Source organism: Streptomyces sp. WMMB303, from assembly GCF_029351045.1.
In the GTDB taxonomy this organism is placed as follows: Bacteria; Actinomycetota; Actinomycetes; order Streptomycetales; family Streptomycetaceae; genus Streptomyces.
Map to the genome: position 1 here is coordinate 1 of NZ_JARKIN010000004.1, position 52,167 is coordinate 52,167.

Annotated in this window: 55 protein-coding genes; 36 read left to right on the forward strand and 19 right to left on the reverse strand. The window is 70.6% G+C overall.

Annotated elements, in window-relative coordinates:
- From P2424_RS30560 to P2424_RS30595, 8 genes are all read left to right on the forward strand, one after another.
- A partial coding sequence (locus P2424_RS30560) for a DNA cytosine methyltransferase (RefSeq protein ID WP_276479300.1) occupies positions 1–973 on the forward strand: 973 nt, incomplete at its 5' end.
- Positions 973–1,398 carry a DUF4326 domain-containing protein gene (locus tag P2424_RS30565; protein ID WP_276479301.1) on the forward strand — a complete coding sequence of 142 codons (426 nt, stop codon included), beginning with the start codon at positions 973–975 and terminating at the stop codon, positions 1,396–1,398. The genes P2424_RS30560 and P2424_RS30565, both read left to right, overlap by 1 nt.
- Positions 1,395–2,477, forward strand: a complete 1,083-nt coding sequence (locus P2424_RS30570) for a DnaB-like helicase N-terminal domain-containing protein (RefSeq protein ID WP_276479302.1) — start codon at positions 1,395–1,397, stop codon at positions 2,475–2,477. Before P2424_RS30565 ends, P2424_RS30570 begins: the two co-directional genes overlap by 4 nt.
- A gap of 2 nt (positions 2,478–2,479) precedes the next feature.
- Positions 2,480–3,244, forward strand: a complete 765-nt coding sequence (locus P2424_RS30575; RefSeq protein WP_276479303.1) for a hypothetical protein — start codon at positions 2,480–2,482, stop codon at positions 3,242–3,244.
- Positions 3,241–3,576, forward strand: coding sequence for a hypothetical protein (locus tag P2424_RS30580; RefSeq protein WP_276479304.1), 336 nt, complete (start codon positions 3,241–3,243; stop codon positions 3,574–3,576). Before P2424_RS30575 ends, P2424_RS30580 begins: the two co-directional genes overlap by 4 nt.
- Before the next feature lie 26 nt (positions 3,577–3,602).
- Entirely contained in the window at positions 3,603–3,908 is a 306-nt protein-coding gene (locus P2424_RS30585; RefSeq protein WP_276479305.1) for a hypothetical protein, read from the forward strand.
- A gap of 80 nt (positions 3,909–3,988) precedes the next feature.
- The gene (locus P2424_RS30590; RefSeq protein ID WP_276479306.1) at positions 3,989–4,627 is read left to right on the forward strand and encodes a hypothetical protein; all 639 of its coding nucleotides are present in this window, start codon (positions 3,989–3,991) and stop codon (positions 4,625–4,627) included.
- 68 nt (positions 4,628–4,695) lie between these two features.
- Positions 4,696–6,063 carry a hypothetical protein gene (locus tag P2424_RS30595; protein WP_276479307.1) on the forward strand — a complete coding sequence of 456 codons (1,368 nt, stop codon included), beginning with the start codon at positions 4,696–4,698 and terminating at the stop codon, positions 6,061–6,063.
- On the opposite strand, the gene P2424_RS30600 is transcribed toward P2424_RS30595, so the two are convergent.
- The 7 genes from P2424_RS30600 to P2424_RS30630 all read right to left on the reverse strand — a co-directional run bounded on the left by P2424_RS30600 (position 5,972) and on the right by P2424_RS30630 (position 10,446).
- On the reverse strand, positions 5,972–6,925 hold the full coding sequence (locus P2424_RS30600) for a hypothetical protein (protein WP_276479308.1): 954 nt from the start codon (positions 6,923–6,925) through the stop codon (positions 5,972–5,974). The genes P2424_RS30595 and P2424_RS30600 overlap by 92 nt on opposite strands.
- A gap of 133 nt (positions 6,926–7,058) precedes the next feature.
- Complete coding sequence (locus P2424_RS30605) at positions 7,059–7,232, reverse strand: hypothetical protein (protein ID WP_276479309.1); 174 nt, start codon at positions 7,230–7,232, stop codon at positions 7,059–7,061.
- 102 nt (positions 7,233–7,334) lie between these two features.
- Positions 7,335–8,423, reverse strand: coding sequence for a tyrosine-type recombinase/integrase (locus P2424_RS30610; protein WP_276479310.1), 1,089 nt, complete (start codon positions 8,421–8,423; stop codon positions 7,335–7,337).
- Complete coding sequence (locus tag P2424_RS30615; RefSeq protein ID WP_276479311.1) at positions 8,420–8,770, reverse strand: hypothetical protein; 351 nt, start codon at positions 8,768–8,770, stop codon at positions 8,420–8,422. Before P2424_RS30615 ends, P2424_RS30610 begins: the two co-directional genes overlap by 4 nt.
- Before the next feature lie 13 nt (positions 8,771–8,783).
- Positions 8,784–8,924: a hypothetical protein gene (locus P2424_RS30620; protein ID WP_276479312.1), complete on the reverse strand. Its 141-nt coding sequence runs from the start codon at positions 8,922–8,924 to the stop codon at positions 8,784–8,786.
- A complete protein-coding gene (locus P2424_RS30625; RefSeq protein WP_276479313.1) occupies positions 8,911–9,918 on the reverse strand; it encodes a hypothetical protein in 1,008 nt (335 codons plus the stop codon). The genes P2424_RS30620 and P2424_RS30625 overlap by 14 nt, the downstream gene beginning before the upstream one ends.
- A gap of 114 nt (positions 9,919–10,032) precedes the next feature.
- Positions 10,033–10,446 (reverse strand): hypothetical protein, encoded by a 414-nt coding sequence (locus tag P2424_RS30630; protein WP_276479314.1) that lies wholly within the window; start codon positions 10,444–10,446, stop codon positions 10,033–10,035.
- Between the two features lie 1,489 nt (positions 10,447–11,935).
- On the opposite strand from P2424_RS30630, the gene P2424_RS30635 reads away from it, so the two are divergent.
- The 6 genes from P2424_RS30635 to P2424_RS30660 all read left to right on the forward strand — a co-directional run bounded on the left by P2424_RS30635 (position 11,936) and on the right by P2424_RS30660 (position 19,366).
- The gene (locus P2424_RS30635) at positions 11,936–13,129 is read left to right on the forward strand and encodes a hypothetical protein (protein ID WP_276479315.1); all 1,194 of its coding nucleotides are present in this window, start codon (positions 11,936–11,938) and stop codon (positions 13,127–13,129) included.
- 151 nt (positions 13,130–13,280) lie between these two features.
- Complete coding sequence (locus P2424_RS30640; RefSeq protein WP_276479316.1) at positions 13,281–13,697, forward strand: NUDIX hydrolase; 417 nt, start codon at positions 13,281–13,283, stop codon at positions 13,695–13,697.
- 730 nt (positions 13,698–14,427) lie between these two features.
- Entirely contained in the window at positions 14,428–14,619 is a 192-nt protein-coding gene (locus P2424_RS30645; RefSeq protein ID WP_276479317.1) for a hypothetical protein, read from the forward strand.
- Positions 14,620–15,117: 498 nt separating this feature from the next.
- Entirely contained in the window at positions 15,118–15,396 is a 279-nt protein-coding gene (locus tag P2424_RS30650; protein ID WP_276479318.1) for a hypothetical protein, read from the forward strand.
- Positions 15,397–15,902: 506 nt separating this feature from the next.
- Entirely contained in the window at positions 15,903–17,981 is a 2,079-nt protein-coding gene (locus P2424_RS30655; RefSeq protein WP_276479319.1) for a hypothetical protein, read from the forward strand.
- A gap of 644 nt (positions 17,982–18,625) precedes the next feature.
- Positions 18,626–19,366 (forward strand): nuclease-related domain-containing protein, encoded by a 741-nt coding sequence (locus P2424_RS30660; protein WP_276479320.1) that lies wholly within the window; start codon positions 18,626–18,628, stop codon positions 19,364–19,366.
- A 51-nt stretch (positions 19,367–19,417) separates the two neighbouring features.
- Here the strand turns inward: P2424_RS30660 and P2424_RS30665 are convergent, their stop codons facing one another.
- Complete coding sequence (locus P2424_RS30665) at positions 19,418–20,044, reverse strand: hypothetical protein (RefSeq protein ID WP_276479321.1); 627 nt, start codon at positions 20,042–20,044, stop codon at positions 19,418–19,420.
- A gap of 305 nt (positions 20,045–20,349) precedes the next feature.
- Between P2424_RS30665 and P2424_RS30670 the strand changes: the two genes are divergently transcribed.
- The 5 genes from P2424_RS30670 (at position 20,350) to P2424_RS30690 (ending at position 29,074) form a co-directional block, all read left to right on the forward strand.
- Entirely contained in the window at positions 20,350–20,493 is a 144-nt protein-coding gene (locus tag P2424_RS30670; protein ID WP_276479322.1) for a hypothetical protein, read from the forward strand.
- A 1,501-nt stretch (positions 20,494–21,994) separates the two neighbouring features.
- Positions 21,995–26,794, forward strand: a complete 4,800-nt coding sequence (gene mobF / locus P2424_RS30675) for a MobF family relaxase (protein ID WP_276479323.1) — start codon at positions 21,995–21,997, stop codon at positions 26,792–26,794.
- Between the two features lie 78 nt (positions 26,795–26,872).
- A complete protein-coding gene (locus P2424_RS30680; protein WP_276479324.1) occupies positions 26,873–27,334 on the forward strand; it encodes a hypothetical protein in 462 nt (153 codons plus the stop codon).
- Between the two features lie 88 nt (positions 27,335–27,422).
- Complete coding sequence (locus P2424_RS30685; RefSeq protein WP_276479325.1) at positions 27,423–28,091, forward strand: plasmid partition protein; 669 nt, start codon at positions 27,423–27,425, stop codon at positions 28,089–28,091.
- A gap of 131 nt (positions 28,092–28,222) precedes the next feature.
- Positions 28,223–29,074 carry a hypothetical protein gene (locus P2424_RS30690; protein ID WP_276479326.1) on the forward strand — a complete coding sequence of 284 codons (852 nt, stop codon included), beginning with the start codon at positions 28,223–28,225 and terminating at the stop codon, positions 29,072–29,074.
- A gap of 60 nt (positions 29,075–29,134) precedes the next feature.
- Here P2424_RS30690 and P2424_RS30695 read toward each other — a convergent pair whose 3' ends face one another.
- The 4 genes from P2424_RS30695 to P2424_RS30710 all read right to left on the reverse strand — a co-directional run bounded on the left by P2424_RS30695 (position 29,135) and on the right by P2424_RS30710 (position 34,577).
- Positions 29,135–29,830 carry a hypothetical protein gene (locus P2424_RS30695; RefSeq protein WP_276479327.1) on the reverse strand — a complete coding sequence of 232 codons (696 nt, stop codon included), beginning with the start codon at positions 29,828–29,830 and terminating at the stop codon, positions 29,135–29,137.
- Complete coding sequence (locus P2424_RS30700) at positions 29,831–32,095, reverse strand: TraM recognition domain-containing protein (RefSeq protein WP_276479328.1); 2,265 nt, start codon at positions 32,093–32,095, stop codon at positions 29,831–29,833.
- A gap of 146 nt (positions 32,096–32,241) precedes the next feature.
- Positions 32,242–34,341, reverse strand: coding sequence for a DUF2637 domain-containing protein (locus P2424_RS30705; RefSeq protein WP_276479329.1), 2,100 nt, complete (start codon positions 34,339–34,341; stop codon positions 32,242–32,244).
- 17 nt (positions 34,342–34,358) lie between these two features.
- Positions 34,359–34,577: a hypothetical protein gene (locus P2424_RS30710; protein WP_276479330.1), complete on the reverse strand. Its 219-nt coding sequence runs from the start codon at positions 34,575–34,577 to the stop codon at positions 34,359–34,361.
- 259 nt (positions 34,578–34,836) lie between these two features.
- On the opposite strand from P2424_RS30710, the gene P2424_RS30715 reads away from it, so the two are divergent.
- The 14 genes from P2424_RS30715 to P2424_RS30780 all read left to right on the forward strand — a co-directional run bounded on the left by P2424_RS30715 (position 34,837) and on the right by P2424_RS30780 (position 43,228).
- Entirely contained in the window at positions 34,837–35,184 is a 348-nt protein-coding gene (locus tag P2424_RS30715; protein WP_276479331.1) for a hypothetical protein, read from the forward strand.
- 4 nt (positions 35,185–35,188) lie between these two features.
- Positions 35,189–35,350: a hypothetical protein gene (locus P2424_RS30720; RefSeq protein WP_276479332.1), complete on the forward strand. Its 162-nt coding sequence runs from the start codon at positions 35,189–35,191 to the stop codon at positions 35,348–35,350.
- 83 nt (positions 35,351–35,433) lie between these two features.
- Entirely contained in the window at positions 35,434–35,715 is a 282-nt protein-coding gene (locus P2424_RS30725) for a hypothetical protein (protein WP_276479333.1), read from the forward strand.
- On the forward strand, positions 35,712–35,981 hold the full coding sequence (locus P2424_RS30730) for a hypothetical protein (RefSeq protein WP_276479334.1): 270 nt from the start codon (positions 35,712–35,714) through the stop codon (positions 35,979–35,981). The genes P2424_RS30725 and P2424_RS30730 overlap by 4 nt, the downstream gene beginning before the upstream one ends.
- Positions 35,981–36,400 carry an ASCH domain-containing protein gene (locus P2424_RS30735; RefSeq protein ID WP_276479335.1) on the forward strand — a complete coding sequence of 140 codons (420 nt, stop codon included), beginning with the start codon at positions 35,981–35,983 and terminating at the stop codon, positions 36,398–36,400. The genes P2424_RS30730 and P2424_RS30735 overlap by 1 nt, the downstream gene beginning before the upstream one ends.
- Positions 36,397–36,666: a hypothetical protein gene (locus P2424_RS30740; protein ID WP_276479336.1), complete on the forward strand. Its 270-nt coding sequence runs from the start codon at positions 36,397–36,399 to the stop codon at positions 36,664–36,666. The genes P2424_RS30735 and P2424_RS30740 overlap by 4 nt, the downstream gene beginning before the upstream one ends.
- Positions 36,663–38,138: a DNA cytosine methyltransferase gene (locus tag P2424_RS30745; RefSeq protein WP_276479337.1), complete on the forward strand. Its 1,476-nt coding sequence runs from the start codon at positions 36,663–36,665 to the stop codon at positions 38,136–38,138. Before P2424_RS30740 ends, P2424_RS30745 begins: the two co-directional genes overlap by 4 nt.
- On the forward strand, positions 38,138–38,563 hold the full coding sequence (locus P2424_RS30750) for a DUF4326 domain-containing protein (protein WP_276479301.1): 426 nt from the start codon (positions 38,138–38,140) through the stop codon (positions 38,561–38,563). Before P2424_RS30745 ends, P2424_RS30750 begins: the two co-directional genes overlap by 1 nt.
- Positions 38,560–39,642 (forward strand): DnaB-like helicase N-terminal domain-containing protein, encoded by a 1,083-nt coding sequence (locus P2424_RS30755; protein WP_276479302.1) that lies wholly within the window; start codon positions 38,560–38,562, stop codon positions 39,640–39,642. Before P2424_RS30750 ends, P2424_RS30755 begins: the two co-directional genes overlap by 4 nt.
- Before the next feature lie 2 nt (positions 39,643–39,644).
- Positions 39,645–40,409, forward strand: a complete 765-nt coding sequence (locus tag P2424_RS30760; protein ID WP_276479303.1) for a hypothetical protein — start codon at positions 39,645–39,647, stop codon at positions 40,407–40,409.
- Positions 40,406–40,741 (forward strand): hypothetical protein, encoded by a 336-nt coding sequence (locus tag P2424_RS30765; protein ID WP_276479304.1) that lies wholly within the window; start codon positions 40,406–40,408, stop codon positions 40,739–40,741. Before P2424_RS30760 ends, P2424_RS30765 begins: the two co-directional genes overlap by 4 nt.
- 26 nt (positions 40,742–40,767) lie before the next feature.
- On the forward strand, positions 40,768–41,073 hold the full coding sequence (locus P2424_RS30770; RefSeq protein WP_276479305.1) for a hypothetical protein: 306 nt from the start codon (positions 40,768–40,770) through the stop codon (positions 41,071–41,073).
- Positions 41,074–41,153: 80 nt separating this feature from the next.
- Positions 41,154–41,792 carry a hypothetical protein gene (locus P2424_RS30775; protein WP_276479306.1) on the forward strand — a complete coding sequence of 213 codons (639 nt, stop codon included), beginning with the start codon at positions 41,154–41,156 and terminating at the stop codon, positions 41,790–41,792.
- A gap of 68 nt (positions 41,793–41,860) precedes the next feature.
- Positions 41,861–43,228 carry a hypothetical protein gene (locus P2424_RS30780; protein WP_276479307.1) on the forward strand — a complete coding sequence of 456 codons (1,368 nt, stop codon included), beginning with the start codon at positions 41,861–41,863 and terminating at the stop codon, positions 43,226–43,228.
- Here the strand turns inward: P2424_RS30780 and P2424_RS30785 are convergent.
- The 7 genes from P2424_RS30785 to P2424_RS30815 form a co-directional block, all read right to left on the reverse strand.
- On the reverse strand, positions 43,137–44,090 hold the full coding sequence (locus P2424_RS30785) for a hypothetical protein (protein WP_276479308.1): 954 nt from the start codon (positions 44,088–44,090) through the stop codon (positions 43,137–43,139). The genes P2424_RS30780 and P2424_RS30785 overlap by 92 nt on opposite strands.
- Before the next feature lie 133 nt (positions 44,091–44,223).
- Complete coding sequence (locus P2424_RS30790) at positions 44,224–44,397, reverse strand: hypothetical protein (protein WP_276479309.1); 174 nt, start codon at positions 44,395–44,397, stop codon at positions 44,224–44,226.
- Between the two features lie 102 nt (positions 44,398–44,499).
- Complete coding sequence (locus tag P2424_RS30795; RefSeq protein WP_276479310.1) at positions 44,500–45,588, reverse strand: tyrosine-type recombinase/integrase; 1,089 nt, start codon at positions 45,586–45,588, stop codon at positions 44,500–44,502.
- Positions 45,585–45,935 carry a hypothetical protein gene (locus tag P2424_RS30800; RefSeq protein ID WP_276479311.1) on the reverse strand — a complete coding sequence of 117 codons (351 nt, stop codon included), beginning with the start codon at positions 45,933–45,935 and terminating at the stop codon, positions 45,585–45,587. Before P2424_RS30800 ends, P2424_RS30795 begins: the two co-directional genes overlap by 4 nt.
- Positions 45,936–45,948: 13 nt before the next feature.
- A complete protein-coding gene (locus P2424_RS30805) occupies positions 45,949–46,089 on the reverse strand; it encodes a hypothetical protein (RefSeq protein WP_276479312.1) in 141 nt (46 codons plus the stop codon).
- The gene (locus P2424_RS30810; protein WP_276479313.1) at positions 46,076–47,083 is read right to left on the reverse strand and encodes a hypothetical protein; all 1,008 of its coding nucleotides are present in this window, start codon (positions 47,081–47,083) and stop codon (positions 46,076–46,078) included. The genes P2424_RS30805 and P2424_RS30810 overlap by 14 nt, the downstream gene beginning before the upstream one ends.
- Positions 47,084–47,197: 114 nt before the next feature.
- Entirely contained in the window at positions 47,198–47,611 is a 414-nt protein-coding gene (locus P2424_RS30815) for a hypothetical protein (RefSeq protein WP_276479314.1), read from the reverse strand.
- Between the two features lie 1,489 nt (positions 47,612–49,100).
- Between P2424_RS30815 and P2424_RS30820 the strand changes: the two genes are divergently transcribed.
- From P2424_RS30820 to P2424_RS30830, 3 genes are all read left to right on the forward strand, one after another.
- Positions 49,101–50,294 (forward strand): hypothetical protein, encoded by a 1,194-nt coding sequence (locus P2424_RS30820; protein ID WP_276479315.1) that lies wholly within the window; start codon positions 49,101–49,103, stop codon positions 50,292–50,294.
- Between the two features lie 151 nt (positions 50,295–50,445).
- Positions 50,446–50,862, forward strand: a complete 417-nt coding sequence (locus P2424_RS30825; protein ID WP_276479316.1) for an NUDIX hydrolase — start codon at positions 50,446–50,448, stop codon at positions 50,860–50,862.
- A 730-nt stretch (positions 50,863–51,592) separates the two neighbouring features.
- Complete coding sequence (locus tag P2424_RS30830) at positions 51,593–51,784, forward strand: hypothetical protein (protein ID WP_276479317.1); 192 nt, start codon at positions 51,593–51,595, stop codon at positions 51,782–51,784.
- Positions 51,785–52,167: the final 383 nt, after the last annotated feature.

Genomic DNA, 52,167 nt, shown 5'->3' on the forward strand with positions numbered 1-52,167 from the left:
CGAGGACGGCAACCTGGCCGCTCCGCAGTGGCGCGACCGCATCTACATCGTGCTCACCCGAACCGAACTGCCGCTGCCCGACGTCGAGCCCAGGCCGCTGGCCTGGTGCCCGGTGTGCGAGGAGACGGTCCACGCGGTGCAGTCCTGGAAGAAGCCCGGAGCCCGGAAGCTGGGCAAGTACGGGCAGCAGTACGTCTATCGGTGCCCCCACGGTGCCCGGTGCCGCCACAGCGTCGTGGACCCGTATGTGCGCCCGGCCGCCAGCGTCATCGACTGGTCGAACCTGGGGGTGCGGATCGGGGACCGGGCCGCCGAGGGGCTGCGCCCCCTGGCCGCCACCACGGTCAAGCGCATCCGCAAGGGCCTGCAGATGCTGGGCCAGCGCCGCATGGTGCTGACCGTCAACCACGGCGGGCACGACGGCCGGGCCGTGCCCGCCGACCAAGCCCCTCTCTCCGCCCGCACGGTGAGGATCGGAGACGCGGTGCTGGTGCCCTCCGGCGGCACCTGGAACACCACGGCCACCAGCACCGCCGAGCCGATGCGGACCCGACTGGCGAACCCCAAAGGGTTCGAGTCCCTGGTCACTCCCCCGCAGGCGGACGACTCCTTCATCGTCACCCTGCGCCGCAACGCCGCCTCCCGCAGCGTGCACGAGCCCGTCGACACCGTGACCGGGCAGGGACGGCACCACTGGCTGGTGATCCCCTACCGCAACGCCGCCGCCAAGTCCGTGACCGACCCACTGCACACCCTGGGCACCGTGGACTCGGCCGGGCTGCTGGGGGCGGCGCCGCAGCTGGAGGACTGCCACTACCGCATGATCCAGCCGCGCGAGCAGTTGATGGCCCAGCGCTTCCCCGCCGAGTACGTCGTCACGGGCAACAAGGGCGAGCAGACCATGCAGGCAGGGAACGCGGTCTCCTGCAACGTCGCCCAGTGGCTGGGCCAGCGCCTCGCGGAGGTGCTGTGATGCCGAAGGCCTTCGATCCTGAGATGAACGGCGGACGCCAGCTGGACCTGCTGGACCTAGTCGTCGCCGCCGAGCCGGAGCCCGCCCGCGTGGCGGGCCCGGCCCCCGGGCCGACCACCGTGGTCTGCCTCAAGGGCCGCCGGGGCGATCCCTCCATCGCGGACGTGCTCTACGTCGGGCGCCCCATGTACCAGGGCGGTTGGAAGCTGGCCGGTCACCTGCTCGCCAACCCGTACCGGGTCGGCCGTGACGGCACGCCGGAGCAGGTCGTCGCACGGTACGAGCAGTGGCTGGACCAGCACGCCGACCTCGTAGCCCGAGAGCTGCCCAAGCTGCGCGGCCGACGCCTGGGCTGCTGGTGCGCCGAGGGACAGCCGTGCCACGCCCGGGTGCTGGCCCGCCGAGCCGATGAGGGTGCGCGATGACCCGGCTGACGCGGCGTGCGGAAGAGGCGTTACTGGGAGCGGCTCTCTTCCGTCCCGAGATCCTCCCGGCGATGCAGTGGGTACCGCCCGGTGCCTTCTCCCGCCCCGATCACGGCGCTCTGTGGCGGACGCTCCACGCGATCGACTTCTCCCAGGTTCCGCGCGCGGAGATTCCGGCCGTTGTGACCAGGGCCGTGGAGCGGATCGAGGACCGGGGCATCCGGAACTGCCTGTCGCCCCAGCGTCTCCAGCAGCTGGCCGGCGCCTGCCCGAACCCGCGCACTGCTGCGCTGTACGGCGGCATGACGGTCGAGGGAGGCGTGCACCGCGCGGTCGAGGACACCGGAGACCGGCTGCGGGCCGCTGCCCAGCAGGCCGATGTCGAGCAGGCCGGTGACACGGTCGGCCAGGCGCAGGTTGCCCGGGAGCGGTTCGCCTCGCTGCACCAGGCGTGGCTCAGCACCCCGGAGCAGGTGCGGGTGCTGCTGGACACCCAGCACGACCAGCGGCTGCCGGAGCCGGAGGCTCAGCAGGCCCGGCGCCCGGAGCGGCTGGACCTGCAGGCCGAGTTCGACGTCGTGGCCTCCTTGCAGTGGGACTCCCGCCAGGTGGGGGACATCCCCTGGCTGCAGGACCAGGACTTCGCCGACCCTGCACTGCGCACCGCCTACGGCGCGATCACCGCGCTGCACGAGCGCCAGTCCCCGGTCGATGACCTGACTGTGGCGTGGGAGGCCGCCCGTCGCGGGGGCCCGCAGCCCAGCGAACAGCTGCTGGCCGACCTCGCCCGGCACGGAAGCGGGGGCATCGCAGCCCACGCGGGTGCACGTGTTCTGAGTACCGCGGCGCTGGACCGCCTGGAGACAGCAGGGGGGCAGGTGCGCGATGCCGGACGCTCCCCCGCCCTGGCTCCCAGCGCTCTGGTCGTCCGCGCTGAGCAGTCCCTGCAGCCCTCTCTCACCGACGAGCGGCGCATCCACCACGCCGAGCGCGAGCCCGAGCTGGCCGACGGCAAGGAGCCCTCCCCACCGGCTCACCCCGCACATGAAGTCCCCGCCCTTTCCGAGATGGAGATGTGACCATGAACGAGCCGGTTCGTTTCGACCCGACCGACTACCTTCTCAGCCATGAGCGGCAGATCACCGCCCCGCACCTGCCCGGCGTCGCCGCGCTGCCGCCCACCCGCTCCGCGCTCCGGGTCCTGTGGGAGCACCTGGGGCGTATCGCCCCGGGACTGGTCACCACCGCGGCGACCGCCCTTGCCTGGGGGTGGCACGCTCAGATGCCCGCTGGCTCCACCCAGCCGCTGTGGATCAGCGGCCTGCTGGCCGCCTTCGCCGCGGCGGCCGGCACCGTCTCCGCGGCCAAGAAGAACGGCAGCGTCGATGTCACCCGCACCGCGTTCGCGGGCGCCGGCACGCTCGCCCTGATCGGTGTCGCGGCCTGGACGCCGCTGTGGACGGTGCGCGTCCTGATGTGGCTGTTGGGCACCGCCGCCGTCTACGCGGTCTGCGCCCCGCTGTGGCGCAGTGACCGCCGCCTGGAGCAAGAGCAGCGACACGAGCAGCTGCTGGCCCGGACCGATGCCCAGACCCGTCTGGCTGTCACCGCGGTCGAACAGCAGGCCCGCGTCGCCGAGGCACAGTGGCAGTACCGCACCGAAGCGGCCCGCGCGCAGGCGATCAGCACCAGCGTCGAGGCGCTGGTGGCCGCGAACGAGATGCGCGAGCAGCGTGCGATCACCCCGGGCAACGAGCTGAACGTCGCAGCCCTGCTGCAGGCAGCCGGCCACGAGGCCCCGCGCGAGCTGGCCGCCGACGAGCGCGACGGGCAGGCGCCCCGGTGAAGCCGACCACGCCGCAAGGACGCCTGCTGCATCAGTGGCAGGGCCACGTCGTGCAGGTCGACGCGCATGGGCTTGCGGTCGACGGGCAGACCATCGACCCGACCCCGCTCACCGAGCGGGACGCCGTCCTCCCTTCCCAGTGTCCGCTCACACACCCGGCATTCCAGCTGCTGGCCGACGGCGGACTCGTCTACCGCGGGCACGTCCAGGCGCACCTCGAATACGACCAGGTCACTGTCTACGGCCCGCAGGGAGCCGCCTGGCCGCCCTGCGGGCAGCAGCCGCCCAGCCCGGCCGACGAAGAACCCGACAACCTCGACTTCGAGCTTTGAGCGACGACCGAAAGAGAGCCCGACGTATGACTGACGACCAGGACCGCCAGGGCCACATCGCCGGACTGCTCCCGGCACTGGCCCAGCTCGACCTCACCGCCGGCGAGCTGGACCAGCACCGGACCACCCGAGACATCAGCGCCCAGGTCAGCACCTACGACCACCAAGCCGCCCATGCCCGCCACCTGATCCTCTCCGCAAGTGCCACCTGCCAGGAAGTGGAGGAGGCCGAGCGCCTGCACCGAGGCGACGGGGAAAAGGGGTTCGCCGCGCGCGGCTACGACCACGCACTCCACCCCCGACAATACGAAGACGCCGAAGTGGAGCTGTGAACAACCAGGTCTGAGCGTGACCCGGTGGGGCCCCGGCTGCACGGCGGGGCCCCACCCGTCGAAGGGAGGGAACGAGAGATATGGACGAGCCAGTCCCCGAGGCCGAACTCCTCTACGAGGACGACAGCCTCACCGCAGTCCCCACCACGTGGGACGACATCGAGATCAGCGAGACCCAGCGGGTAGGCGACACCCAGTACACCCGGGGCGTGATCAAGGGCAGCGGGCAGGAGCGGATCTGGGCGGAACGCGACTTCGGTCAGGGCCTGCGCAACACCGAGGAAGTCACCACCGCGGACGATGTGCCCCCGGGCCGCATCAACAGCGTGTGGCGCGAGCTGACCGGCCCGGACGCTCCCACGGACCTGGACGCGCAGATCGCCGCCCAGGACACGGCCGTGCAGCGCGAGCAGACCGACTATCACCACACGCTCGCCCAGTACGAGCAGGAGCTGGCACCGTCCGCCGAGCTGGCCGAGCGCCGCGCGGCCGTCGAGCAGGAGCTGGAGGCCGACCCTGGCCACGGCGCCCTGCAGGAGGAACACGGCGCCCTGGAACGGGCCGCCGCCGTCGAACAGGACCTGGTGCTGACCCAGGCAGAGGCCGACCTCTCGGACGCCAGCTCTGCCCCCACATCCGTCGGCGAGTCGGGCATCGACCTGGACGGCGAGTGGGATACCGCGCAGGACGTCGACTACGGCGACGACATCGACATGTGAACACTCCACGACATAGCCCCTGACAGAGGTATCTGTCAGGGGCTATGTCCGTGAGTACGGTGTGATCCATGAGCACGCAGGGGGCAGAACGGCGGGGACATGTGCTGATGCTCGCCGGCGACACAGCCACTCACCGCCGCCGACCGCAACTGCTGCCCAGCCACAATCTCGCCGCGCTGGCAACGGCCCCGGCCCAAGCGCTGCTGGGAACCACGGACCCGACCGACGTCGCGATGCTGGACGGAGCACGAGACCCCCACCTGGTACGGGCTCGGTTGCAGATGGCCGCTGACACCAGCGGAGACCTGCTGGTCTACCTCTCGGCCCGGCTGGTGGTCGATCGCAAGTCCCATGCCCTGCACCTTGCGCTGCCCGGCGCTACCAAGCCCACCGTCCGGTACACCGCGCTGCCGTGGGACTGGCTGCGCACCGAGCTGCGGAACAGACCGCCGATGACGACCACCCTGGCGGTCGACCTGGTCGCCGAGCCCCAGGCCGTCAGTGTCCTGGCCGCCGGCGAAGCCGAGCGGCTGGCCGCCGGGTTGACCCTGGTCGGTGTCATCTCGCCTTCCACCGCGCCGACCGTCACCGGGCCCAGCCCCTACACCCGGCATCTCGCCGAACGCCTCCGGCAGGGCGAGGGCCCCGTCGCTCAGCTCCATCCCCAGGCCGTGGCAGCCGCCGACCTACCCGCGGACACCCTCGTTCTCCCCGTTGCACCACAGCAGGCTGCTCTACCAGCACCACCGCCCACCAGCCGTACCCAGATGCTGCCGCGTAGGCGCCTCGAGGCGGACGCCGACGACGTGGCCCCCGGGCTGGAATCCCGCCCAGCGCTCGACCCCGCTCTGCTGCCGTCCGCCGCTCCCGCCCCGACCCGGCCGCCTGCGCCGGAACCCGCACTGGCCCCCGAATCGCGGGCACCTCACCCGACAGTTCCTGCACGGCCCACCGCGCCCGTCCCGGTTCCGGCTCAGCGCCCCGCAGCCCTGGCCGAGCCCGGCACCGGCCAGCAGGACCCCCGCCCTCGTATTCACGCCCTGGCCCAGGCTGGCAGGCACAGGGAGGCGGCCCGGGAAGCGCAGGTGTGGGAACAGCATGTGCTGCAGACCTGCGGCATCGACTCTCCGCAGGCCACCCAGTGGCTCGAAATCCGTGCCGACCTCGCCAAGATGGCCACGGACTTCACACTGGCGACGCACCTGTGGATCGCGGCCGGGCGCACCCGCCTTGCCCACCAGGCAACCGACGCACCCGAGGTCCTCACAGCAGGGCAGAGCGCGCACTACTGCTGGACCCACATCCAGGACCCCGCCAAAGCCCGCGACTGCGGCCCCGACCTGATCAGCCTTCTGCGGACCCTGCCCGCGCTGGACCGGCGCCATCTGTCGATGGCCCAGCAGCGCCTGGAGTACCTCCAGCAGATGACGCGATAACAAGCCCTGTGGGTGGCGCTTCCGACTCGACCGCCCGCCGCAGCGCCTCCATCTTCGGTGGCAGCAGGCGTTCCAGACCGTACTGCCGCCGCCCCCGCCTGTAGCTGCTGACCAACCCGTTGCTCTCCAGCGGCACTCCCGGCGGACGGTGCAGCGTGGCACCCTCCCGGGCGGGGTGCCCGTCGTGGTTGTGCCACAGCGACACCCACAGCCGCGACGTGCCGCGGGCCCGGCGCACCAGGTCCGCGCGCAGCGGCAGCCACCGCCCAAGCGCTGCCTGTCCCAGCGGCGACAAGGCGACCTCGCCCCCCGCCCCGTCCGAGATCGCACGGCGTCCGGGGGCGAGGTCGGAGAGCCGCAGACCCGACAGCTGTCCCGAGGACAGGGCCGCATCCAGGACCAGAGCGAGCACCGCCGTCAGCCGGACCTGCCCCGGCGGCATCCAGCCGGCCAGGTCCCGGTCGAGCTGGCGCCGCAACGTGGCAAGGGCCGAAGAATCCGGCGTGGTCCGCAGAGGGACACTCTCGCCACCGAGCTTGACCCGAGGCAGCCCCAGCGCCTCCCGCAGCAGCTCCAGGCACTGACGGCGCGCAACGTTGGTCGCCACCGACGTGGGCGGGCGACCGCCCTCGACTGCGCGCGCCCGCAGCACACCGGACTCCGCCAGCCGCAGGTACGGCGTCAGTGTCTCGTCTTCCAACAGCCGCCGCAGACTGCGGCGAGCCGCCACCGGCAGCGCGTCACGAACCAGCGCCCGCTGCATCTCCCCGCGGACCATGGACAGGTGACGCGCACGAGAAGGCCCGACGGCAAGGCCGTCCAGCAGCTGCTCCAATGCGATGATCGAGGCAAACTCCGACACCCCGTGATTGTGGCACCGGCAGCCCCGGCCCGAGCCGGGAAGGGCAGCGCAATCCACCAGCTGCGCCGGACACGCAACGGCGAACGGCCCCTCGAATGAGGGGCCGTATATGAAACCATCACTGCTCAGAGTCCTACTCTTGACGCGCTTCGGTGTTCTCCCGAATCGCCGCGGCGACGTCCAGCAGTCCGTACGCGACGGCGGCCAGACCCTCTCCGATCGCGTCGGTGAGCCTCTCCTCGCCCTCCCGGCCGGCAGCCGCGTCCGCTCTACGTTCTGCGTAGTCGCCCCAGACGCTCTTCTGCAACCTCGCCCCCTCTCCCCACGCCGCCAGGCCATCCGACGGACGCCTGCACCCTCCCCCTCCATGGCGGGGGCGAACCGCTCCTCTGCCGCCGATCCGCGCGGTTCAGTTGGGAGTGCGTGTCAGGGCTCCGGCAAGGTCCCGCGCCAGGGCGTAGCCGGGGCTGTCGTCCAGCAGTTCCTTGCGGCGGTTGTAGCGCTGGGTGGTGCGGGAGTCCTTGTGATCGGCCCAGCGCTGGACCCTGTCCGGCCGGGCGTCCGGCTGGGCCAGGGCGTGCGTGACGGCGTCGCCCTTGATGCCGTGCGGGCCGCGCAGTGGCAGCCCCGCGCGGCGGGCGAGGGACTGCAGTAGTCGCCACACCGCAGGTTCGTCGAGCCGACGCCCGGACGTGGTCTGGAAGAGCCACCCCTCGGTGCGTCCGTCGAGGTACTCCTGGAGGGCGTGCCAGGCGACCGGCGGGATGGGCTTGGAGGCCCAGCTGCCGCCCTTCACTCTCATCTTGAGGACATGGTGACCCCTGTCGTAGCCGAGGTGCTCGACCCGGGCCGCGAGGAGGGAGTCGATGCGCAGGCAGCAGGTGTAGAGGACGAGCACCAGGGCGTAGGCGCGCTTGCGGTAGGCGGCAGCCCGGTGGTGGTCCCGCGCCGTGGCCAGGAGCAGGGCGAATTCCTGCTCGGTGTAGCCAGGGGTGGGCGAGTAGTCGGGGTCGAGCACCGGGCGCCGCACCGCAGCGAAGGGGTTCCTCACTCCCTCGTCGCTGACCACGTCCAGGTACGCGAAGAACGAGCTGGCTGCGGACAACGCGTTCGCTCGGGAGGCGTCCGAGTACGGCGGCCCCGTCCGAGCCATCTCGCCACGCCGGACGCCCTTGACCCGCACCCAGGTGGGCGCGTTCTCCAGGTACAGACGGAAGGTGTCGGCCAGTGCGAACCTCACCGCCATCGGATGCGTGCCGTGTTCCCGCGCGAACTCCTCGAACGTCTTGAAGCCGCGGGCGTAGGACCTCTGGGTATTGGCCGAGCGCTGGTGGGCGATCCAGGAAGCCGCGAGCGTGGGTAGCACATCGTCCTCCCCGTAGAGGTCGAGGAGGAAGTCATGCAGCTTCCGGGCGTGCTCGGGCCACTGGGCGCGCGGGTCCCGCCGCGGTGTGTCGAGTGCCTGGCGCGGTGCGCCGCGGAGTGCCCCGGGGCTCACCGGCCCGCCCCCAGACCGGAGGAATCCGCCTGCCAGTAGTCGCGGGCGAATTCCGGCAGGTAGTCGGGGTGGTCGCTCCACTCTGCCGCGATGGTGCGCAGGTCTTCCCAGGCGAAGGCGCCCACCAGCTGACCCGGCAGTGGGTCCCCGCCCTCCCCCGTCGCTCCCAGGACCGCCCGCCGAGCACGCAGTTGCTGCACGGTGTAGCGCAGGGCTCGCAGAGTCCGGGAGTCCCCGTCGACCCCCCGCGGATGCGGCCCCGTGGGGCCGGGTGCGGTGCACCGGTCGTCGAGGCGCGCGTGGATGAAGTCGGCGATGCGGATCAGGGCCGCACTCTCGACCGCCATAGGGGGCTCCGTTCTAACGCAGGTGACCGGTCCAGGAAACCGCCAGAGCGGGCAGCGGGTCCTCCTCGCCGCACAGCGCCACCAGGAAGTGGTACAGGCGATGGGTGTGCTCGGGCCGGGCCTGCGGGCCGGAGGCAAAGTCAGAATCGTGCATAGGCGTTGTCCCGGCAGGTCTCGCAGAGTTCGGCTTCGTGGAGGGCGTAGTGGACGGCCTGGCCGCAGTGGTCGCAGACTCCGTCGAAGACGGTGCCGTCGGCGAAGCAGATCAGCACCGCCTCTTCGGGCCCGGAGGCGACGGGGACGGCTAGCGCCGCAGTGGCCCCGCACCACTCGCACATGTGGACTGGCCCGTAGCCGCCGCCGGTCACCGCGGTGTATTCGTCGGTGCCGGCGTAGTCCCAGGCGGCCTCCTCCGGAGTGCCGTATCCGCGTCGGCACAGCGCGCAGACGACCGTGTCCGAGCCGTCGAGCATCACGGTGAACTGGCCGCAGGACAGGCAGGCGACGGTGGAGCCGCTGTGGGACTCCAGGGCGGTACGCAACGGGGCGAGGCGGCGCTCGACCAGCGCCTGGATGGGCGCCATGCCGGCGCGGACGTGCTCCAGGGCAGTGTCGGCGGCTGGCCAGTCCTCCCTGGGCACGTGCGGCAGCAGGTCGTCGGCGACGAAGTCGAGCAGCGTGTCGAGGACCGGTATGGACAGGGCTTCCAGCGCCATGGTGTCGCTGTCGGTGACGCCCAGGTGTTGGAACCGGTTGCGCATCCGGCCGAGTGTGGTGAAGGCGCTGGTGGCGGACTCCAGGTCCGTACCGGGGGTGCAGTGCTCGCGGAGGAGCTTCACCGCGGTCTCCAACTTGACGCTGTGGAAGTCGCCTTCCCTGTCCTTCCGGGAGTCGAATCTCTCGGGGTTCGACCACACCAGCTGTTTGTCCGCGATGGCGAGGCGGGCTTTGAGGAGCGTCTCGGCCGCAGCCTGCAGGTGCAGGGTGGCGTACTTCAGGCTGCGCGGGTCCGGCTCACTGTCCTCGGTGCCGGCGAGATGGGTCACTGCGCTCTCCAGGTAGTCGAGCCCGTTGAGGACCGGCGGGAAGTGCACCGGCCGTCTCCCGTCGCCCGCTGTCGCTCCGGTCTGTTCCGGGTGTCCTGCCATCGGTCCCCCCTGGCTCGAAGAGCCCACAGGATAACGGTAATTATCCTGTGCCTTCCTTCGCCACCCGCGCGGCGCAATCCGTGCCGCGCCGGAGGTGGTCCCCGGGAGACGGCCTCAGTCCGCGGCCATCTTGATCCAGCGCCCGCCCGGGTCGGTGTCAGCGCGGACGTCCCAGTACCGGGGGTCCGGCTTGCCCGCCCGCACGTCGCCGACCACCTGATCGATCCACGCGGCGAAGCCAGTCTGAGCCTCACCAACGAGCCGGCGGGCAGCCTCATGGCTCATCCCGGAAGGCAGCCCGACTTCGTGTGCGGTGACGTCGTAGCGGATACCGTGCGGGGCGAGCCGCTCGCGGAGGACCTCGCGCCAACCGACATCGACCGCGTCGAAGTCCCACACCTCTTCAGTGCCGAGCACGCAGTCCGGCGTGCCCCGATCCCCTTCACGTTCGATCAGCACGTCGGAGAGGTCGCTGCGGTCACACAGCCCCAGTTCCTCATCCCACACAACAGAAGCGGTCTCGGTCATACGGCGATTGTGCGGCCGGCCTTGCTGCGCACCCTTGTTGGACTGTGCGACATCCCGTGAGTTCTCTCGGACGGTGGAGATTTCACCCTCTCGAAGCCGAAGACGAAAAGGACTCGAAGAAGTCCGGCGGCACCGAGATGGACCAGAGCCTCCGCCAAAGCGCACTCATATCGATTCCGAGCACCGCGACTCCTTCCCTTCGACGGAACTCTTTGCCTTCTCTGGCGGTTTACCCGCGAGTAGAGAAGGCGTCCTGTACCCCAAGTTCACCCCCTCCGCGCAGACGTCACAGGCTCTGAACTGCGGTTTCGTCACGTGAGGGCGGGGATGTCCACAGACCCCCGCAGCGACCCAAGCATGCTGTCGTACGGGCCGATACTCTGGTGTGCCACACGGCAACTACAGCCGCGCCTGGAGCAGTTCGACCAGGAGTGGCGCCGCGCCAACGGCGTTGCCGTGTCACGTAGTCCGAGCCGTGCCTGCCGAGAGGAGACAGCGAGACGCGGGAAACACTGCGGCCCCCTGCGCCAACAGGGGGCCGCTCACGTAGTCCGATGCGCCCCGTCCGAAGTGGAGGAAGCCATCAGTTCCGTTAACGAGACTAGCCGTACCCAAGATCAAAAACCATCCGAGATACGCCGCCGCGCCCGCGCGCTGGCCCGCACCGCCGGTCACGGCCTGATTCGCGGAGCCGCCTCCGCCACCGGAGCCGCAATGGTGACCTGGCTGCTGACGTGGTGGATCCAACGTCACTGACCAACACGAGTGGCGACATCCTTCCTGAACACACCTGAAGGGCGGAGCGGCCCCAAGCGCGCTCCGCCCTTCGGCTCGCCCGTACCCCTCCAGTCGACCGCGATAGCGCCTCAGCTCACACAGTCGAGCCGCGCACTGCGCTCGGAGTGCCTGCCCGCTGGGACGCGGCGGCACAGGGCGAAGGGCGTCTTGGTCCCATCCAGCCAGCCGCCCTCGCACATCTGTCGCATCACCTCGTTCAGCAGGGCCGGTCTCGTATTGACTGGCCACAGGGATTCCTCACCCCAGAAGCGTCGCCAGCTCGGCCCGTGCCCGTGCTGATCACGGTAGGCATCAATCCACGCGAGCGCCCGCTCGCGCCAGCGCGAGTCCTCCGTGAGTGCCGCCGCCTGCTCGCGGACAGTGATGCTGGCATTCCACCACCTCCACCCCGATCTCGACGGTCACCTCCGGACACAACGGGCAGGCCACCGCCGTAGCGATGGACGCCTGAACCCGCACCGCGCGCTGCTGGCGGGCCGCCTGCCGATCCCGAGACACCGTCATGCCCACAGCTTCTCCAGGCCACCCATCCGGCTCAAGACGACACGACGGCCGTCGAGCAGGAGGGCTCCAAAGCTGCCCCCGATGAGATCCGGCCAATTCCTTGAAACCACTTTCAACGCGCGCCGCTTCATGGGAGGTTGAAAGTGGTTTCAGGACGGATGGGCCGTCCACCGACGGAAGGGCAGACATGAGTGACGCATTGACCGTGCGGCGAGTCCCGGAGGACTGGACCCCGCCCGAGGGCTGGCAGCGCCGGCCCACCGACAACGGCGGGGAGGAGGTCCTGGGCTGGCTCGCGACCGTCGTCTACACCCTGGACCTCACCACCCGGGAGCTGATCGCCTCCCCGGTGGAGAACCCGGGCCCCGACGGGCGGGACTCCGAGGTGCTTGCGCAGCTGGGTGAGCACGTCTACTACTCGCACATCCTGAGCGGCATCCTCCCGGCCCGGATCCAGCTGGACCATCTCCCCCTGGACTGGTGGCCGCAGCTGGCAACCCCCGCCGCGATCAACGCGCTCCTGGAGCAAGTGGAGCCGCTGGCACGCGAGATCGCCGACGGGGCGCTCCGCGTCACCGGGCAGCCGGGCACCACGCTGGACTGGTCACCCATCGCCGCCGACGCCTATGGCGCCGCGAGCCACCTGATCAACCGGTTCCCCTACCGCGGCGGTGAGCACGATTTCCCCCGTCCCCGGGGAGCCTGGTACCTGGACACCGCCGAAGTCTTCCGGCACCGGCCCGACCTGATCGACCCGGCCTGGGCCGACTACGGCGACCAGGACCTCTCCCGCGTGGTCTCCGCCATCGCCCGGAGCATCACCGACGCCGCCGACGACGACCCCGAGCTGCACGAGACCCTGGTCGGCCTCTCCCGCGACTCCCAGTGCCCGCCCACCCCCTACGACGGCCGGACCCCCACGCTGCACCCGGTGGGCGTGCGCAGCTGGCTGCACCACTACCGCCGCCAGCAGGCCGACGGGCTGGAGCCGGTCGACGTCCGCTGGTGGGACGCCAGCGGCGTGCACGCACACCGCATCCAGGACACCACCGACGACGACGAGCTGCGCCAGATCACCGCCCGCGCCGTCAAGGAAGCCGCCGCCCAGGGCATCAAACTGCTGGGCACCGACCGGTGGGCCGAGGACCTGCGCCGCGCCCGGCGCACGGACATCCGCGAGCAGCTGGCCGCCATCGGCGCCGAGATCAGCGAGACCGAAGCCAAGCTCAAGCCCAAGAAGAAGCAGCGGCGCGCGCTGCTGGCCCGCGTCCTGACCTGGGACACCGAGGCCACGGACTCCGGCCTCGGCCGCATCTCCGGGCTGTCCCACACCGCCGTGCGCTCCATGCGCGACGCCCTCAACGACGACACCGACGACTGACGCGACGCGACCTCAACAAGACGCCGTCGAGCGCGGACCGCACGACAGCACCACCCGGGGCCGCAGCCATTCGAGCTGGCTGCGGACCCGGGATGCCAAGGCACAGCCCCCGTCCGGGAGCCGGGCGGGCCAACCAGCGAAGGAGTAACCGATGACCGAACTTGCCGAGACGATCCGCTACACCGCCGACGTGGTGGTCACCACGACCGACGGCCGCGTCCTCCTCATCGAGCGGGACTGGCCCCCCTACGAGGGCGCGTGGGCGCTGCCCGGCGGGCACGTCGACCCGGGCGAGACCAGCCGTGAGGCCGCCGCCCGGGAACTCGCCGAGGAGACCGGCGTGCACGCGGCGCCGGACGAACTGGAGCAGATCGGCCCGTTCGACGCTCCGGGCCGTGACCCGCGCGGGCGGTACGTCACCGTCGCCTACCACCTCACCGTCGTCTCCGGCACGCCCGCCCAGGCAGGCGACGACGCCCGCGACACCCGCTGGTGGCCGCTGAACGACCTGCCGCCGCTGGCCTTCGACCACGCCGACATCCTCGCCAAGGCCACCGCCAGCCGCTGACCGTCCGGCCCACCGCATAGGGGCGCCCGCAGCCATTCGAGCTGGCTGCGGGCGCTTTTGCCGACTCTAGCCCGGCCGCTCACCTCGAAGAAGGAGAGCCCGGAGCCAAAGCAGCTGGCTCCGGGGCTCACGCGCTCGGTAACGGCAACCACGACGGCACACCGCACCACCGTCGCCGTTCGACAGCCCGTCACGGGGTCGGAGTGGCCTTCAGGCGGGCTACGAGGGAGGGGTGGGGGGCGCGTCGTCCGTGATGGAGCTGGCACACCGCCGCGGGACCGGGCCGCCGTACTGCCCCCGTCACGGACGCGCGAGCGTGAGCAGACCAGACTCCCCAGTCGTGGCCGAGGGGGCGCACCTGCTGCCGCGCAGTGGTGCCGGCCGCAGTGGTCGCTCCGCGTCGGTGCGGGCATCGCTGTAGCGCAGGAGCATGACGAATACCGCCTCGCGTGCAGCGATGCACGTCTGGTCGCGCGGCTCCCCACCGGAATCCGACTGCCAGGCCCCAGACCTCCCGTATCGGCATCGCAGGAAGGAATCCAGGCCCGCAGTCCGCCCGGCAGGCCCGTGCCGAGCAGCCGGAGATGGCGACCAGCCGCCTGGCCCGGACAGGACTCAACCGGTACAGACAGTGCGGGCGGACCGCACCGGGGCCAGTCCGCCCGTGTAACCGCCGAGCCGGGGGAGAGGTTGGTGTGTGGATCACGAGTCGCGCAGGGAGGGGTAAGGGATGGCGTCCTACGAGGACAAGGCGAAGGCGTACATCAAGCAGGCCGAGGAGACGGTGGCCAAGGTGACGGACCCGGGGCAGAAGGCGACGGTGTACGCGTTGCTGGCGCTGACCAACGCGGTGCTGGAGACGGATAATGACATCTACCGACTGCGCGGTCCCCTTACGGACCTCAGCGAGCGCGTGAGCTGAGCACCGGTCCCGTTGCGAGTCTGCTGATGCCGACGTCGCCGGCGGCGGTCGCGGCGAGATGGATGTTCCTCAACCCCCTGACCGTACGGGGCCGGGCACATACCAGCGGCTGAGCAGCGTGGTACCCGGGGGCTTCGCCGCCCCCGGGGCCCCGCTGCCCCGTCCCTCCCCGGCGCGAAACGGTTTCGTCGTGGTGCAGATCCGTGCGCGCCGGGAAGCAACGGGGGTGTGGGCAGGGGCTGAGGTCCGGCCGGGGCTGGGCCACGAACCGGGGCCGGGCTGCGGTCGCCTGCAGCAGGTCCGGGAGGCACTCAAATCGGGTGTCCTGCCGTACGGTCGCTGACTCAGCCTTCCGTCCTGAATGCCTTGATTCGCCCTAATCACCCGTCAGGCTCGTGTTGCCCAGCGGTAGATGAAACCTCCCGCCCCAGAAAAAACTCGCGACGCGCCCGCGTTTTGGGTACGTACATGAACTGCTGGCATGACATGATCGCCTGCATGTCTAGGCCCTATGGAAGTCGGGATGTGCGCGACCGGGAGTACGTACCGCCCGTCGCAGACTCGAAATCCAAGCGCAAGTTGGTGCGACTGTCGCCGCTGGTGCCTCGCGAGGCACACGCCAGGGCGTTCGCCAACGCCAAAGCGTCGGGGGTCTCGATGAGCAAGTACATCGCGGAACTCATCCTGCGCGACCAGCTCGATGACAGCGGCCGTCCGGTGTGGGCCCGCGAAGCCTTCGGTGAGCCGGACCAGGGGGAACTTCCCATGACTGGCTGATCGTCTGAAAAAGCGTCGAAGGGCGCCAAAACGCCCCGGCTTCCAACCGGGGCGGCGCCCTTCCGACGTACCGGGTCCAGCGTCTCTTCCCAGGCCGCTGAAACCCATCGCATTACCGCAGTGCAAGGCGTCTTCCAAACGCCACCGCACAGAGGTCTCCGGCTTCCAACCGGAGGTCTCGCCCCCCGCTCCGAAGAACAGGAGGTGAGTCGAGCCCCACAGACGCTTTCCAGGGCGTCCGTCGGGCGGGTGGTGCCCCAAGAGCCACACATATGGAGTTCGGAGCCCCGTCACGCGCCTGGTTGGTCGCGTTGGAGCCCTCCGCCGAACGGCGGTAGGGGGGCTTCGGCGTGCATATGGAGTTAGGAGCACCCCCCATCGTAGCGGACCGCTACGGTGCCGGACAGCTCACGCCGACCCCCGGAGTGTCCGCGGAGTCGAGCGAGCACAGCCCGTCATCTGCCCCGAATCACAACCCCCATACAGGTGTTCTGCCCCTCTTCGAGGTGGAGCTGGCCGACCTCCAGGCGCTGTTCCTGGAGCTGTCCCCGCGCGACTCCATCCGGGCGGACACCCGTTCCGGGGCGGGCGAGTGGCTGCACTCCTACAAGGCCCAGCCCATCCCCCAGGCCGCCCCGAACGGCCCGTACGCCGTGCACCTCGCCGACCGCCTCGACCGCTTCCAGTGGGTCTGCTTCGACCTCGACTCCAAGCGCGGCGACACCGGCCCCGACCTCTCGACCCTGCTGCGCTGGCTGGAGGAGGCCGGGCTGACCTACGTGGTCGCCGCCTCCGGATCCGCCGGCGGGCGGCACGTCTGGGTCACCTCCGCCGAGCCGCTGGAGGCCGTGCTGGTCGCCTCCATCGCCAAGGCCGCCGCGCTGCGCTTGCCCACCCTCGACCACGGCCTGCTGTGCAACCCGGCCACCGGAGCGGTCCGCCCGATCGGCGCCGCGCACCGCGACGGCGGGCGCAGCCAGTTGCAGGCTCCGCTCGATTCCCGCCGCGCCGCCGCGCTGCTCTCCCCCACCGGCTGCGGCAACGTCTCCGACGCGTTCGTGCGCCTCGCGCTCATCATCGACTCCGTCCCGGCCCCCGCGACCGTCCGCCCGCGCATCGTGCGCGAGCAGCAGCAGGCCCAGGTCCTCGACGACGAGTTGGGCCCGCGGCTGGCGGGAACCCCGAACACGTTGCTGGACGACGATACGGTCACCCTGCTCACCCACCGCCCGGCCGAGGACCGCGTCAGCGAGACGCTGGCCTCCCTGCTCGGCCGCCTCGCCCTGCGCCGCTGGACGTGGCCAATGGTCGAGAAACTGCTCGACGAGCGCCGCCACCGGGAGGGCGGTCTCCTGCACGCCTGCACCAGCACCCGGCGCGGCGGCAGGCTGCGCATCGTTCTTCCCGGGACCCAGGCCCGCGAGAAGCTGGCCCGCCAGTGGGCCCGCTGCGTGGCGTACGCGGCCACCCTGCCGCTCACCGAGGACACCCTGGAATGGACGCAGAACATCGCCGACGTCGTCGCCCTGGTCGAGGACGTCCAGGCCGCCGCCGACGCCGACCCCGAGCGCTGGGCACGCAAGTCCGGCCCCGCAGACCGCGCCGCCCTCGACCTGCGGTGCCTGTACGCGCTGCGCTCCGGCACCACTGTCCTCGACCTCGACGTCCGCCGTGCCGCCATCGCCGCCGCCCACGGCCGCTCCACCATGCACCGCGCCCAGAACCGCCTCACCCTCGACGGCTGGCTCGCCGACCGCGCCACCGAAGGCCCCGCAGGCACCCACGAACTGCTCCCCGTCACCGCTGCGCACCCTGGAATCACCCTCGCTGCACAGGGTGGGACACAAGGAACCCCGCCCCCCGTAGGGGAGCGGCGAGCCACGCTGATCTCTCGTCTCCAGGAGCGTCTTTCAGCAGGTCAGGCCGATGCTTTCGCCTACGGCAGGGCCACCGATACCCATGCCGGAGGACTTGGCCATCACGCCGGTCGCATCTACCAGCAGCTCATCGAGCACGCAGAACGCCCGTTGAACCTCTCCGAGCTGTGCGCCCGCACCGGGTACGCCCCGCGTACTGCCATCCGGCACCTGAGCGCCCTGCGCAACCTCATGGTCGTCACCCGCGCTGTCATGGCCGTTCATCACGAGTGCCCCACCTGCCACGCCGTGCCAGGCACCCGCTGCATCACAACCGCTGGCACTGTTGTAGGCCGCCGAGGAGCCGACCAGCATGCCGCCCGCCGCACCTTCACCCGCGAGCGCTCCGGCACTCCCCACTACCGCCCCCGGCCCGGCGCCCTGATCACCGCGGCCAAGGCCCTGGGCTGCCATGGCGTCACGGCCAGCCGTGTACGCCGCTACGCCATCGAGATCGAGCTGTACCGGTGGTGGCGCCAGGAAGAGGAGTGGATGCGGGCCCCGAAGAAGGGCGTGCGCACCGGCGTTCAGACCCACCAGGAGCAAGCCGAGTTCGTCGTCACCACGCTTCCCGCTCTCCCCCGCCGCCGCTACCCCCGCACCGCCGACGGCCGTGGCGACCACACCGCGGCGAAAGCCCGCATCCTGCGCCGCATCGCTACCGCCTGAGTGCTATGGCAGTGGTCGTCGCAGCCCGCAGTTGCTCGGTTCTGACGATCATTAGAAGGACGCTCACCACAGGGCTTGTTATTTCCCCCGGGGTCGCCCCTACTGGCGCTTGACTGTGGGTCCCGCTGGGTGCTGAGCCCAGCGGGACCGAGAACCGCGTCTACTGCCGCAGCTCAATCCTGATGGCTAGGGAGGTGCCGCCGGCCGTGATGAGGGCGATGCCTACCGATGAGTCACCCCAGAGTCCGACGGCTGTGCCCCCTCCCGCGCACAACGCGGCGAAGCCCAACTGGGCCCATGCCCGGATCTTCTCGCCGCGGGAACGCCGGGCGGGCAGCTCACCCTGTTCCTCCGTGGAAGCCTGCGACTGCGTCTTATGTGCCCGCTGAACGCTCTTTGCCCTAGACATGATCAACTTTCAGTCATGCGTGCCGCAGCACGCGGTGAATTGACGTCATGGACCATGGATCAGCGAGCAGTTAGCCACGCAAGCCCCCTCCGAAGCCCCGTGCACGTCTTTGGGCAGGGGGGACTGGAACCGAGCACGCCTCCCGGGGCCGTGAGCAGGCGCACTGATGCCGTGTCGGTGCGCAGCGCTACGGTCCCGGTACAGGCGGCAACAGCCAAACAGGAGGGGGACGCTCATGACGACACCAGGGCGCCGAGGAGGGGCAGGTGCCAGCGCTCGCCAGGTCGCTGAGGCGGCCCGCACCGCCGAGCGCACCGCGCAGCACCGCCGTGCGAAGGTCACGCTTCCCCTCACCGCAGCGTGCGCTGTGGTGGTCGGCGTCGCCGCAGCCGTCGCGACCGTGTGGCAGCTGGGGCTGCTCGCTGCGTTCACCGTCGCGGCCTACGGAATCCTGCAGACCTACCGCCGTGCCGACAACTCCTGGGCCAAGGGCGCGGCCGGCGAAGTGGCGACTGCCCGTCTGCTGGCCCCCCTGGCTCGCCGCGGCTACGCGGTACTGCACGACCGGGCCATCCCGGGCAGCCGGGCGAATTTGGATCACCTGGTCGTCGGACCTGCAGGCGTCGCCTACGTCGACACCAAGGCGTGGCGTTCGACGCGGTCGAAGATCAGGGTTGAGGGCGGCACCTTGCGCTACGGCCGGTACGACCAGACGCGGGCCCTGCAGACAGTCTGCTGGGAAGCCGGACAGGCAGCACGCCAGCTGGGTGTTGAGGTCCGTCCGATCGTCGCTGTCCATGGCGCCACGGTCCCCGGACCCAGGGGCCGCATCGAGGTCCAGGGCGTCATGGTCGCCTCTGCGAAGAAGCTGCCGAAGCTGCTGCAGAATCTGGCTCCTCAGCCGGGCTGGAGCGCCGACCGCATCACCGCGGTGGAAGCCCTGGCCGAGAGGCGACTGCCCCCGCACGGCAGCTGAGCAACAAGCAGGGGTCCGGGATCAGCCGATCCCGGACCCCTGGCAATTGATCTAGGACGCGGTCGCCCTGGTCCGCACGTCCTCCTCGCCGATGTCGATCACGTCAGCCAGAGCTTCGCCGGCCGCCCACCGCTGCAGGAGCGGACGGTCCACCAGCCGGATGCCGTGCCGGGCCGCCCAGAGCACACGCTCCCGCCCGAACAGCCCGCTGCTGACCACCAGGAAGAGCGGCCGGGCCGCATGCTCAGGGGGCACCTGCACTGTTCCCACGGGCCGCAGCACCCCCCTTCCCCCGCTCTCCTGCCCGGTCTGCGCCGCACCGTGCTCGAACGCGATCCCCAACTGCCGTCCGTCCGGGCCGACGCCGACCAGGTGGACGACTGGCCCGCGGATCCGCACTCCCCGCACCTGGGTCCACCCGTCACGAAGGAGCAGCCGCCCCACGATGGTCCGGAAACGGCGGTCGTCTGCCGCGTCGATGTCCGCCGTGGAGAAGCAGGCCGCCTGCCGCTGCCGGTGCACCCGCAGGGCCCGCCGCCGGCGCACTTCGCCCCACACTGCATACGCGAGAGCCGCCCCAGCCAGCAGCACCGCCCACCAGCCGACCCGGACCCACAGCCACCCAAGCCCCAGCAGAGGCAGTCCGACCACCGCGGCGACTGCGGCGCCTGCTGGCACTACCTCCCACCACTCCGGACCGTGCCGCCCGCTTAGCCGAACCTGCAGCGCCTCACGCTGACGCCAGGCCCGGCGCGTGCCGACAGGAGACCGACTCCACATGCTCCACCTCCACCGCGGCGCCCCGTGCCCCATGTCATATCTGCCCGCGCGACCGGCCGTACAGCGGCACCGCCCAGGACCGGCCATCGGCATTGGATAACAAGCCCTGCGGGCGGACAATGGCCGGTGCCAGAGAGAAAGGGGCGCCCGCTACGGCGGACACCTGCTTCCGAGACCAACAGGACCACGGACGGAGTCACCACATGAGCACCGGCCAGAACGCCGCCGCCGGCGAGGACCGGGAAGCAGGGGCGGTCACCTACAGCGACGGGGAAGTCGTGTGTGCGGAGCCTGGAGACCCCTTCACCACGGCGCGGTCGGGCTTTGTCCGCCTGGTGCAACGGTGACCTTCCCCAGCGGACAGCGACCCGCACTTCCCCACCTTCCCCGCCACGGTCTTCCCCAGCGGGCCGACGGAGGGGACCCTGCTTCCCCGGCTGGGGAAGTGCCCACTGCTGGGGAAGGTGAGCAGTCTTCCCCAGCCGGGAGTGCCGTTCCGTGGGGAAGACTGCTCACCGATGGGGAAGTCGTCGCGCGCTACTGGGGCCACGTCCTGCGTCGTGGTCCGGACGATTGCTGGTGGTGGACCGGTGGGCTGAGCGACACCGCGCACGGCACCTTCCGGGCCCTCTCCCTACCCGGCCGCACCCGCCGCGGGACCTTGCCCGCTCACCTCTTCGGCTACCGACTGGCCCACGGAGCCGACGCGATCCCGGCCGGCATGGTGCTACGGCACCGATGCGACGAGCCCCCGTGCCAGAACCCGGCCCATTGGCTGCTGGGCACCAGGGGTGACAACAACCGCGATGCCGCGAATCGGCGTAGACTTGCAGGTCACGCACTTGCCGACGTACGCGGGGCTGTTGGCCGGGCGCGCGCGGTCCAAGACGCTATCGCCACCGCTGACCCCGACCAGCTCGACGCAGCGATTGCCGCCGCACTGGCTGCAGGCAACCCAACAGGAGCCCACCAGGACTCGCTCTTCTGAGTAGCGGCGAGACCCGATCTGTCCTGCCCTTCCCCACCCCGGTGGGGAAGGGCAGTGGGGAAGAACAGGCGGGGGATCCGTCCGCGGCTTGGGGCAGCATTTCCCCACCGGGGCTTCCCCACCCGGGTGGGGAAGCCCCGGTCCCGTCCAGTGGCTGGGGAACCCAGTCTGGTGGGGAAGTTCCCCACCAGACTGCTGGGGAAGACCAAGACGGGCGGGGAACTTCCCCAGGACGCCAAGGCGATGTCACACAGTCGGATTCCCCAAGCGCGACGCGCTTTCCCCAGCACCGCGAGGGTGGCACGGCCGGACCTTCCCCAGCGGGCGTCGCAGGCGGCGGTCTTCCCCAGGCGCGGTTCGGTGCCGGAGGACTTCCCCACTCGCTCACGCACCGTGTCTGCCAAGCGAGTGGACCCCGGCGAAGCCCCCGGTAACAGTCGACCCCCGCCGGGAGGCCCGGCGGGGGTCGACGTCGTCGCCGAGACCGTAGCGCACACGCCCTATCGGTGACCACCACCAGACCGAGCCCCCGAGTGCGGCGGCCCCCCAGCGCGCAGCCGCCGCCGAGCCCGGAACCCCCTGAGACGGCAAGCGCATTTCGGTGCAAACGGTGCCCCAAGCCGACCCCGCAGCCCCAACCACAGCAGCCCACCAGTCGCATGAAGACCCCTTACCAGCCAGACTCAAACAGGACATAGCGACCCTCTACCGAATCCGACCCCTCAACTCCATCTCCCCCACAAGCAATCCGACCCACAGCAGACCGTACAACAACATGCACAAGCCAATAAGCCAGCACACCTATGCATCACGATCCGATGGCTGTTGTTGATCTTGAAAAACCGCTACGCTGTGTCGCGATGCTTTCGATCTCCGCTGGTAGCGACCCTCGGTACCTGACCAAGGAAGTCGGTCAGGGTGCCGAGCACTACTACCTGCGCAGCATCGGCGAGGCTGGCGAACCGCCCGGCTACTGGCTCGGCGCCGGCCTGGAGGAGCTGGGACTGTCGGGCGAGGTCGAGAACGAGGTTTTCGAGGACCTGTTCACCTCCTGGATCGACCCGCGCAAGCGGGACGAGATGTACGCCCAGCTCGACGCGATCCCCCACGAGCGGGGCACCGCGGAGTACGCCAAGGCGGAGAAGGCCATCCGCAAGGAAGCGACGCTGGGGAACCCGCCGAAGAGCTACGAGAAGGCGTTCGAGAAGCGCCTGGACGCGGCCCTGGAGAAGGCCCGGGAGCAGGCCCCGAGCGGCGAGCTGAGCCCTGAGCAGGCCAAGAGCATCGAGCTGTCGGTCCGCAAGGAGGCCCCGTCGGCGACGCTCTACTACGACCTGACGTTCTCCGCCCCGAAGTCGTGGTCGGTCTACCACGCCTCGCTGCAGGTCAAGGCGATGGAGGCGCGCGAGGCTGGCGACGAGGAGACGGCCGCGGAGTACAGCCGTCAGGCCGAACAGGTCTGGGACTGCTGGAAGGAAGGCGTTCAGGCCGGGCTGCAGCACATGCAGGAGGAGGCGGGCTACTCGCGCGCCGGGCACCACGGCCAGGCCGTCGAGGGTCGGGCGGCCGGACGGTACGTGGATGCCCACGAGTTCATCGCCGGGGCGTTCGCACAGCACACGAGCCGCAACGACGACCCGCAGCTCCACGTGCACGTCCCCGTGCTGGCCAAGGTCAAGACCACGGACGTCGACCCGGTCACCGGGCAGGAGACGACGGTGTGGCGCTCCCTGGATGGCCGAGGGCTGTTCAAGCACAAGCAGGCCGCCGGGCACCTGTCGGAAATGGTCGCGGGCGAGGCACTCGAGCGCGTGATGGGCGTCCGCGTCGAGATGCGCCCCGACGGCAAGGCACGCGAGATCGTGGGCATCAGCCAGGAACAACGCGACCTGCACAGCAGCCGCCGACGGGGCATCGTCGAAGGCGTCGCCGAGCTGGCCAGGGCGTACGAGGAGACCCACGGCGTCGAACCGAGCGCCTACGTACTGGCCCGGATGTCGGAGTACGTCACCCTCGACCAGCGCAACGCCAAGAAGCACGACGCCACCAGCCGTGACCAACTGCTCCAGCGGTGGGAGACGACCACGCAGGACCGCTTCCGCGAGAGCCTCGCCGACGTCCCGGACCAAGTCGCCGAGCGCTCCGCCGTGCACCAGCTGCACCGCCCGGCCAGGTCCTTCGACCCGGAGGTCATCCAGCGCCGGGCAGTCGCCGCGGCGCAGGAGACGAAGCCGACCTGGACCCGCCCCGACCTGATCGTGGAGCTGACCAAGCAGCTGCCCGACACACTCGGCGGACTGGAGGCCCAGCAGGTAACCGCCCTGATCAACCAACTGGCCGACGACGCGCTCTCCCCCACCGCCGACAACGGCGTGGTGTGCACCAAGGCCCCGGCCCTGGTCGAGATCCCGGCCGAGCTGCAGCGCCGCGACGGCTCGTTCGTCTACGAGCCCAACCCCTCGACCTGGGACCGGTACGCAACCGAGGAACATCTGCGCGTCGAGGAGCGGCTCCGCGCGTTCGCAGGCGAGCGCGGCGCCCCGACCGTGCCAAGGGAGCTGGTCGAGGACGTCATCCAGCGCCGCGGTCTCAAGGGAGCCCAGGCGGACTTCGTTCGGGGCGCAGCCACCTCGGGCCGCAGGGTCGACGTGCTGGTCGGCCCGGCCGGCGCGGGCAAGTCCTACAGCCTGGCCGCCCTCACCGAGCTGTGGGAATCCCACGCGGACCGGCAGGTCATCGGCCTGGCCAGCGGTCAGCGTGCCGCCGAAGTCCTGCGCGATGAGGGCATCGAGAACGTCACCAACATCGACATGCTCCTGCTGAAGAACAAGGCGCTCGCCGAGGGGAAGCACGTCCCTGACGCCGAGACCTACCGGATCCCGCAGGGAGCGCTGGTCATCCTCGACGAGAACGGGATGACCGACACCACGGACATCGACGCTGTTCGTGCGCTGATCGAGGCCAGCGGTGCGAAGTGCGTCCCGGCCGGCGACCCGTACCAGCTCCCTGCAGTCGGCGCGGGCGGCGTATTCGCCCAGTGGGTCGAGGAGGCCCCGGGCGTCCACATCCTCGACGAGGTCCGCCGCTTCCGCGACGTCGACCCTGCCACCGGCGAGAAGGTCACACGGCAATGGGAGGCCGACGCCTCCCTCAAGCTGCGCACCGGCGACGCCGCCGCGCTGGAGCAGTACGAACTGCACAGCCGCTTCCGCGGCGGCTCCGCCGAGGAGATGACCGAACGCGCCTACCAGGCATGGCTGACCGACCACCTCGACGGCAAGAACCCCCTGCTCATCGCCCAGGACAACGCCCAGGTCGCGGAGCTGTCCGCCCGTGTGCGTGCCGACCTGGTCCGCGCCGGGCAGGTCGCTGAGGACGGCGTGGTGCTGCGCACCGGCCGCGAGGAGCACGGCGTCGAGACCAAGGCAGGCGTGGGCGACCACATCCAGCTGCGCCGCAACGACCGGACGATCACCGCCGAGAACGGCGACTTCGCGGTCAACCGCACAGTCGCCGAGGTCACCGGGATCAGCGACAACGGGGCACTGATGGTGCAGCTGGAGGACGGCGCCCGGATGCACCTGCCAGCCACGTACGTGCAGGAGCACGTCGAGCTGGCCTATGCCGCGACGGTGCACGGCGCCCAGGGCCGCACGGTCGGGGTCTGCCACTCCCTGGTCGATGAGACGACCAGCCGCGAGTCGCTGTACGTCATGCTCACTCGCGGCGAGGGCGGCAACTACGGATACGTCATCACCCACCGGCAGGGGGATGGCCTCAAGCACGAGGAGATCCCGGACCACCTCGCCACGCTCAGTTCGGCGCTGCAGCGCACCGGGCTGGAACAGACCGCGACGCGGACGATCGAGGCCGAGCTGGAGCGCCGCGAGCACCTCGCGGTCCTGGAGCCGACCTGGTCGGGAGTCAAGGACCAGCAGGCTGAGGAGAAGTACAGCCGGGCCCTCTACCAGGCGCTGGGCGGCGAGGAGTATGAGCGGCTGCGCTCCGAGGAGTCGTACGGCAGCCTGATGCGGCTTGCCCGGCACGCCGAGGAGCAGGGGCACGACGCCGAGGACCTGCTGGTGCGTACCGCCCGCTCCCGGGAACTGGAGAGCGCCGAGGACCACGCTGCGACCCTGCACTGGCGCCTGGAGCGGGCCGTCGAGGACGCCGAGCGCACCAAGGTCCGCGGTGAGGAGGCGGAGCAGCGGGCGGCGGTGGTCGAGCAGCAGCAGAAGGTCACCGCAGCGATCGAGGCCGGGATCGAGGCCGGACAGACGGACCCGAGCGACCCGCAGCAGGATGTCGACCTCCACCTCCAGCAGCTGATGGCCCAGACAGAAGCCTTCGCTGTGAACGTGGAAGTCCTCCACGCTGGCCAGGACATCGAGGTCGCCCAGCGGCAGGCCGATGAGCGCGACGCCGAGTGGGAGGCCATGGACTCCTACGCCTCCCGCACCCCGGACATGCCGGGTGACCTGGGCCGGTTCATGACCGAGTGGGCGGCCGAGATGGACCAGCGCGTCGAGCGACTCGGACAGAGCGTTGCCGAGGACCAGCCCGCGTGGGCGATCGAGCGGCTGGGCCCGGTGCCCGAGGACCCGACCGCGCGCGCCGACTGGGAGCTGCGGGCCGGCCGGGTAGAGCGGTACCGCGAGGCTCACGGCCACAACGACGAGCGCAACGCCATCGGTCAGCAGCCGCCCCGCGGATCGGTCGAGGCCCGCGCCGACTGGGAGCGAGCACGCCGGGCACTGGGGGTCGACGAGCGGGAGGCGGACATCGCGCGTGCGTCCGACGAGACGCTCCGGCAGATGATCGAGCGTGCGGACCGGGAGGAGAGCTGGGCCCCGCCCTATGTCGCCGACGACATGCAGAAGGCCCTCGCCTCCGAGCGGGACTTCGCCGACCAGGCAGTGCAGATGGAGCTGCGTGCCCGGGAGATGGCGGAGCGGGACGCCGCCCAGCACGAAGACCGCCTCACCGAGACGATGCACACCTACGCCACGGCGACCGGCTACAACGACCATCAGCAGGCCCTCGCACAGGTGATGGCGCTGCAGCAGGCCCCCACTCTTCAGGCGCAGATCGAGCCGAGCGAGAGGGTGGCGGAGACCCTGGACCGGGCCCAGACCAGCCGCGACATCGCCGAGACGATGGGCGAGAGGGCGCACACGTACCAGGAGATCCACGAGACCCGCGAACGGTGGGCCGAGGAGACGCAGGTCGTGCGCGACGAGGCCGACCTCGCCCGCACGGAGCTGGACCACCGGGTGCCGGAGTCCGAGGTCAATGCCCCCGAGGCCGCCGGCGCTGAAGAGATCTCCCCCCTCGCGGACCAGCAGACGTCGGTCGAGGAGGAGATGGCTCAGGCTCTGGAGCAGGCCCGTGCCGCCCAGCAGGTGCTCGAACAGCGCGCCCAGGAGCGCGAACAGGCCGCCGAGCAGCAGCGCGAGTCCGAGCTGGAGCCCCAGAGCGAGGAAGCCGACCGCGCTCGCCGCGATGCGGGAATCGACTTCGAGGCCGAGCACGAGAGGCCGGGCCCGGAGCGGGCCGGGCACGATCAGGACATCGAAGCCGCCGTCCCCGAACCAGCGACGCCGGCGCCCGCGCCTCCGCCTCCGCCAATGCCCGAGATGGACCGCGACATCGACATGTAGCCGGAGGCCAGCGGGATGTCCCGCTGGCCTCTCTGCTGCGTTCTGTGCCGTGTCTGCGCCGCCCGCTACCGTGCTGGCATGACTGAAGCGTGGTGGAGAGACCCGGCAGGGCTTCCCCCGGAGTGGGAACGGTCTTCCTCCAAGGGCGCCTCGACCGGGGCCACGGGGCAGGAGCTGCCGGAGGGTGTGACCCGCTCGCGGGACGAAGTGCAGACGCTGCGGGACGATGCTCTCGCCTCGCTGCCCCTCGACCCGGTGGAAGTCCGCGTCTCCTGGTGCTCCCCCCGCGGCCTGGCCAGCGGGCTGGAAGGGATCATCGACACCACCAGGTGGCTGCTGGGCGAGCGGGAGGCAGCCCCCATCTCGGTGGAGAGCCACCCGTACCCGCGCCTGCCGGTCAAGTCGGTCAGGCTGCACGCCCAGGACGCCGTCTTCGAGCACAAGTGGCCCGGGGTATCCGAGTGGTATGCCGGTGGGGTGAAGCGCACCGTGGAATGGGCCATGGGATTCTCCACCGCTGAGCGTCCGATCTCCGAGTAGGGCCTGGGCCGGACTGCAGCGGAGTGGCGGAGTCGGCGCCGTGGGCGTGTGGATGTATTGATCTCGGCTGTGCCCATAGGCTCCGGCCATGCTCATCGCGAACATGTCGCCCCGCACGACGGGCAAGACCACCGACACCGGGTGGCTGTCGCACGCCCTGCTGGAGGACGAGGAAGGCTACGACGTCGTCGGGTACGACGCCGACCACAGCAAGCAGTTCTGGAGCTGGAGCCAGCCGGAGAAGGGAAACTTCGCTTTCCCCGTGCACCTGCGGGCGTCCGCCAAGTTCCACCAGGAGGTCGTGCCGCCCACGGGCAAGGGCATCGCGATGGTGGACTGCGGGCACACCGAGAACCACATCTTCATCGCGGACTCCATTCTCCGCGTCGCCGACCTGGTGATCCTGCACATGTCGCCGACCTCTGGCGACTGGGAGCGGATCTGCGAGCCGGAGACCGCCAAGCCCTTCAAGGACATCCTGGCGAGCAGCGCCCCGCTGAGGGCCACCGGCAAGAAGCCCGAGACATGGGTGTTGCTCAACCGCACCGTGGCGAACGCGTCCTCGACCGGCTACTACCGCGAGGAGATGGCCAAGGAGGGGTACGAGGTGTTCACCACGGTCATCCCGCGTACCGAACGCTTCGGCGACTCGATGGGCGCCCCCGTGGAGGGGGCCGCCAAGACGGCGTTCGGCGCTCTGGTGACGGAGATGAAGAAGCGCGGGCTGCTGCCCGGCGGCCGGGAGGTCGGTCGGTGAGCCCTTCCCAAAAGGAGATCCGAGCACGGCGCGCTGCCGCAGCCGAGGCACGCCGACAGGCCGAGTCCGCGCCCGAAGCGCCAGCAGTCCCGGGCCCGGCAGGGGAAAGAACTCCGAAGGCGTCCGCCGCCGTGCCGGAGCCCTACCGCCCCCAGCCCTTCACTCCGGACCTGATCCCCGAGCCCGTCGAGGTCGAAGCCGAAGGCGCACTGACGCCCGAGGAGGTCGACACCCTGGGGCACTGTGAAGCGGCGTTCGCCAACGGCACCCGGGCTGAGTGGATGAAGTGGAAGGCCGCGCACGTCGTTCGCTCCCGGCGCCTGCACCGCGACGGCGGCCGGACGTGGGCGGACTACTGCCAGGACCAGTTCGGTGAGTCGGAGTCGGAGGTCAACCGGCGCATTCAGCAGTGGCCGCTACTCAGGGCCATCGCCGAGCAGCAGGACCGGCCCCGCTCGATTCCCGACTCCCACGTGCAGCAGCTGCTGCCGATGGTCGAGCAGCACGGGCGGGACATCACCGCTCGCGCGTACGTCGCGCTGCGGGTGTGGGCCGCCGAGCGCCGCCACCGCGTGACGGCCGGTGTGGTCGACGGACTGGTCGAGCTGGCCCGGAGTGCCGAGTCGCCGGCGCTGACGACCGCGAACACTTTTCAGCAGGCGATCGAGGCGAAGCCGAAGCGGGCGAAGAAGGCGTCCGCAGAGCCCCGGGAAGGGGCGCTGAGGACTGACAGTCGCCCAAATTCGGGTGACTCCGCAGCCCCCGCGGGCAAGGCTGACGAGACGGTGGTCGACGCCGAGATCGTCCAGGACGAACTCCCGGAGGACCGCCGGGCCGGCCAGATGCGCGATGTGCTGCAGGAGCTGCTGGCCGCGAGCGAAGAGGGCGGGCTGGAGGACGTCCCCACCGGGACGCTGAAGGAGATCAGCGCGGCGGCTCTGTCCATCGCGCAGCTGGCCGACGAGGTTCTCCAGAGCCGGTAGCCGGCGCACACGAGAGGGGGTCACCCAAATTTGGGTGACCCCCTCGCTCCGTGCTCAGGATCAGGTGTCGTCGCCTTCCGGCTCGCGGCGCCGAGCGATGTCCTTCTCTACACGTTCGAAGAACCGGTGGTCGACGAAGTCGCTCTCAGTGAAGGGCGGCGGCGGCGGATTCTCGTTCTCCATCGTCGGCTGCACCGGAACGGGAACCGGGTGCCGGGGCTTCGGGAGCCCGTCCCGAGGCATGCCGCAGGTGCTCAGCTCCTTCTCCAGGACTTTCTCGACATGGGGCCACCAGCGCGCGTGCCACTCGGAGACGCGGGTCGGAGGCGCCTTGTCCTCGTAGGACCACTCGTAGTTCCGCCACAGGGCCGTCAGCTCGATCACGAGCCGCTTGTGCAGGTACCAGCAGGGCCGCCACACCGGCCGGGCGTAGATGGGCCACAAAGTGTTCTGGCACCACTCGGTCAGTCCGTCCCACAGCTCCCGGGCCTGATCCTGGTCCAGGTCGTCGGTCCAGTTCGGGGTGGTGCCCGGCCATTCCGGCGGCGGCTCTTCTTCGGGGTCGGCCATGAGCTGGCCGACGGCTTCGACCACGGCGGCCAGCGACTCCTTGAGCTGGCCGACCTTCGTGTCGAGACCCTCCAGAGTGGCCGGGAGGTTCTCATCCTCCAGGGTCTGGAGACGGCCGCGGACAGCGGACAGATCGCCCGTCAGCCGCAGCAGCATCTCCATCGGGTCGAGTTTCATCTCCGCCATTTAGCGGCCCCACGGGTCATCGTCGTCGTTGAAGGCCGCGTACGGATCAGCAGCGTCCGTGCCGGTCTTGCTCAGGCGCGTCGGCTCGATCAGGTCTTCCTTGGGCTCCGGCTGCGGCGGCACCTGCTCCAGGTGTTCGGTGGGCGCGTAGCCAGGCTTGGGCGGCACCACCACCGGCGGCTGCCCTGCCCCCGGGGACAGGGGCGGAGCGTCCTCGCTCCCGGCGACCCGCAGATGACGTCCGGCCGGGGCGGAGGTCCAGGCGCTGGCCGCCGGGTCGGCCGTCCACGGGCTGGTCTCCGGCTCGGCCGGCGCCCAGGGGTCCTCCTGCCGAGGCGGGCCCCACACGTCGGCCGGAGCCGACAGCGGCGGGACCGCGGCAGCCGACTCCTTGCGCCTGCGTGCCTTGAGCACCTCCTTGGCCGCCTTCTTGTCGGCCTTCTCCGTTTCCTTGATGTCCTTGCGCTTCCAGACCGGGGTGAACTTCACGACGACGGGGCCGCCGAGGTGCTTGCGCAGCACGAGGATCTGCCCCGGTTCGAGATTCATGATCTGCGACGGGGTCATGGTCTCGACCTCGACCTGGGTGTGGGAGACGCTGGCGCGCATGGTGCCGTCCGGACCCGGGTTCGTGGAGCGGGATTCGCGCTTCACGTAGTGCTTGCCGCACAGCCGCGAGAGCCCCTCCAGGTGGTCTTCGTTCGAGAGGCCACCCAGGACGAGCTTCACGCAGTTGTCCCAAATGGTCTGGTACCCGTAGCGCCCCCAGCGCTCCATGATCTGTGCCGGGGACTGGAAGACCGCGTGGATGCTGATACCCAGGCCACGACTGTCAGCCGTCCACCGCTCCAGCGGCACGCTGCAGATCAGCGCCGCTTCGTCCAGGACCATCGTCCAGGGCGGGTCCAGGCGACCGCCCGGGTTCATCGGGGCCAGCGCGCGCGCTGCTTCGTACAGTTCGCCGGTGAAGGCGGTGAACAGCGGGCCGACGCTGCCCCTGCCGTCGTCGCGCCCGAGGAGGTAGAGGGTGTCCTGGGAACGCAGGTAGCCCGAGATGTCGAACTGGTCGACCTGGTGCGCCTTTTCGATGATCCGCTGTACGCGCGGCGCGTCGAGGAACATGAACGTCTTGGCCAGCGTGCCGAAGACGTTCTCACTGGTCGTGGGCTTGCCCTTGACCATCTGCACCTGCATCAGGTCTGCCTTCCAGCCGCGGGGGGCGACCGGGCGGTGCGGATTCCTGGGGTCGGGCTGCTCGAACTTCTCGAAAATCTTGATGGCCTCGGTGTTCGCGACGCTCTTGGACCAGCGCGCCACGTCCAGCAGGGACAGGTCCGCCGCGTCTGCAGCCCACAGGAACGCCTTCAGCACCGAGTAGCTGGCGCTCTCCCAGAAGCTGCGGTTCTCCAGGCCGGCGGTCGCATCCGACCCGTCCAGCAGGTACTTGGCCCTGCGCATCGACCGCTCGACGCCCAGTTCCGGGTCGGCGCAGCCGATCACCGGGTCCCAGGCGATGTCCGATGCCCGCGTGGCGATCCCCTGCGGGTTCCACACCAGGACACGTCCGACCCTGGATCGCAGCCGCTCCGTCCACTCGACCACGTCGAATTTGGTGCTGGTCGCGAGGACCGGGCCCTCTGCGTCGATGATCCAGTTGGCGATCTTCGCGGTCTTGCCCGCGCCCATCGGGGCGAGCATCAGGCTGCTCTCCTCGATGGACATGTACAGGTGCAAGCCGGTCTTGCGGCACTTGCCGATGTAGATGCCGACGGCGTTGGTGGGCACCGACCGTCCCGGCACGTCGGCCAGCGAGGGGCGCAGCGTGCGGCGCTTCTTGACCAGCTGGCGGCGGCTCAGGTTCGCGCGCAGCTCGCGCCGCCTGGCGAAGCCGTCGTCCTCCCGCGTGAGGTCGAAGTCCTTGCGCATCTTCGTGTAGCCGGCGCCCACCAGGCCCCCGATCACGGCCACGGACAGGAGGGGCTGCTCCGTCAGCAGCGCGCCGCCCGCCTCGGCGAGGCCGCCCACGACTGTGCCCAGCAGGTTGCCCGACCCGTCTTCGCTGGTCTGGGTTTCGGCCGCGAGGAGCGAGGCGGGGACGGCCAGTGCGGTGTAGCGCACGGTGGGGCGTCCGAAGACCGGCACCGCCGGAGTGTTCGGGGTGCCCTGGTGGGGCTTCCACGCTTCCTTCTCGGTCGGCGCCGGGACACGGTTGTCCGAGAGGGTGGTCGAGTCGTTCGGTTCGCTGGCCTTACTGTTGTCGCTCACGAAGGTCTCCTTCGTCGGGGCCCCGGAGGTGCTGTAGCCGCCAAGCTCTTCATGCACCACCGGGGCCACTCCTGTTTGTATACGCCGCATCACTGACAGATGCGGCCCTGATTTCCACTCTGCCCCCGTCAGCCTGTGGACAGATTTCACGCTCCGGACCCATGCCGCTCCGGGCTCAGGTACTCGGCCAGCAGGTCCGCGGAGATGTGGGTGCGTCGCACCGTGTCCACCTTCAGCTCTTCGCCCCGGTCCGCAGCTGCCTCGCAGATGACCTGAGCCAGCGGGCGACCCCGCAGGGCACGCTGCTGCTCGTTCAGCCCCCGGTAGATGTCGGCGACCAGCGCACGCGTGGGCTGACTCGTTGCGCCTTCCACATCGGCCTGCACCCGCGGGCCGGCCGAGTCCCCCCGAGCCGGGGACACCGAGGTCGGGCGGGGCTGCGCCGGAACCGTGGCCGCGTGCTCGCCTCGCGCCTGTTCCAGCGCCCTCAGCCGGGCGCCGAGAGCCCGCTTCTCCTCCGCCGCCTGGGCGAGCTTCCCCCGCAGCTCCTCCCTTTCCTCCTTGGCTTCGTGTGCCTTCTCGGCGAGCTGGTCCCGTTCCTGGACCAGGGCTTCGAGTCGCCCCTGGACCCTGCCGCTGGACGTGCTCAGCTCGGTGCGCTCCTCCTGCAGGGTCTGCAACTGCTCGCGCGTCCGGTCCAGCTCCTCCTTGGCTTCGTGTGCCTTCTCGGCGAGCTGGTCCCGTTCCTGGACCAGGGCTTCCAGCCGCTCCTGGACCCTGCCGCTGGACGTGCTCAGCTCGGTGCGCTCCTCCTGCAGGGTCTGCAACTGCTCGCGCGTCCGGTCCAGCTCCTCCTTGACCTGCCGGTAGAGCTGATCGGCCCTCGTGTCGCTCTCCTCGAGCCGCTCACGTTCCTCGACCGCCTTCTGCAGACGGTCCTGCTCCTCCGTGGCCTCCTTCTCCGCGGACTCGAGACGTCCCAGCACCTCATCCAGCTGCTCCTGGGCTTCGGTCACCTTCTGTTCGGCGGCGTCCATGCGCCGCTCCGCCTCGGCCGCCGCCTCCTCGGCGCTCCTGGCACGCTTCGAGGACTTGACGAAGTCCGCGTTCGCGGCGATGTTCAGCTGCTCCAGCTTCTCCATCGCCGGGCTTTCCGGGCCGTAGTCCAGCATCGCGACATCGTCGGCGTTCGTCAGCCAGGCCATACGCTGCATCAGCTGCAGTCCCTGTTCCGGGTCCTGCGTGTCTGCCAGCTCCAGAGCGGACTGTGCCCGGGGACGGACCTTCGTCTTCAGCTCCTTGTTGAGCGCCACCAGCCGCTTCTGGGCCTGCTGCAGCTGGCCGCGGGACATCGGCTTCCCGTCCAGGCCGGGAGTCGTGGCGCGTTCTACCGCGAGTTCCAGCTCCTGCTTCTCCGTCAGGACGCCGCGCAGGGCGTACGAGGCGTCAGCCGCATCCCGGGCGCGGGCCCGGCGGACCATCTCGTCCGCGCGGTCGGTGACGTCCAGACCGGCTTTGCGGAAAAAGTAGGCCCACAGACGCCGCCACAGCAGGCCGATCAGCCGCAGCGGGCCCGGTTTGACGCCTTCGGGGCGCTTCTCCTGCTCCTCCGGGTCGTCGCTGTCCAGCGCGTTTTTCAGCGGGACCTGGATGACCCACGCGGCACCGATCGGCATCGCGGCCAGCCAGGGCGCCGACCAGATGTTCGGCGCGTGCTGGAAGTTCGCCACTGCGGACAGGAGGACGAAGGACCAGGCCGTGGCGCGCATGACCCGCATGGGTCGGGTCCAGCCCTTGCGGGGGTCGGCCATCCGGAACATCTGCGAGAACAGCCGCAGCTGAAGGATGTCGAACATCGACATAAAGCCGATGGCGAAGAAGAACGACAAGTCGGCCGTCTGCGTCGCGAAGCCCCACAGGCCATGGAGGCTGACCGCGAACCCGCCCAGCAGCGGCTTGTAGTCCATCTGCAGGGGCTCGGGCGGCAGCGGCTGCCCATCCTCGCGTGCCTGGACCACGAGGTCGCGGTGGTACTGCTCCCGCTCCGCCCGGCGCTTGGATGCCCGGCTCCAGAGGGCGAAGCCGAAGACCAGCGCGACGATGAGTACCCCGCCGGCAACTGCTGCCAGCACCCAGGCCGGGGCATCGGTGATGGCGCGTTCGGCCGTGCCCCGCCAGTCCACCGGACCGACGTCGGCTGCCGCTGACCAGTGAGAAGGAGTGTTCACACTCTGGTCATTGGCCATGAGGTCACCTCCGATTCCTAGGCGTTGCGCTTGGAGAGGTACTCGTCGAGCGCCGCATCGACGAGGTCCTGCAGATTGACGTCGTGTCCGGCGGCGTAGAGCTTGGCCCGCTTGCGGGTCGATGCGCGGACGCGGGCGGAGAAGTTGACGCGCTCCTCAGACTCGGGGGTCTGCTGCGGTTCGCCCTGCTGCGGCACTTTGGCTCCTGACGGTGGTCGTTCCAGTGTTCCGAGCACACTAGGCCCTCTCGTTGGCTTCTTGGTTTCCGTGCTTGCCCGGCAACTGTACTGCCAACAAGCACGCTTGCCAACAATCATGGAAAACCGGATCCGAGAATGTTGACAAGCTGGCCACGGTGAGAGGTAATGGAAGTGCGAGAGGGCCGGGTTTGCCGACCCGGCCCTCTCCGACCGGGGCTTGCCGGCCCCAGCCATGACCGGACAGGCGTAGCACCGCCTTCCGGTCCCGGGACACCCCTGATCTGGAGGGATCTCCATGAGCCAGTCTCTCAGCCTCATCCCCGGCGCCGACATCACGGTCGACGACTTCCCGGCCCTGCGCTTGTCGCCCGAGGGGGTCCGCGCCCTGCCGGTCCTCACCGGTCCGCGTCTCGCGGTCGTCGGGCGGATCGGCCCGACGTGCCGGGACTGCCGCGACTTCGAGCGCGTGGTCACCCGCACCGGCGTCGCCGTCTGCGCCAACCCGGTGCACGCGAAGGACAAGGACAAGGGCAGGCCGCAGCTGCCGATGCGCCCCACCCCGCACGAGCGGGACGGCCGTCAGGGCTCCCCGCAGCCGGCGCGGCCCCACCCCGGCAGCCGCTCCGTGCTCGCGGGGCGGTGACGGCATGAGCGTCCAGTCGCCCGAGGCGTCCTCCGCTCCCCAGTCCTGCGGCTGCAACGGCGGCCAGGTGATGGCCACCGTCAACCGCTGCGGTGCGGACGGAGAGCCGTACCAGTCCCTTGAGATGCAGAACTGCCCGAGCTGCAACGGCTCCGGACAGCGCTGACCCTCATCCCTTCTCTGGTTCGCCGGACGGGTGAGAAGCAGCCGCTGCTCCCCGTCCGGCGGGCCCGCACCCAGGAGTCTGTTGTGCGCACCCCTTCCCGGCTGACGACGACGTTGGCCACCTTCCTGTTCTCCTCCCCCACGCCCACCCCCGACTTCCCCCGCGACCCGGAGCGCCTCGGCGAGATGATCCGGGAGGCCGAGGCCAGGCTGGGCACCGCCGACGCGGCGCTGTCGAGCCTCGCGTACGCCTACGGCGACCACCCCGAGACCGCCGCCGAGCGGATGGCCACGTGCCTGCGCGCGGTCAAGGTCGTCCGCCCCCAGGTCCACCTGCCCCAGCAGAAGTCGGCGGTGGCGCGATGACGGTCGAATACCGCAGCGCGCTGGCCGCCCTGACTGCCGCAGCACTGCTCCTAGCGCTGGCCACAGGAGCCGGAGCCGGGCTGCAGACAGCAGCCGCTCTCGCGCTGCTCGGGTACGCCGGTGCGGTCTGGGCGCTCACCTCGCTGCTGCAGATCCGCTGCTGGGCTGTGCTGCGCGCTACCAGCCGAGGGCTGGTCGTGGCCGCCGTGCTCGCAGCGCTCGTCCTGGTCGGTATCGGCAAGGCCCTCGCGGAGGTGGCGAGCTGATGCCCCGCGCGCTGAGTATCCGCCAGCCCTGGGCCGCAGCCATCGCCCACGGACCCAAACGGGTCGAGAACCGCAGCTGGTTCGCCACCTACCGGGGCCCCCTGCTGCTCCACAGCTCGAAGACCCTCGACCGGACGGCCATGCGGCACCCCCTGATCAGCCCGATCCTGCGAGGGCTCCCGCTCGAAACCGGCGCCGTGGTCGGTGTTGCCCAGCTGGTCGACTGGCACCGGGACGACGGGGAGTGCACCCCCTGGTCCTTCCCCGGTCACCACCACCTGGTGCTGGAGGAGGTCACCCCGCTCCCCCTGCCGGTGCCGGTCGCACAGGGCGCGCTGCAGCTGTGGACCCCCTCCGAGGAGCTGCTGGAGCAGGTCCGCATCCAGCTGGACGAACGCTGGACGGAGGCCCTGCGGTGAAGACGACCCTCCGCACTCGCGTCTACGAGCAGGTGACCACCGTCCTCGCGGCTGTGGTCGGCCCGCTCCCCTACCTGGTGTGCGACTGCCGCCGCTGCGGCCAGGTCGCCCAGGCCAACCCGCCCGCGTGGAAACCGCCGTGCCGCTGCGCCCGGCCGCGTCCCCGCTGGCTGCCCCGACGGGCACGGCACGAGGACCTCCTGCACTACCCCCTCTACCTCGCGGCGCACTGCGCGCCGTCCACCGACACGGGAGGCGAGCAGTGAGCATCACCTTCACGGACATCTTCTGCGGCGCCGGCGGCTCCTCGACCGGTCTGGTCGATGCCGGGTTCGAGCTGAAGCTGGCTGCCAACCACTGGGCGCGCGCGATCGAGACGCACAGCGCCAACCACCGCAGTGCCGACCATCTGTGCGCGGACATCAACAACTACGACATGCGGCGGCTGCCTCGCACCGACGTGCTGTGGGCTTCCCCGATCTGCACCGAGCTGAGCCCCGCGGGCGGCCGTCGCCGCAAAGCAGCCCCGGGCGCCGGTCAGCTGGCACTGGAGGAGTTCGGGCCGGTCTCCCAGGACGCCTTCGACCGGACCCGGGCCACGTTCTGGGACGTCATCCGCGCCACCGAGGTCAACCGCTACAAGGCCGTACTGGTGGAGAACGTCATGGAAGCGGCCGACTGGGAGCTGTTCGACGTCTGGCTGGCCGGGATGCGCACTCTCGGATACCGCCACCAGTTCGTCTCGGTCTCCTCCGCACACGCCGGCGAGGACGGCAACCTGGCCGCTCCGCAGTGGCGCGACCGCATCTACATCGTGCTCACCCGAACCGAACTGCCGCTGCCCGACGTCGAGCCCAGGCCGCTGGCCTGGTGCCCGGTGTGCGAGGAGACGGTCCACGCGGTGCAGTCCTGGAAGAAGCCCGGAGCCCGGAAGCTGGGCAAGTACGGGCAGCAGTACGTCTATCGGTGCCCCCACGGTGCCCGGTGCCGCCACAGCGTCGTGGACCCGTATGTGCGCCCGGCCGCCAGCGTCATCGACTGGTCGAACCTGGGGGTGCGGATCGGGGACCGGGCCGCCGAGGGGCTGCGCCCCCTGGCCGCCACCACGGTCAAGCGCATCCGCAAGGGCCTGCAGATGCTGGGCCAGCGCCGCATGGTGCTGACCGTCAACCACGGCGGGCACGACGGCCGGGCCGTGCCCGCCGACCAAGCCCCTCTCTCCGCCCGCACGGTGAGGATCGGAGACGCGGTGCTGGTGCCCTCCGGCGGCACCTGGAACACCACGGCCACCAGCACCGCCGAGCCGATGCGGACCCGACTGGCGAACCCCAAAGGGTTCGAGTCCCTGGTCACTCCCCCGCAGGCGGACGACTCCTTCATCGTCACCCTGCGCCGCAACGCCGCCTCCCGCAGCGTGCACGAGCCCGTCGACACCGTGACCGGGCAGGGACGGCACCACTGGCTGGTGATCCCCTACCGCAACGCCGCCGCCAAGTCCGTGACCGACCCACTGCACACCCTGGGCACCGTGGACTCGGCCGGGCTGCTGGGGGCGGCGCCGCAGCTGGAGGACTGCCACTACCGCATGATCCAGCCGCGCGAGCAGTTGATGGCCCAGCGCTTCCCCGCCGAGTACGTCGTCACGGGCAACAAGGGCGAGCAGACCATGCAGGCAGGGAACGCGGTCTCCTGCAACGTCGCCCAGTGGCTGGGCCAGCGCCTCGCGGAGGTGCTGTGATGCCGAAGGCCTTCGATCCTGAGATGAACGGCGGACGCCAGCTGGACCTGCTGGACCTAGTCGTCGCCGCCGAGCCGGAGCCCGCCCGCGTGGCGGGCCCGGCCCCCGGGCCGACCACCGTGGTCTGCCTCAAGGGCCGCCGGGGCGATCCCTCCATCGCGGACGTGCTCTACGTCGGGCGCCCCATGTACCAGGGCGGTTGGAAGCTGGCCGGTCACCTGCTCGCCAACCCGTACCGGGTCGGCCGTGACGGCACGCCGGAGCAGGTCGTCGCACGGTACGAGCAGTGGCTGGACCAGCACGCCGACCTCGTAGCCCGAGAGCTGCCCAAGCTGCGCGGCCGACGCCTGGGCTGCTGGTGCGCCGAGGGACAGCCGTGCCACGCCCGGGTGCTGGCCCGCCGAGCCGATGAGGGTGCGCGATGACCCGGCTGACGCGGCGTGCGGAAGAGGCGTTACTGGGAGCGGCTCTCTTCCGTCCCGAGATCCTCCCGGCGATGCAGTGGGTACCGCCCGGTGCCTTCTCCCGCCCCGATCACGGCGCTCTGTGGCGGACGCTCCACGCGATCGACTTCTCCCAGGTTCCGCGCGCGGAGATTCCGGCCGTTGTGACCAGGGCCGTGGAGCGGATCGAGGACCGGGGCATCCGGAACTGCCTGTCGCCCCAGCGTCTCCAGCAGCTGGCCGGCGCCTGCCCGAACCCGCGCACTGCTGCGCTGTACGGCGGCATGACGGTCGAGGGAGGCGTGCACCGCGCGGTCGAGGACACCGGAGACCGGCTGCGGGCCGCTGCCCAGCAGGCCGATGTCGAGCAGGCCGGTGACACGGTCGGCCAGGCGCAGGTTGCCCGGGAGCGGTTCGCCTCGCTGCACCAGGCGTGGCTCAGCACCCCGGAGCAGGTGCGGGTGCTGCTGGACACCCAGCACGACCAGCGGCTGCCGGAGCCGGAGGCTCAGCAGGCCCGGCGCCCGGAGCGGCTGGACCTGCAGGCCGAGTTCGACGTCGTGGCCTCCTTGCAGTGGGACTCCCGCCAGGTGGGGGACATCCCCTGGCTGCAGGACCAGGACTTCGCCGACCCTGCACTGCGCACCGCCTACGGCGCGATCACCGCGCTGCACGAGCGCCAGTCCCCGGTCGATGACCTGACTGTGGCGTGGGAGGCCGCCCGTCGCGGGGGCCCGCAGCCCAGCGAACAGCTGCTGGCCGACCTCGCCCGGCACGGAAGCGGGGGCATCGCAGCCCACGCGGGTGCACGTGTTCTGAGTACCGCGGCGCTGGACCGCCTGGAGACAGCAGGGGGGCAGGTGCGCGATGCCGGACGCTCCCCCGCCCTGGCTCCCAGCGCTCTGGTCGTCCGCGCTGAGCAGTCCCTGCAGCCCTCTCTCACCGACGAGCGGCGCATCCACCACGCCGAGCGCGAGCCCGAGCTGGCCGACGGCAAGGAGCCCTCCCCACCGGCTCACCCCGCACATGAAGTCCCCGCCCTTTCCGAGATGGAGATGTGACCATGAACGAGCCGGTTCGTTTCGACCCGACCGACTACCTTCTCAGCCATGAGCGGCAGATCACCGCCCCGCACCTGCCCGGCGTCGCCGCGCTGCCGCCCACCCGCTCCGCGCTCCGGGTCCTGTGGGAGCACCTGGGGCGTATCGCCCCGGGACTGGTCACCACCGCGGCGACCGCCCTTGCCTGGGGGTGGCACGCTCAGATGCCCGCTGGCTCCACCCAGCCGCTGTGGATCAGCGGCCTGCTGGCCGCCTTCGCCGCGGCGGCCGGCACCGTCTCCGCGGCCAAGAAGAACGGCAGCGTCGATGTCACCCGCACCGCGTTCGCGGGCGCCGGCACGCTCGCCCTGATCGGTGTCGCGGCCTGGACGCCGCTGTGGACGGTGCGCGTCCTGATGTGGCTGTTGGGCACCGCCGCCGTCTACGCGGTCTGCGCCCCGCTGTGGCGCAGTGACCGCCGCCTGGAGCAAGAGCAGCGACACGAGCAGCTGCTGGCCCGGACCGATGCCCAGACCCGTCTGGCTGTCACCGCGGTCGAACAGCAGGCCCGCGTCGCCGAGGCACAGTGGCAGTACCGCACCGAAGCGGCCCGCGCGCAGGCGATCAGCACCAGCGTCGAGGCGCTGGTGGCCGCGAACGAGATGCGCGAGCAGCGTGCGATCACCCCGGGCAACGAGCTGAACGTCGCAGCCCTGCTGCAGGCAGCCGGCCACGAGGCCCCGCGCGAGCTGGCCGCCGACGAGCGCGACGGGCAGGCGCCCCGGTGAAGCCGACCACGCCGCAAGGACGCCTGCTGCATCAGTGGCAGGGCCACGTCGTGCAGGTCGACGCGCATGGGCTTGCGGTCGACGGGCAGACCATCGACCCGACCCCGCTCACCGAGCGGGACGCCGTCCTCCCTTCCCAGTGTCCGCTCACACACCCGGCATTCCAGCTGCTGGCCGACGGCGGACTCGTCTACCGCGGGCACGTCCAGGCGCACCTCGAATACGACCAGGTCACTGTCTACGGCCCGCAGGGAGCCGCCTGGCCGCCCTGCGGGCAGCAGCCGCCCAGCCCGGCCGACGAAGAACCCGACAACCTCGACTTCGAGCTTTGAGCGACGACCGAAAGAGAGCCCGACGTATGACTGACGACCAGGACCGCCAGGGCCACATCGCCGGACTGCTCCCGGCACTGGCCCAGCTCGACCTCACCGCCGGCGAGCTGGACCAGCACCGGACCACCCGAGACATCAGCGCCCAGGTCAGCACCTACGACCACCAAGCCGCCCATGCCCGCCACCTGATCCTCTCCGCAAGTGCCACCTGCCAGGAAGTGGAGGAGGCCGAGCGCCTGCACCGAGGCGACGGGGAAAAGGGGTTCGCCGCGCGCGGCTACGACCACGCACTCCACCCCCGACAATACGAAGACGCCGAAGTGGAGCTGTGAACAACCAGGTCTGAGCGTGACCCGGTGGGGCCCCGGCTGCACGGCGGGGCCCCACCCGTCGAAGGGAGGGAACGAGAGATATGGACGAGCCAGTCCCCGAGGCCGAACTCCTCTACGAGGACGACAGCCTCACCGCAGTCCCCACCACGTGGGACGACATCGAGATCAGCGAGACCCAGCGGGTAGGCGACACCCAGTACACCCGGGGCGTGATCAAGGGCAGCGGGCAGGAGCGGATCTGGGCGGAACGCGACTTCGGTCAGGGCCTGCGCAACACCGAGGAAGTCACCACCGCGGACGATGTGCCCCCGGGCCGCATCAACAGCGTGTGGCGCGAGCTGACCGGCCCGGACGCTCCCACGGACCTGGACGCGCAGATCGCCGCCCAGGACACGGCCGTGCAGCGCGAGCAGACCGACTATCACCACACGCTCGCCCAGTACGAGCAGGAGCTGGCACCGTCCGCCGAGCTGGCCGAGCGCCGCGCGGCCGTCGAGCAGGAGCTGGAGGCCGACCCTGGCCACGGCGCCCTGCAGGAGGAACACGGCGCCCTGGAACGGGCCGCCGCCGTCGAACAGGACCTGGTGCTGACCCAGGCAGAGGCCGACCTCTCGGACGCCAGCTCTGCCCCCACATCCGTCGGCGAGTCGGGCATCGACCTGGACGGCGAGTGGGATACCGCGCAGGACGTCGACTACGGCGACGACATCGACATGTGAACACTCCACGACATAGCCCCTGACAGAGGTATCTGTCAGGGGCTATGTCCGTGAGTACGGTGTGATCCATGAGCACGCAGGGGGCAGAACGGCGGGGACATGTGCTGATGCTCGCCGGCGACACAGCCACTCACCGCCGCCGACCGCAACTGCTGCCCAGCCACAATCTCGCCGCGCTGGCAACGGCCCCGGCCCAAGCGCTGCTGGGAACCACGGACCCGACCGACGTCGCGATGCTGGACGGAGCACGAGACCCCCACCTGGTACGGGCTCGGTTGCAGATGGCCGCTGACACCAGCGGAGACCTGCTGGTCTACCTCTCGGCCCGGCTGGTGGTCGATCGCAAGTCCCATGCCCTGCACCTTGCGCTGCCCGGCGCTACCAAGCCCACCGTCCGGTACACCGCGCTGCCGTGGGACTGGCTGCGCACCGAGCTGCGGAACAGACCGCCGATGACGACCACCCTGGCGGTCGACCTGGTCGCCGAGCCCCAGGCCGTCAGTGTCCTGGCCGCCGGCGAAGCCGAGCGGCTGGCCGCCGGGTTGACCCTGGTCGGTGTCATCTCGCCTTCCACCGCGCCGACCGTCACCGGGCCCAGCCCCTACACCCGGCATCTCGCCGAACGCCTCCGGCAGGGCGAGGGCCCCGTCGCTCAGCTCCATCCCCAGGCCGTGGCAGCCGCCGACCTACCCGCGGACACCCTCGTTCTCCCCGTTGCACCACAGCAGGCTGCTCTACCAGCACCACCGCCCACCAGCCGTACCCAGATGCTGCCGCGTAGGCGCCTCGAGGCGGACGCCGACGACGTGGCCCCCGGGCTGGAATCCCGCCCAGCGCTCGACCCCGCTCTGCTGCCGTCCGCCGCTCCCGCCCCGACCCGGCCGCCTGCGCCGGAACCCGCACTGGCCCCCGAATCGCGGGCACCTCACCCGACAGTTCCTGCACGGCCCACCGCGCCCGTCCCGGTTCCGGCTCAGCGCCCCGCAGCCCTGGCCGAGCCCGGCACCGGCCAGCAGGACCCCCGCCCTCGTATTCACGCCCTGGCCCAGGCTGGCAGGCACAGGGAGGCGGCCCGGGAAGCGCAGGTGTGGGAACAGCATGTGCTGCAGACCTGCGGCATCGACTCTCCGCAGGCCACCCAGTGGCTCGAAATCCGTGCCGACCTCGCCAAGATGGCCACGGACTTCACACTGGCGACGCACCTGTGGATCGCGGCCGGGCGCACCCGCCTTGCCCACCAGGCAACCGACGCACCCGAGGTCCTCACAGCAGGGCAGAGCGCGCACTACTGCTGGACCCACATCCAGGACCCCGCCAAAGCCCGCGACTGCGGCCCCGACCTGATCAGCCTTCTGCGGACCCTGCCCGCGCTGGACCGGCGCCATCTGTCGATGGCCCAGCAGCGCCTGGAGTACCTCCAGCAGATGACGCGATAACAAGCCCTGTGGGTGGCGCTTCCGACTCGACCGCCCGCCGCAGCGCCTCCATCTTCGGTGGCAGCAGGCGTTCCAGACCGTACTGCCGCCGCCCCCGCCTGTAGCTGCTGACCAACCCGTTGCTCTCCAGCGGCACTCCCGGCGGACGGTGCAGCGTGGCACCCTCCCGGGCGGGGTGCCCGTCGTGGTTGTGCCACAGCGACACCCACAGCCGCGACGTGCCGCGGGCCCGGCGCACCAGGTCCGCGCGCAGCGGCAGCCACCGCCCAAGCGCTGCCTGTCCCAGCGGCGACAAGGCGACCTCGCCCCCCGCCCCGTCCGAGATCGCACGGCGTCCGGGGGCGAGGTCGGAGAGCCGCAGACCCGACAGCTGTCCCGAGGACAGGGCCGCATCCAGGACCAGAGCGAGCACCGCCGTCAGCCGGACCTGCCCCGGCGGCATCCAGCCGGCCAGGTCCCGGTCGAGCTGGCGCCGCAACGTGGCAAGGGCCGAAGAATCCGGCGTGGTCCGCAGAGGGACACTCTCGCCACCGAGCTTGACCCGAGGCAGCCCCAGCGCCTCCCGCAGCAGCTCCAGGCACTGACGGCGCGCAACGTTGGTCGCCACCGACGTGGGCGGGCGACCGCCCTCGACTGCGCGCGCCCGCAGCACACCGGACTCCGCCAGCCGCAGGTACGGCGTCAGTGTCTCGTCTTCCAACAGCCGCCGCAGACTGCGGCGAGCCGCCACCGGCAGCGCGTCACGAACCAGCGCCCGCTGCATCTCCCCGCGGACCATGGACAGGTGACGCGCACGAGAAGGCCCGACGGCAAGGCCGTCCAGCAGCTGCTCCAATGCGATGATCGAGGCAAACTCCGACACCCCGTGATTGTGGCACCGGCAGCCCCGGCCCGAGCCGGGAAGGGCAGCGCAATCCACCAGCTGCGCCGGACACGCAACGGCGAACGGCCCCTCGAATGAGGGGCCGTATATGAAACCATCACTGCTCAGAGTCCTACTCTTGACGCGCTTCGGTGTTCTCCCGAATCGCCGCGGCGACGTCCAGCAGTCCGTACGCGACGGCGGCCAGACCCTCTCCGATCGCGTCGGTGAGCCTCTCCTCGCCCTCCCGGCCGGCAGCCGCGTCCGCTCTACGTTCTGCGTAGTCGCCCCAGACGCTCTTCTGCAACCTCGCCCCCTCTCCCCACGCCGCCAGGCCATCCGACGGACGCCTGCACCCTCCCCCTCCATGGCGGGGGCGAACCGCTCCTCTGCCGCCGATCCGCGCGGTTCAGTTGGGAGTGCGTGTCAGGGCTCCGGCAAGGTCCCGCGCCAGGGCGTAGCCGGGGCTGTCGTCCAGCAGTTCCTTGCGGCGGTTGTAGCGCTGGGTGGTGCGGGAGTCCTTGTGATCGGCCCAGCGCTGGACCCTGTCCGGCCGGGCGTCCGGCTGGGCCAGGGCGTGCGTGACGGCGTCGCCCTTGATGCCGTGCGGGCCGCGCAGTGGCAGCCCCGCGCGGCGGGCGAGGGACTGCAGTAGTCGCCACACCGCAGGTTCGTCGAGCCGACGCCCGGACGTGGTCTGGAAGAGCCACCCCTCGGTGCGTCCGTCGAGGTACTCCTGGAGGGCGTGCCAGGCGACCGGCGGGATGGGCTTGGAGGCCCAGCTGCCGCCCTTCACTCTCATCTTGAGGACATGGTGACCCCTGTCGTAGCCGAGGTGCTCGACCCGGGCCGCGAGGAGGGAGTCGATGCGCAGGCAGCAGGTGTAGAGGACGAGCACCAGGGCGTAGGCGCGCTTGCGGTAGGCGGCAGCCCGGTGGTGGTCCCGCGCCGTGGCCAGGAGCAGGGCGAATTCCTGCTCGGTGTAGCCAGGGGTGGGCGAGTAGTCGGGGTCGAGCACCGGGCGCCGCACCGCAGCGAAGGGGTTCCTCACTCCCTCGTCGCTGACCACGTCCAGGTACGCGAAGAACGAGCTGGCTGCGGACAACGCGTTCGCTCGGGAGGCGTCCGAGTACGGCGGCCCCGTCCGAGCCATCTCGCCACGCCGGACGCCCTTGACCCGCACCCAGGTGGGCGCGTTCTCCAGGTACAGACGGAAGGTGTCGGCCAGTGCGAACCTCACCGCCATCGGATGCGTGCCGTGTTCCCGCGCGAACTCCTCGAACGTCTTGAAGCCGCGGGCGTAGGACCTCTGGGTATTGGCCGAGCGCTGGTGGGCGATCCAGGAAGCCGCGAGCGTGGGTAGCACATCGTCCTCCCCGTAGAGGTCGAGGAGGAAGTCATGCAGCTTCCGGGCGTGCTCGGGCCACTGGGCGCGCGGGTCCCGCCGCGGTGTGTCGAGTGCCTGGCGCGGTGCGCCGCGGAGTGCCCCGGGGCTCACCGGCCCGCCCCCAGACCGGAGGAATCCGCCTGCCAGTAGTCGCGGGCGAATTCCGGCAGGTAGTCGGGGTGGTCGCTCCACTCTGCCGCGATGGTGCGCAGGTCTTCCCAGGCGAAGGCGCCCACCAGCTGACCCGGCAGTGGGTCCCCGCCCTCCCCCGTCGCTCCCAGGACCGCCCGCCGAGCACGCAGTTGCTGCACGGTGTAGCGCAGGGCTCGCAGAGTCCGGGAGTCCCCGTCGACCCCCCGCGGATGCGGCCCCGTGGGGCCGGGTGCGGTGCACCGGTCGTCGAGGCGCGCGTGGATGAAGTCGGCGATGCGGATCAGGGCCGCACTCTCGACCGCCATAGGGGGCTCCGTTCTAACGCAGGTGACCGGTCCAGGAAACCGCCAGAGCGGGCAGCGGGTCCTCCTCGCCGCACAGCGCCACCAGGAAGTGGTACAGGCGATGGGTGTGCTCGGGCCGGGCCTGCGGGCCGGAGGCAAAGTCAGAATCGTGCATAGGCGTTGTCCCGGCAGGTCTCGCAGAGTTCGGCTTCGTGGAGGGCGTAGTGGACGGCCTGGCCGCAGTGGTCGCAGACTCCGTCGAAGACGGTGCCGTCGGCGAAGCAGATCAGCACCGCCTCTTCGGGCCCGGAGGCGACGGGGACGGCTAGCGCCGCAGTGGCCCCGCACCACTCGCACATGTGGACTGGCCCGTAGCCGCCGCCGGTCACCGCGGTGTATTCGTCGGTGCCGGCGTAGTCCCAGGCGGCCTCCTCCGGAGTGCCGTATCCGCGTCGGCACAGCGCGCAGACGACCGTGTCCGAGCCGTCGAGCATCACGGTGAACTGGCCGCAGGACAGGCAGGCGACGGTGGAGCCGCTGTGGGACTCCAGGGCGGTACGCAACGGGGCGAGGCGGCGCTCGACCAGCGCCTGGATGGGCGCCATGCCGGCGCGGACGTGCTCCAGGGCAGTGTCGGCGGCTGGCCAGTCCTCCCTGGGCACGTGCGGCAGCAGGTCGTCGGCGACGAAGTCGAGCAGCGTGTCGAGGACCGGTATGGACAGGGCTTCCAGCGCCATGGTGTCGCTGTCGGTGACGCCCAGGTGTTGGAACCGGTTGCGCATCCGGCCGAGTGTGGTGAAGGCGCTGGTGGCGGACTCCAGGTCCGTACCGGGGGTGCAGTGCTCGCGGAGGAGCTTCACCGCGGTCTCCAACTTGACGCTGTGGAAGTCGCCTTCCCTGTCCTTCCGGGAGTCGAATCTCTCGGGGTTCGACCACACCAGCTGTTTGTCCGCGATGGCGAGGCGGGCTTTGAGGAGCGTCTCGGCCGCAGCCTGCAGGTGCAGGGTGGCGTACTTCAGGCTGCGCGGGTCCGGCTCACTGTCCTCGGTGCCGGCGAGATGGGTCACTGCGCTCTCCAGGTAGTCGAGCCCGTTGAGGACCGGCGGGAAGTGCACCGGCCGTCTCCCGTCGCCCGCTGTCGCTCCGGTCTGTTCCGGGTGTCCTGCCATCGGTCCCCCCTGGCTCGAAGAGCCCACAGGATAACGGTAATTATCCTGTGCCTTCCTTCGCCACCCGCGCGGCGCAATCCGTGCCGCGCCGGAGGTGGTCCCCGGGAGACGGCCTCAGTCCGCGGCCATCTTGATCCAGCGCCCGCCCGGGTCGGTGTCAGCGCGGACGTCCCAGTACCGGGGGTCCGGCTTGCCCGCCCGCACGTCGCCGACCACCTGATCGATCCACGCGGCGAAGCCAGTCTGAGCCTCACCAACGAGCCGGCGGGCAGCCTCATGGCTCATCCCGGAAGGCAGCCCGACTTCGTGTGCGGTGACGTCGTAGCGGATACCGTGCGGGGCGAGCCGCTCGCGGAGGACCTCGCGCCAACCGACATCGACCGCGTCGAAGTCCCACACCTCTTCAGTGCCGAGCACGCAGTCCGGCGTGCCCCGATCCCCTTCACGTTCGATCAGCACGTCGGAGAGGTCGCTGCGGTCACACAGCCCCAGTTCCTCATCCCACACAACAGAAGCGGTCTCGGTCATACGGCGATTGTGCGGCCGGCCTTGCTGCGCACCCTTGTTGGACTGTGCGACATCCCGTGAGTTCTCTCGGACGGTGGAGATTTCACCCTCTCGAAGCCGAAGACGAAAAGGACTCGAAGAAGTCCGGCGGCACCGAGATGGACCAGAGCCTCCGCCAAAGCGCACTCATATCGATTCCGAGCACCGCGACTCCTTCCCTTCGACGGAACTCTTTGCCTTCTCTGGCGGTTTACCCGCGAGTAGAGAAGGCGTCCTGTACCCCAAGTTCACCCCCTCCGCGCAGACGTCACAGGCTCTGAACTGCGGTTTCGTCACGTGAGGGCGGGGATGTCCACAGACCCCCGCAGCGACCCAAGCATGCTGTCGTACGGGCCGATACTCTGGTGTGCCACACGGCAACTACAGCCGCGCCTGGAGCAGTTCGACCAGGAGTGGCGCCGCGCCAACGGCGTTGCCGTGTCACGTAGTCCGAGCCGTGCCTGCCGAGAGGAGACAGCGAGACGCGGGAAACACTGCGGCCCCCTGCGCCAACAGGGGGCCGCTCACGTAGTCCGATGCGCCCCGTCCGAAGTGGAGGAAGCCATCAGTTCCGTTAACGAGACTAGCCGTACCCAAGATCAAAAACCATCCGAGATACGCCGCCGCGCCCGCGCGCTGGCCCGCACCGCCGGTCACGGCCTGATTCGCGGAGCCGCCTCCGCCACCGGAGCCGCAATGGTGACCTGGCTGCTGACGTGGTGGATCCAACGTCACTGACCAACACGAGTGGCGACATCCTTCCTGAACACACCTGAAGGGCGGAGCGGCCCCAAGCGCGCTCCGCCCTTCGGCTCGCCCGTACCCCTCCAGTCGACCGCGATAGCGCCTCAGCTCACACAGTCGAGCCGCGCACTGCGCTCGGAGTGCCTGCCCGCTGGGACGCGGCGGCACAGGGCGAAGGGCGTCTTGGTCCCATCCAGCCAGCCGCCCTCGCACATCTGTCGCATCACCTCGTTCAGCAGGGCCGGTCTCGTATTGACTGGCCACAGGGATTCCTCACCCCAGAAGCGTCGCCAGCTCGGCCCGTGCCCGTGCTGATCACGGTAGGCATCAATCCACGCGAGCGCCCGCTCGCGCCAGCGCGAGTCCTCCGTGAGTGCCGCCGCCTGCTCGCGGACAGTGATGCTGGCATTCCACCACCTCCACCCCGATCTCGACGGTCACCTCCGGACACAACGGGCAGGCCACCGCCGTAGCGATGGACGCCTGAACCCGCACCGCGCGCTGCTGGCGGGCCGCCTGCCGATCCCGAGACACCGTCATGCCCACAGCTTCTCCAGGCCACCCATCCGGCTCAAGACGACACGACGGCCGTCGAGCAGGAGGGCTCCAAAGCTGCCCCCGATGAGATCCGGCCAATTCCTTGAAACCACTTTCAACGCGCGCCGCTTCATGGGAGGTTGAAAGTGGTTTCAGGACGGATGGGCCGTCCACCGACGGAAGGGCAGACATGAGTGACGCATTGACCGTGCGGCGAGTCCCGGAGGACTGGACCCCGCCCGAGGGCTGGCAGCGCCGGCCCACCGACAACGGCGGGGAGGAGGTCCTGGGCTGGCTCGCGACCGTCGTCTACACCCTGGACCTCACCACCCGGGAGCTGATCGCCTCCCCGGTGGAGAACCCGGGCCCCGACGGGCGGGACTCCGAGGTGCTTGCGCAGCTGGGTGAGCACGTCTACTACTCGCACATCCTGAGCGGCATCCTCCCGGCCCGGATCCAGCTGGACCATCTCCCCCTGGACTGGTGGCCGCAGCTGGCAACCCCCGCCGCGATCAACGCGCTCCTGGAGCAAGTGGAGCCGCTGGCACGCGAGATCGCCGACGGGGCGCTCCGCGTCACCGGGCAGCCGGGCACCACGCTGGACTGGTCACCCATCGCCGCCGACGCCTATGGCGCCGCGAGCCACCTGATCAACCGGTTCCCCTACCGCGGCGGTGAGCACGATTTCCCCCGTCCCCGGGGAGCCTGGTACCTGGACACCGCCGAAGTCTTCCGGCACCGGCCCGACCTGATCGACCCGGCCTGGGCCGACTACGGCGACCAGGACCTCTCCCGCGTGGTCTCCGCCATCGCCCGGAGCATCACCGACGCCGCCGACGACGACCCCGAGCTGCACGAGACCCTGGTCGGCCTCTCCCGCGACTCCCAGTGCCCGCCCACCCCCTACGACGGCCGGACCCCCACGCTGCACCCGGTGGGCGTGCGCAGCTGGCTGCACCACTACCGCCGCCAGCAGGCCGACGGGCTGGAGCCGGTCGACGTCCGCTGGTGGGACGCCAGCGGCGTGCACGCACACCGCATCCAGGACACCACCGACGACGACGAGCTGCGCCAGATCACCGCCCGCGCCGTCAAGGAAGCCGCCGCCCAGGGCATCAAACTGCTGGGCACCGACCGGTGGGCCGAGGACCTGCGCCGCGCCCGGCGCACGGACATCCGCGAGCAGCTGGCCGCCATCGGCGCCGAGATCAGCGAGACCGAAGCCAAGCTCAAGCCCAAGAAGAAGCAGCGGCGCGCGCTGCTGGCCCGCGTCCTGACCTGGGACACCGAGGCCACGGACTCCGGCCTCGGCCGCATCTCCGGGCTGTCCCACACCGCCGTGCGCTCCATGCGCGACGCCCTCAACGACGACACCGACGACTGACGCGACGCGACCTCAACAAGACGCCGTCGAGCGCGGACCGCACGACAGCACCACCCGGGGCCGCAGCCATTCGAGCTGGCTGCGGACCCGGGATGCCAAGGCACAGCCCCCGTCCGGGAGCCGGGCGGGCCAACCAGCGAAGGAGTAACCGATGACCGAACTTGCCGAGACGATCCGCTACACCGCCGACGTGGTGGTCACCACGACCGACGGCCGCGTCCTCCTCATCGAGCGGGACTGGCCCCCCTACGAGGGCGCGTGGGCGCTGCCCGGCGGGCACGTCGACCCGGGCGAGACCAGCCGTGAGGCCGCCGCCCGGGAACTCGCCGAGGAGACCGGCGTGCACGCGGCGCCGGACGAACTGGAGCAGATCGGCCCGTTCGACGCTCCGGGCCGTGACCCGCGCGGGCGGTACGTCACCGTCGCCTACCACCTCACCGTCGTCTCCGGCACGCCCGCCCAGGCAGGCGACGACGCCCGCGACACCCGCTGGTGGCCGCTGAACGACCTGCCGCCGCTGGCCTTCGACCACGCCGACATCCTCGCCAAGGCCACCGCCAGCCGCTGACCGTCCGGCCCACCGCATAGGGGCGCCCGCAGCCATTCGAGCTGGCTGCGGGCGCTTTTGCCGACTCTAGCCCGGCCGCTCACCTCGAAGAAGGAGAGCCCGGAGCCAAAGCAGCTGGCTCCGGGGCTCACGCGCTCGGTAACGGCAACCACGACGGCACACCGCACCACCGTCGCCGTTCGACAGCCCGTCACGGGGTCGGAGTGGCCTTCAGGCGGGCTACGAGGGAGGGGTGGGGGGCGCGTCGTCCGTGATGGAGCTGGCACACCGCCGCGGGACCGGGCCGCCGTACTGCCCCCGTCACGGACGCGCGAGCGTGAGCAGACCAGACTCCCCAGTCGTGGCCGAGGGGGCGCACCTGCTGCCGCGCAGTGGTGCCGGCCGCAGTGGTCGCTCCGCGTCGGTGCGGGCATCGCTGTAGCGCAGGAGCATGACGAATACCGCCTCGCGTGCAGCGATGCACGTCTGGTCGCGCGGCTCCCCACCGGAATCCGACTGCCAGGCCCCAGACCTCCCGTATCGGCATCGCAGGAAGGAATCCAGGCCCGCAGTCCGCCCGGCAGGCCCGTGCCGAGCAGCCGGAGATGGCGACCAGCCGCCTGGCCCGGACAGGACTCAACCGGTACAGACAGTGCGGGCGGACCGCACCGGGGCCAGTCCGCCCGTGTAACCGCCGAGCCGGGGGAGAGGTTGGTGTGTGGATCACGAGTCGCGCAGGGAGGGGTAAGGGATGGCGTCCTACGAGGACAAGGCGAAGGCGTACATCAAGCAGGCCGAGGAGACGGTGGCCAAGGTGACGGACCCGGGGCAGAAGGCGACGGTGTACGCGTTGCTGGCGCTGACCAACGCGGTGCTGGAGACGGATAATGACATCTACCGACTGCGCGGTCCCCTTACGGACCTCAGCGAGCGCGTGAGCTGAGCACCGGTCCCGTTGCGAGTCTGCTGATGCCGACGTCGCCGGCGGCGGTCGCGGCGAGATGGATGTTCCTCAACCCCCTGACCGTACGGGGCCGGGCACATACCAGCGGCTGAGCAGCGTGGTACCCGGGGGCTTCGCCGCCCCCGGGGCCCCGCTGCCCCGTCCCTCCCCGGCGCGAAACGGTTTCGTCGTGGTGCAGATCCGTGCGCGCCGGGAAGCAACGGGGGTGTGGGCAGGGGCTGAGGTCCGGCCGGGGCTGGGCCACGAACCGGGGCCGGGCTGCGGTCGCCTGCAGCAGGTCCGGGAGGCACTCAAATCGGGTGTCCTGCCGTACGGTCGCTGACTCAGCCTTCCGTCCTGAATGCCTTGATTCGCCCTAATCA

Bases quoted from the DNA above. Each gene is read 5' to 3' on its own strand.
- P2424_RS30565 (WP_276479301.1), top strand. From the start codon at position 973: ATGCCGAAGGCCTTCGATCCTGAGATGAACGGCGGACGCCAGCTGGAC.
- P2424_RS30570 (WP_276479302.1), top strand. From the start codon at position 1,395: ATGACCCGGCTGACGCGGCGTGCGGAAGAGGCGTTACTGGGAGCGGCT.
- P2424_RS30575 (WP_276479303.1), top strand. From the start codon at position 2,480: ATGAACGAGCCGGTTCGTTTCGACCCGACCGACTACCTTCTCAGCCAT.
- P2424_RS30585 (WP_276479305.1), top strand. From the start codon at position 3,603: ATGACTGACGACCAGGACCGCCAGGGCCACATCGCCGGACTGCTCCCG.
- P2424_RS30590 (WP_276479306.1), top strand. From the start codon at position 3,989: ATGGACGAGCCAGTCCCCGAGGCCGAACTCCTCTACGAGGACGACAGC.
- P2424_RS30595 (WP_276479307.1), top strand. From the start codon at position 4,696: ATGAGCACGCAGGGGGCAGAACGGCGGGGACATGTGCTGATGCTCGCC.
- P2424_RS30615 (WP_276479311.1), bottom strand. From the start codon at position 8,770: ATGGCGGTCGAGAGTGCGGCCCTGATCCGCATCGCCGACTTCATCCAC.
- P2424_RS30620 (WP_276479312.1), bottom strand. From the start codon at position 8,924: ATGCACGATTCTGACTTTGCCTCCGGCCCGCAGGCCCGGCCCGAGCAC.
- P2424_RS30625 (WP_276479313.1), bottom strand. From the start codon at position 9,918: ATGGCAGGACACCCGGAACAGACCGGAGCGACAGCGGGCGACGGGAGA.
- P2424_RS30630 (WP_276479314.1), bottom strand. From the start codon at position 10,446: ATGACCGAGACCGCTTCTGTTGTGTGGGATGAGGAACTGGGGCTGTGT.
- P2424_RS30635 (WP_276479315.1), top strand. From the start codon at position 11,936: ATGAGTGACGCATTGACCGTGCGGCGAGTCCCGGAGGACTGGACCCCG.
- P2424_RS30640 (WP_276479316.1), top strand. From the start codon at position 13,281: ATGACCGAACTTGCCGAGACGATCCGCTACACCGCCGACGTGGTGGTC.
- P2424_RS30645 (WP_276479317.1), top strand. From the start codon at position 14,428: ATGGCGTCCTACGAGGACAAGGCGAAGGCGTACATCAAGCAGGCCGAG.
- P2424_RS30650 (WP_276479318.1), top strand. From the start codon at position 15,118: ATGTCTAGGCCCTATGGAAGTCGGGATGTGCGCGACCGGGAGTACGTA.
- P2424_RS30660 (WP_276479320.1), top strand. From the start codon at position 18,626: ATGACGACACCAGGGCGCCGAGGAGGGGCAGGTGCCAGCGCTCGCCAG.
- P2424_RS30670 (WP_276479322.1), top strand. From the start codon at position 20,350: ATGAGCACCGGCCAGAACGCCGCCGCCGGCGAGGACCGGGAAGCAGGG.
- mobF (WP_276479323.1), top strand. From the start codon at position 21,995: ATGCTTTCGATCTCCGCTGGTAGCGACCCTCGGTACCTGACCAAGGAA.
- P2424_RS30680 (WP_276479324.1), top strand. From the start codon at position 26,873: ATGACTGAAGCGTGGTGGAGAGACCCGGCAGGGCTTCCCCCGGAGTGG.
- P2424_RS30685 (WP_276479325.1), top strand. From the start codon at position 27,423: ATGCTCATCGCGAACATGTCGCCCCGCACGACGGGCAAGACCACCGAC.
- P2424_RS30695 (WP_276479327.1), bottom strand. From the start codon at position 29,830: ATGGCGGAGATGAAACTCGACCCGATGGAGATGCTGCTGCGGCTGACG.
- P2424_RS30705 (WP_276479329.1), bottom strand. From the start codon at position 34,341: ATGGCCAATGACCAGAGTGTGAACACTCCTTCTCACTGGTCAGCGGCA.
- P2424_RS30715 (WP_276479331.1), top strand. From the start codon at position 34,837: ATGAGCCAGTCTCTCAGCCTCATCCCCGGCGCCGACATCACGGTCGAC.
- P2424_RS30720 (WP_276479332.1), top strand. From the start codon at position 35,189: ATGAGCGTCCAGTCGCCCGAGGCGTCCTCCGCTCCCCAGTCCTGCGGC.
- P2424_RS30730 (WP_276479334.1), top strand. From the start codon at position 35,712: ATGACGGTCGAATACCGCAGCGCGCTGGCCGCCCTGACTGCCGCAGCA.
- P2424_RS30735 (WP_276479335.1), top strand. From the start codon at position 35,981: ATGCCCCGCGCGCTGAGTATCCGCCAGCCCTGGGCCGCAGCCATCGCC.
- P2424_RS30750 (WP_276479301.1), top strand. From the start codon at position 38,138: ATGCCGAAGGCCTTCGATCCTGAGATGAACGGCGGACGCCAGCTGGAC.
- P2424_RS30755 (WP_276479302.1), top strand. From the start codon at position 38,560: ATGACCCGGCTGACGCGGCGTGCGGAAGAGGCGTTACTGGGAGCGGCT.
- P2424_RS30760 (WP_276479303.1), top strand. From the start codon at position 39,645: ATGAACGAGCCGGTTCGTTTCGACCCGACCGACTACCTTCTCAGCCAT.
- P2424_RS30770 (WP_276479305.1), top strand. From the start codon at position 40,768: ATGACTGACGACCAGGACCGCCAGGGCCACATCGCCGGACTGCTCCCG.
- P2424_RS30775 (WP_276479306.1), top strand. From the start codon at position 41,154: ATGGACGAGCCAGTCCCCGAGGCCGAACTCCTCTACGAGGACGACAGC.
- P2424_RS30780 (WP_276479307.1), top strand. From the start codon at position 41,861: ATGAGCACGCAGGGGGCAGAACGGCGGGGACATGTGCTGATGCTCGCC.
- P2424_RS30800 (WP_276479311.1), bottom strand. From the start codon at position 45,935: ATGGCGGTCGAGAGTGCGGCCCTGATCCGCATCGCCGACTTCATCCAC.
- P2424_RS30805 (WP_276479312.1), bottom strand. From the start codon at position 46,089: ATGCACGATTCTGACTTTGCCTCCGGCCCGCAGGCCCGGCCCGAGCAC.
- P2424_RS30810 (WP_276479313.1), bottom strand. From the start codon at position 47,083: ATGGCAGGACACCCGGAACAGACCGGAGCGACAGCGGGCGACGGGAGA.
- P2424_RS30815 (WP_276479314.1), bottom strand. From the start codon at position 47,611: ATGACCGAGACCGCTTCTGTTGTGTGGGATGAGGAACTGGGGCTGTGT.
- P2424_RS30820 (WP_276479315.1), top strand. From the start codon at position 49,101: ATGAGTGACGCATTGACCGTGCGGCGAGTCCCGGAGGACTGGACCCCG.
- P2424_RS30825 (WP_276479316.1), top strand. From the start codon at position 50,446: ATGACCGAACTTGCCGAGACGATCCGCTACACCGCCGACGTGGTGGTC.
- P2424_RS30830 (WP_276479317.1), top strand. From the start codon at position 51,593: ATGGCGTCCTACGAGGACAAGGCGAAGGCGTACATCAAGCAGGCCGAG.